Genomic DNA, 50,160 nt, shown 5'->3' with positions numbered 1-50,160 from the left:
CGGGGCTGCTACACCAGTGACTCCGCCCGGACCAGCGCCCCGTGCGCCGCGCGCAGCGCGTCGGCCGCCTCCCGGTCCGCGGGCCGCAGCGGTTCGCGCACCGGGCCGCCGAGGAGCGCCTTCGCGGTCACCGTGCCCGGCAGGCCCGAGGCCATCATCAGCTCGGTCAGCGGCAGGACCCCGGCGTTGAGCCGGGCCGCGCCCGCCGTGTCGCCCGCGTCGAAGGCGTCCAGGACCGCGCGCATCTGACGCGGCGCCACGTTCGCCACCGTACTGACGTAGCCGGCGCCGCCCACCGCGTACAGCGGCAGGTTCAGCTCCTCGCTCCCGGAGTAGTACGCGAGCCCCGTCTCCGCGATCAGCCGGGCCGAACCGAGCAGGTCGTACGAACAGTCCTTCACCGCCACGATCCGCGGGTGCCGGGCGAGCCGCCGCATCGTCGCGGGCTCGACCCGGGTGCCGGTGCGGCCGGGGATGTCGTAGACCATCACCGGCAGCCCGGTCGCGTCCGCGACCTTCAGGAAGTGCGCCTCGACGGCCGACTGCGGGGGACGGCTGTAGTACGGGGTGACGACGAGCAGCCCGTCCGCCCCCGCCTCCTCGGCCTGCCGGGCCAGCTCCACGGTGTGGCGGGTGTCGGCGGTGCCCACCCCCGTCAGGACCGACGGGCCGGGACCGACCGCCTCGCGGACGGCGCGGACGAGCGCGGCCTTCTCGGCGTCGGTGGTGGTCGGGGACTCGCCCGTCGTGCCGTTGAGGACCAGGCCGTCGCAGCCCTCCGCGACGAGCCGGACGGCGAGTTCCCCCGCCGCGTCGGGGTCGAGCGCGCCGGCGGCGGTGAACGGGGTGACCATCGCGCAGAGGGCACGCCCGAAGGGGCGTTCGGGGCTGGTTCCGGAAGGAGTGATCATTCCGGAAGTCTGGCCGCGCCCGACGGTGAAGGTCCACTTAGATCTGCTTGGTGCGAGAGATAAGAACCGCTGAAGAGTGGGGTCGTCTGGCATGATCGGCGGGCGCGACAGGGGGACATGGAGAAACGCACCGCATGAACTCGCACAACACCGCCGCCGAACAGCGCGTCGCACTCGTCACCGGATCGTCCTCGGGCATCGGCGCCGCCGTCGCCCGCCGCCTCGCCGAGGCCGGCTACCGGGTCGCGGTCAACTCCGCGCGCTCCGTCGAGGCCGGCGAACGCCTCGCCGCCGAACTGCCCGGCGCCGTCTACCTCCGGGCGGACGTCTCCGACGAGACCCAGGCCAAGGACCTCGTCGAGCGGACCGTGGAGGCCCTCGGCCGCCTCGACCTCCTCGTCAACTGCGCGGGCACCACCCGGTTCATCCCGCACGACGACCTCGAAGCCGCCTCGCCCGAGGTCTGGCGCCACCTCTACGACGTCAACGTCATCGGCGTCTGGCAGACCGTCACCGCCGCCGTCCCGCACCTGCGCAAGACCCGCGGCAGCGTCGTCACCGTCTCCTCCCAGGCCGGCGTCCGGCCCGGCGGCAGCTCCATCCCGTACGCCGTCTCCAAGGCCGCCGTCAACCACATGACGAAGCTCCTCGCCAAGACCCTCGGCCCCGAGGTCCGCGTCAACGCCGTCGCGCCCGGCCTCATCGACACCCCCTGGTTCGACGGCGTCGAGGGCGCCGACGCCGCCAAGGAGCATGTGGCCGGGGTCGTCCCGCTGCGCCGGGTCGGCCGCCCCGAGGACATCGCCGGCGCCGTCTTCGACCTGGCCCACGCCTCGTACATCACCGGGGAGGTCCTCCTCGTCGACGGCGGCGGGCACCTGCTGGGTTAGAGCGCCAGTTTGAAGCCGTCGTGGCTGCGCGCGAAGCCCAGCGAGGCGTAGAAGCGGTGGGCGTCCTCCCGCTTCTTGTCGCTGGTCAGCTGGACGAGCGCGCAGCCGCGCTCCTTCGCCCGCGCCACGGCCCGCTCCATCAGCTCCCGGCCTAGCCCTCCGCCGCGCCGGTCGGCCCTGATCCGGACCGCCTCGATCAGGGCCCGCTCGGCGCCGCCCCTGCCGAGCCCCGGGATGTACGTGGCCTGGAGGCAGCCCAGGACGAGGTCGCCGTCCACCAGGACCAGCATCTCGTTGCGCGGATCGCCCTCGATGTCCGCGAAGGCCCGCTCGTACGCGTCGGTGACGGCGACCGAGGCGGGGTCCACGACCCTGTCCTCGTCGGCGAGGAGGGCGAGGACGGCGGGCAGTTCGGCGCGGGTGGCGGGGCGGAGGATCATGGCGCGAAGTCTCCCACGGCGAAGCCCCTTGACCTCAACCACGGTTGAGGGAGGAGGGTCGAGTCATCCGCACCGAGCGGGTCGTCCGCACCTTGCGGGTCGTCCGCACCTTGCGGGTCGTCCGCACCGACCAGGAGGAGACACCCCCGTGAACGCCGTCGCCCGCCCCGATGCCCGTCCCGACCTCCACCGCCCCGGAGTCGGCGCCGTCCTCGTCAGCACCTGGAGGGTCGGCACCCCCGAGCGCCAGCGCGCCGCCGTCGAGGCCATCCGGACGGCCTGGGAGAGCCGCGAGTGGCCGGACCTCGGCCTCCTCTCGTACAGCGTCTTCATCGGGACCGACGGGGACACGCTGCTGCACTACTCGCAGTGGACCGAGCAGCAGGCCTATGACGACTTCGTGCGCACCTACCGCGACGACCGGAACGCCGAGATCGACGCCGCCGTGCCCGGCATCGAGCGGGTGGAACTCCGCCGCTACGGGCCGATCCACCGTTCCGCCGTCCGCGGCGCGACGGGCACGGGGGAGCTGCCCGGCGTCGTCGTGGTCGCCGAGGCCGACTTCGACGGGGCCGGCGCGGGGCACCGGGAGGAGTGGGTGGACGCCGTCCTCACCGCCCTGGACGAGGACGCGGCCACGCGGCCGGGGTCCGGCGGGATCGGCGCCCACTTCCATCTGACCGTCGAGGGCGACCGGGTCCTGAACTACGCCGAGTGGGAGAGCGAGCGGGCCCATGAGGAGTGGTCGGCGGACGACGCCCGGCTGAGCGAGGCCTGGAAGCGGGTCCACCACCACCCCGGGCTGGTGGGGAGCCGGGTGCGGCGGTACACGCCCGCGCTCAGTCTGAGCGCGGGCGTGTGACGGGCCGGGCCGTCAGGGGCGGAAGCGCAGGACCTGCGGGTCGTGGTCGCTGTCCTGGTCGGCGAACTCGGCGTTGATGTGCACGCTGTCGTACTCGAAGTGGTGCACGCCCGGGCTGGTCAGGATCTGGTCGAGGACCTGGCTGTTGCCCTGGTAGACGTACGAGTAGCGCTCGCTGAGCGGCAGCGACTTCACGGCCGGGTACAGCGCGCCGCCGTCGGTCAGCGCCTGCGTCGTCCCGGAGAACTCGAAGTCGTTGATGTCGCCCACCACGAGCACGTCGGCCTGCTTGTCGAGCGCGACGATGTCCTTCACGAAGGCGTTGACGGCCTGCGCCTGGAGCAGTCGCTTCGCGTCGGAGGAACGGTTCGGCGGCTGGTGGTGCGAGACGATGGACTCGTCGCCGCCCTTCGAGCCGAAGTGGTTGGCGATCACGAAGACCGTGCGGCCGCGGAAGACGAACTCGCCCGCGAGCGGCTTGCGGCTGGCCTCCCAGGCGGCGTTCGCCGGGTCGATGCGGCCGGGGGAGAGGGTCAGCGCGGCGCGGCCCTTGGTGCCCGTGACGGCGGTGGCGGTGGTCGCGTCGCCGCCCGCGCGGTCCGTGAAGGAGACCCGCTCGGGGTTGAAGAGGAAGACCTGACGGATGTTGCCGCCGGGCTCGCCGCCGTCCTTGCCGTCCACCGGGTCGATCGAGCGCCACTCGTACGCCGGGCCGCCGGCCGCCACGATCGCCTCGGTGAACTTCTTCACCGTCGCGTCGGCGGCGACCGTGCCGTCGTTCTTGGCGCCGTTGTTGTCCTGGATCTCCTCCAGGGCGACGATGTCGGGCGAGGCGAGGTTCTCGACGACCGCCTTCGCGAGCGCGTCGAACTTCTCCTGCGGGTCGCTCGGGTCGAGGTTCTCGACGTTGTACGTCGCCACGGCCAGCTCGTTCTTGTGCTGCTTGTCCGTGGTCTCGCGCTCCAGGCCCCCGTCGACGACCGTGCCGAGGGTGCGGGCGGTCAGCGTGTAGCCGCCGAACTGGTTGAAGTCGAGCGGGCCCTCGGTGGTGCCGGTCAGCCGGTCGCCCACGTTCGCCTTGGGGAAGGGCTGCTGGGCCAGCGGCGTCAGCGACTGGATCTGGAGCCGGCCGGTGTTCTGGGACTCGTACGAGCCGTAGACCGTGCCGCCGCGCAGGTTGGGGCTCTCCCAGGGCTTCACCGTCACCCAGAGCTCCGCGTACGGGTCGGTGGCGCCGACCACCCGCGAGGAGTCGATCCGGACGTTGGTGCCCTCCAGGGACTCGTAGTAGTCCAGGGCGTACGTCTCGGGGTCCAGGGTCAGGCCGTTGATCGAGCCGCCCGCGGCCGGGTCGCCCTCGGGGGCGTACGCGTCGGGGACCGACCAGCCGGAGATCGTCACCGGGGCCGGGACCGGGTTGCCCTTCGAGACGACCTTGACGACCGGCTTCGAGATCTGGGTCAGCGACTGGTTGCCCGAGTTCAGGCCTCCGGGGACGTACTCGGTGACCGTGCCGCTCAGGCTGACCGCGTCGCCGACGGCGACGGTCGGGACGGAGCTCGTGAAGACGAAGATGCCCTCGCTGGTGGCCGGATCCGCGTCGGCCTCCGGGTCCTGGATCCAGAATCCACGCGAGCCGTAGGTGCGGACGCCGGTGACGATGCCCGTGACGCCGGCGACCTGCTTGCCGACGAGGGGGGAGACGCGCGTCGTGCCCTGGATGTCGTGGACGCGGACGCCGGCGGCGGCGCCGTCCGCGGTGGCCTCCGCGGTGGTGACGTCCGCGGCGGCGCTCGACGGACCCGCGAGCAGACCGGCGGCGAGGGCGGAGGCGACGACGGCGGAGACCGCGGCGAATCTCGGTATGGACGAAGACATCAGAGGCTCCGAGGGTGCTTGGAGGATCGGCAGATGAATCTACGCGCGTCAATCTCTTGTGAGAGCCCCGCACTTGTCAAGAGTCGACGGGTGTACGAAGGCTGACGGATCCGTGAACCGGCGGACGGGGTCCCGGATGCGTCTACCCTGAGGACGCTCGATGAGCCCCTTCCGCCTTCACCCACGCACGCGTCGAGGAGACCCCCCAGATGTCAGCGGACCACCCCACCCTCCCCCCCGTTCGGCTGCCTGCGGACGCGGAGCTGGCGCGGGACGCCCTGGCCGCCCCCCTCCTCGCCCAGGCGGTACGGCTCGCCCGCTGGGCCGGGCCCGGGACCCGGGTCGACGCGGGCGGCGAGCTCGTCGACGAGCAGCTCCCCGAGGCCGCCGAGGTCCTGGGCCTCGCCGACGACGAGGACGGCGAGACCTGGGCCGGCGACGCCTGGCGGCTCGCCGTCGACACCGGTCTCGTCGCCGTCGAGGACGGCGAGGAGGGTGAGGACGCCGACCTCCCCGGCCGGGCCGGCCCCGGCGAGAACCTCGCGCTGGTCACGGGCGGTTCGCCCCAGGACGTCCTCGGACTCTGGCTGGACGGCTTCGACGCCGTCTTCGCCGACGCCGTCGCGCCCGTCCTCGACGACCTGGACGCGATCCTCGGCGAGGACGGCGAGATCGACGTCGAGGCGCTCGACTGGGACCCCGAGGCCGAGGCCGAGTTCCTGGAGGGGGTTCTCGGCAACCTCTACCTGCTGACCGTCAGCGAGGGCGGAGCCGGCGAGGGCCCCGTCCCGCTGCCCGCGCTCGCCGCGTCGATGGTCGTCCCGCACGACATGGGCGAGCCCACCGACGACGTCCTGGAGCAGGTCTCGGACGCGATGATGCGGCTCGACGAGCAGTTCCGGCTGCTCGAACCGATCGGACTCGTCGAGTACCAGCCCGTCGACGAGGCCCTCATGGCCGAGGAGGGCGAGGAGCCCGCGCCGCCCGTCGACGACGAGGACGTCACCCGCTACGGCATGGTCCGGCTCACCCCGCTCGGCCTCTACGGCGTCCGGGCCCGGATGCTGGAGGCCGGCGTGGACGCGCCCGCCGTCGGAGACCTGACGGAAAAGGGCGCCGACGCGCTCCTCGACGGGATCGCCGGCTACCCGGAGGCCGCGGCCCGCGAGGAGACCGCCGCGTGGCTGGCCGGCCGCGACGCGCTCGGCGCGGCCCGCGAACTGCTGCACGCCGCCCGGGGTTCCGACGCCGGATCCCCGCTCCGCCGCCTCCACTGCCAGCAGACGCTCTCCCTCGTGGGCGCCGAGGCGGAGCCCGCCGTCCGGGAGGTCCTGGACGACGCCGAACTCGGCGGCCTCGCCCGGGTCTGGCTCGCCGAGCACGGCGCGACGGACGTGCCCGCGCCGCCGGAGTCGATGGTCTTCTGGCTGGCGATCGACACGATCGCGGCCCAGCTCTCCTCGGACGGCGACCTCCAGGAGCTCCAGGAGCTGATCGAGGGCCTGACCGGCCGCCACAGCGGCTTCTTCGAGGCGGCCTGGAGGGTGGAGCACCCCGCCACCGCCGAGGTCCTGGAGGCGATGGGCCGCCTGCACCGTGACAAGACGGCGGCGAAGGACGCCCGCAAGGCCGCCTTCAAGGCTCGCTCCCGCTCGGGCTCCTGACGCGGGGCCGCGCCCGGGGCGCCCCACGGGGGCGTCCCGCGGGGATGGCCGGGAGCGGCCGTCCGGGGAACGGCGCCTCGGGGAACGGCGCCTCGGGAGGGCGGCCTCGGGAAGCCGCTCGGAGGTGCCGGGGCGGGGCGCCCGGAGGGGCTCGGGCTGACCCGGTGCGGCGGTTCCGGGGCGGCGCCCGGTGGTGTTCCCGTGGTGTTCAGGCGGTGTTCGCGGGGGCGCGGGAGGGTGGCCCGCGAGATCCGGCCATCACAGGGAGACCCCACCACCATGCCGCTCAACCGCAGAGAGTTCACCAAGCAGTCCGCCGTCGCCGGCGCGGGCCTCGCCCTCACCGGAGTCGTCGGGGCTCTCGCCACCGCGCCCGAGGCGCTCGCGTCCGACGAGCCGGAGGCGTACGGAGCCGGCCACGGTCACGGGCGGACGCTGGGGTACGGCCCGCTGGTCGCCGACCCCGACGGGATGCTCGCCCTGCCCGAGGGCTTCTCGTACCGCGTCGTCACCCACAGCGGCGTGACGCGCCTGGAGTCCGGCGAGTTCACGCCCTCCAACCACGACGGCACCGCCGCCTTCGCCGGGCCGCGCGGCACCACGTACCTCGTCAACAACCACGAGCTCAAGGGCCCCCGCAACAAGTGGGAGCACCCCGTCCCGCTCGCCGAGGGTCTCGTCTACGACCCGGCCGCGGCCGGCGGCTGCACGGTCGTCGAGGTGCACCGCGACGGCACCGTCGCCGAGTGGGTCGGCGTCGCCGGCACCTCCACCAACTGCGCGGGCGGCCGCACCGCCTGGGGCACCTGGCTGACCGGCGAGGAGACCGAGGACCTGGCCGGCAAGAACGGCATGACCAAGGACCACGGCTACGTCTTCGAGGTCGACCCGCACGACCGCCGGGCCAACCTCGCCCCGAAGCCGATCAAGGCCTTCGGCCGCTACGCCCACGAGGCCGTCGTCGTCGACCCCAAGCGCGGCCACGCCTACCTGACCGAGGACGCCTCCGGCCCCAACGGGCTGCTCTTCCGCTGGGTCCCGCCGCAGGGCTTCGAGCACGGCCGCGGGAAGCTCCGCGCCCTCGCCGACGACGCCGGTGCGCTCCAGGCCTTCAAGTGCGTCGACTCCTCCGGCCGCTTCGTGGACGACCTGTCCCGCGCCACCCGGATCGGCACCGTCTACGGCGTCGACTGGGTCGACGTCCCCGACCGCGACGCCCGCACCACCCCCGTCCGCAAGCAGTTCACGGACGGCCAGGTCACCCGCGCCCGCAAGCTGGAGGGCATGTGGTGGGCCGACGGCGGCGCCTACGTCGTCTCCTCCTACGCGCGCGAGGAGAGCCCCGGCGCCGCGCACGACGGTCAGGTCTGGTTCTACGACCCGAAGCGCCGCACCCTCACCCTCAAGGTGCTGCTCGGCGTGAACGCGGCCCCGGACGAGGACGGCGCCTTCGACGGCCCCGACAACATCACCGTCTCCCCGTACGGCGGGCTCGTCATCGCCGAGGACGGCGAGGGCGTCCAGCACCTCTTCGGCGCGACCGACTCGGGCCGCACCTACCCCATCGCCCGCAACGACCTCAACGACAGCGAGTTCACCGGCGTCGTCTTCTCGCCCGACGGTGAGACGCTGTTCGCCAACATCCAGACTCCGGGCATCATGGTGGCGATCACCGGTCCCTGGCGCCGTCAGCCCCGCCGCTGAGACCGGAACTGATCTCTGGTCAGCCCCATGGACTGACATCTAACATGTCAGTCCATGGACGCACTGCGGCCCGTGGGCCGGACCCTGCTGCGTGACCGGGCGTACGAGGCGCTGCGCGAGGCCATCGTCCGCGGCGACCTCGCGCCCGGCGCCCCGCTGAAGGACGCCGATCTCGCCGAGCGGCTCGGGCTCTCGCGCGCACCCGTGCGCGAGGCCCTGGCCCGGCTCGGCGACGAGGGGCTCGTCGAGTCCAAGCCGCAGAGCTACACCCGGGTCACCCGGCCGGTCAGCCGGGTCGTCCGGGACGCCGCCTCGGTGGTGCGGGTGATGCACGAGCTCGCCGCCAGGACCGGGGTGCCGCTGCTCGGCCCCGAGGGCATCCGGACCATGCGCGAGGCCAACGAGCGCTTCGCGGCGGCCGTCCGCACCTCCGACGTGGAGGCGGCCCTGGACGCCGACGACGAGCTCCACCAGGTCCTCGTCGTCGCCAGCGGCAACCACGCGGCCGCCGCCACGATCGCGCGGTACACCCCCCTGATCCGCCGCGTCGAGCGGCGTCTCTTCGGCGACTCCGGGAGCTGCGGATCGGCCGAGCTGCACGCCCGGCTCATCGAGGCGTGCGCGGCGGGGGACGCGGAGGAGGCGGTGCGGGTCACCACGGAGATCTGGGCCGCGCTCGAACAGCTGGCGGACGACGCCATCGAGGTGGCCGAGGTGACCGGCATCCCCGCGCCCACGGAGTCCTCGGCTCCGTAGGGCCTGAGCGCGTCCAGGACCGTCGACCGTCGTCGCATTCACCGGGAGCCGCTTTGCCGATCACCGACTTCGACCGCTACCCGCTCCTCTTCGGGCCCTCCCCGGTCCACCCCCTCGAACGGCTGACGCACCACCTCGGCGGAGCCGCCCTCTGGGCCAAGCGCGAGGACTGCAACTCCGGCGTGGCGTACGGCGGGAACAAGACCCGCAAGCTGGAGTACCTGGTCGCCGACGCGCTTGCCCAGGGCTGCGACACGCTCGTCTCCATCGGCGGGGTCCAGTCCAACCACACCCGCCAGGTCGCCGCCGTCGCCGCCCGCGCCGGCCTCAAGTGCGTCCTCGTCCAGGAGAGCTGGGTCGACTGGCCCGACTCCGTCTACGACAAGGTCGGGAACATCCTGATCAGCCGCCTCGCGGGCGCGGACGTGCGCCTGGTGAAGGCCGGCTTCGGCATCGGCTTCAAGGAGAGCTGGGAGCAGGCCCTGCGCGAGGTCGAGGAGGGCGGCGGGAAGCCGTACGCGATCCCGGCGGGCGCCTCCGACCACCGCCTCGGCGGCCTCGGCTTCGCGAACTGGGCCTACGAGGTGGCCGGGCAGGAGCGCGAGCTCGGCGTCTTCTTCGACACGGTCGTCGTCTGCTCGGTGACCGGCTCCACCCAGGCCGGCATGGTCGCGGGCTTCGCCGCGCTCGCCGAGGAGGGCGGCCCGGCCCGGCGGATCATCGGGATCGACGCCTCCGCGAAGCCCGTCCCGACGCACGAGCAGATCACCCGGATCGCCCGGAGCACCGCCGCCCTCATCGGCGTCGAGCGCGAGGTGACGGCGGCCGACGTCGAACTGGACGAGCGCTACCACGCCGGGGTGTACGGCGTCCCGGACGAGACCACCCTCGACGCGATGCGGCTCGCCGCCCGCACCGAGGGCATGGTCACCGACCCCGTCTACGAGGGGAAGTCGATGGCGGGTCTGGTCGACCTGGTGGACCGGGGAGAGATCGGCCGGGACTCGACCGTGCTCTACGCCCACCTCGGCGGCCAGCCCGCCCTCAACGCCTACAGCGCGCTGTTCTGAGAGGCGTTCCGGCCGCTCAGAGCGCCTGGGCGGCCGGCTTCACCATGCCCCGGACGGTCCGCGACTTCACGAACTCGCCCATCGCCGTCATCTCCCACTCGCCGGAGAACTGCTTGATCAGCTTGGCCATCATCACGCCGGTCTGCGGCTCGGCGGTGGTGAGGTCGAAGCGGACCAGCTCCTCGCCCGTCGTCCCGTCGAGGAGCCGGCAGTAGGCCTTGGCGACCTCGGTGAACTTCTGGCCCGAGAAGGAGTTGACCGTGAAGACCAGGCCGGTGGCGTCGGCCGGGAGGCGGCCGAGGTCGACGGTGATCACCTCGTCGTCGCCCGCGCCCTCGCCGGTGAGGTTGTCGCCGGAGTGCTTGACCGAGCCGTTCAGGATGGACAGCTTGCCGAAGTAGCAGCTGTCCAGGTGGTTGCGCTGCGGGCCGTACGCGATGACGGAGGCGTCCAGGTCGATGTCCTTGCCCCGGTAGGCGGGCTCCCAGCCGAGGCCCATCCTGACCTGGGAGAGCAGCGGGCGGCCGCCCTTGACCAGGGACACCGTCTGGTTTTTCTGGAGGCTGACCCGGCCCTTGTCGAGGTTGATCTTGCCGGTGGAGGCGGAGGCGGCCGGGGGAGCGGCCGGGGCCGGCGGGACCGGGGCCGCGATGCGCGGGTCCACCGGCGCGGCGGGCGGCGCGGGCGGCACCGGCGGGGCCACGGGGGCCGCGGCGACGGGTGCCGGGGCGGCGGGGGCAGGGGCGGCGGCGGGCTCGTCGTCCACCGAGACGCCGAAGTCGGTCGCGATGCCGGCCAGCCCGTTCGCGTACCCCTGGCCCACCGCGCGGGCCTTCCAGGCGCCGCCCCGCAGATAGATCTCGACGACCACCAGCGCCGTCTCCGTGGCCAGCCGCGGCGGCGTGAACGTGGCGATCACGGCGCCGTCGTCCGCGTTGCGGATGGTGGCCGTCGGCTCGATGCCCTGGAAGGTCTGGCCCGCGGCGTCCGGGCTCGCCGTGACGACGATCCTCTCGATGCCGGCCGGGAGGGCGCCGGTGTCCACCAGGATGGCGTCGGGCGCGGTCCCGCCGCCGGAGCGGTAGGTGACACCGGGCCCGGCCGGCTGGTTGTAGAAGATGAAGTCGTCGTCCGAGCGCACCTTGCCGTTGGCGCCGAGCAGCAGGCCCGAGACGTCGAGCCGCACGGGGGCGGCCACGTCCACCGCCACGCGCGCGGCGGTGAGAGGGATGTTCGAGCCGGGGGTCATAGCGGTCATGCCAGGGGTAACGATCCGGCCCCCTTTGCCGTTCCCTTACCGGCGGCGGGTTCGGCCACCCTGGTTACGCGGGCGGGGTTCCCGGCGGGTGAGGGCGACGGAGCCGTCGCGGCGCCGCTCGTAGGCGAATCCACGGGGTCGTGGCATGCCGGGCATCCCGCTGTTCCCGGTCAGATCCGTCATATGAATATTCTTTCGGTCCATGGGAGCTGTGGGGGCCGCGGGCGGCGCGGGGGCGACGGGCGGGAGCTCGTTCCGGACGGAGGACGTGGACGAGGCACGGGAGGAGCTCGACGCGCGCTACTACGCGAACCGCATGGCCGTCGTCGACGGGGAGCGGCGCCCCTTCGCGGCCCGCTTCGACACCGTGTCGCTCGGCCCGCTGGTCATCGGCGACCTCAGCTGCGGCGCCGATGTGCGGATGAGCTTCGGCGAGCTCGGCGCGTACCACCTCAACGCGCCGCTGAGCGGGACGATGGAGATGCGCCAGGGCGGCAGCTCCCGGATCGTCGCGACGCCCGCCGAGGCGCTGCTCCTCGACCCGGCCGGGGACACCTTCCTCGACCGCTGGAGCGGGGACTGCCGGACCCTGTCCGTGAAGATCGGCGCGGCCGAACTGCGCGACCGGCTCGAACAGCTGACGGGCCGGCCGCCGCGCGGGCCGCTCGTCTTCGCGCCCCGCCTGGACATCACCCGCGGCCCCGGCCTGAGCTGGGTGCGCTTCGCCCGCCAGGTCGCCGCCGAGGCGCTCGCCGGAGAGGGGCTCGCCACGCACGAACTGGTCGCCAGACCCCTGCAGGAGGCGTTGCTGAACGGCCTGCTGCTGGCCGCCGAGCACCCGTGGCGGGAGGTGCTCGCCCACCCGGCGGAGACGCGGCGGCCGGCCCCCGTCAAGCGCGCCATGGACGCGGTGCGGGAGCGCCCCGAGCACCCCTTCACGACCACCGAACTCGCCGCCCTGGCCCGGGTGAGCGTGCGGCGCCTCCAGGAGTCCTTCCGGGAGTACGTGGGGATGTCACCGATGGCGTACGTGCGGGAGGTCCGGCTCGACCGGGTCCGCGAGGAGCTGCGGGCGGCCGCACCCGACGAGGTGAGCGTGAGCGAGGTGGCCTGGCGCTGGGGCTTCACCCATCAGGGCCGGTTCGCGGCCCGCTACCGGGAGAGGTTCGGCGAGACGCCGTCCCGGACGCTCCGCGCGGGTCGCTGAGCGGGAAGGGGCGCGTCCACGCGCGCGCGTGCTCCCGGTGCACCGGCCCGCCGCGCAATCCGGACAGGTGTCGCGTTCCGCGGCTCGCGATGATCTTCGACCGGGCCTACGGTGAGCTGGTCAGGTGCGTCGGCGCACCGACGCCCGGGTCCCGGCCGGTCTCCCCCGTATCAGTCCGGCCGGGCCCCGTGCGACCCCTGGGCGGTGCGGCTGGGGCCGCGTGACCCTGCTCGGCGCGACCGGGCCCGCGTGCCTCCGCTCGGCGCGACCGGGCCCGCGTGCCCCTGGTCAGTGCGGCCAGCGGGGCGGGTCCGCGCAGAAGTGGCCGCCCACGTAGAGGTCGTCGGGGCTGCCCTCGGCCGGGAGGCCCTTCTCGGCGAGGACCTTCTCTGCGTAGGCCTCCGAGTCGTCCTCCGGCGCGTAGCCGAGCGCCCGGGCCGTGGAGAGGTCCCACCACGCGCGCGTGTTGGCGGACGAGCCGTACGCGACCGTGTGGGCCACGTCCCCGGCGCTGAGCGCCGCGTGCAGGAGACGGGCGCAGTCGGCGGGGCTGAGCCACATCGAGAGCATCCGTACCGAGGTGGGCTCCGGGAAGCAGGAGCCGATGCGCAGGGAGACGGTCTCGATCCCGTGCAGGTCCCAGTAGAGCTGGGCCAGGTCCTCGCCGAAGCACTTGGAGAGGCCGTAGAAGGTGTCGGGCCGGTGCGGGGTGTCGACCGGGACCGGCGGCTCGCCCTCGCGCGGGCGCCGGGTGAAGCCGACCGCGTGGTTGCTGGAGGCGAAGACCACGCGCCGGACGCCCTCCTCGCGGGCGGCCTCGTAGAGGTTGTACGTCCCGGCGATGTTGGCGGCCATGATCTTCTCGAAGTCGGCCTCCAGGGAGATGCCCGCCAGGTGCACGATCGCGTCGACGCCCCGGACCGCCTCGCGCAGCGCCGCGCGGTCCGCGAGGTCGGCGACGATCGCGTCCGGCGCCTCCGGCACGGGGGCGACGTCCAGGAGGCGGAGCTCGTAGCCGTACGGGGGCAGCAGCTCCCGCATCAGCGTGCCGACGCCCCCGGCGGCGCCGGTGAGCAGGACGGTGCGGGGTGCGGTCATGGAGCGGGTCTCCTCCGTCGAGTGGCATTCACGTGAGCGGCATTCACAACCGTGGACACGCTAGGGAGGCGTCCGACGAGGCGTCAAGATCCTTGGCCGAGCCGCACAATCGCCTTGACCAGCCGATCGGCGCTGCTCTAGCGTGCGTCAGGTCAGCGTTCATGCATATGGATGAAAGTCATGACTGTGCACGACGGACTTCCCTGGGAGCGCCCGTGACCACTGCCCCGCTCGCCGGCCGCCTCGACGGCCTGCTGTTCTTCCCCGTCACCGCCTTCGCACCCGACGGCTCCGTCGACCTCGCCGCCTTCCGCGCCCACGTCCGCGCCGGAGTCGACGCCGGCGCCGCGGCCGTGTTCGCCTGCTGCGGCACCGGCGAGTTCCACGCCCTCACCCCCGAGGAGTTCCGGGACTGCGTCGCCGCCGCCGTCGAGGAGGCCGCCGGCCGCGTCCCCGTCGTCGCCGGCGCCGGCTACGGCACCGCGCTCGCCGTCCAGTACGCGCGCCTCGCCGAGGAGGCCGGCGCCGACGGGCTCCTCGCCATGCCCCCCTACCTCGTCGTCCCCGACCAGGCCGGGCTGCTCCGCCACTACACCGAACTCGCCGCCGCCACCCCGCTCGACGTCATCGTCTACCAGCGGGACAACGCGGTCCTCACCCCCGACACCGCCGTCGCCCTCGCCCGCACCGACGGCGTCATCGGCCTCAAGGACGGCCTCGGCGACCTCGGCCTCATGCAGCGGATCGTCAGCGCCGTCCGCTCCGAGGGCCTCGACCTGCTCTACTTCAACGGCCTGCCGACCGCCGAACTCACCGGCGCCGCCTACCGGGGCATCGGCGTCACCCTCTACTCCTCCGCCGTCTTCTGCTTCGCCCCCGACCTCGCCCTCGCCTACCACCGCGCCCTCGCCGCCGGCGACGACGCCACCCTGAACCTGCTCGTCGACGGCTTCTACCGGCCCCTCGTCGAACTCCGCGCCCAGGGCCGGGGATACGCCGTCTCGCTCGTCAAGGCGGCCGTACGCAGGGGCGGACTGGACGTGGGCGAGGTACGCCCGCCGCTGAGCGAACCCGCGCCCGAGCACGTCGACGCGCTCATGCTGCTCGTCGAGCGCGGCCGGGCCCTTCTCAAGGAGGCCGGGGCGTGAGGAGCGGAGTTTCCCCGAGGAGGTCGGCGCACGCGGGCCGGAGCGCTTCCCGAGGAGGTCGGCGCGTGGGAGCCGAGACCTTCTTCGAGGAGGCCGGCGCATGAGGGCCGGAGCCTTCCTCTACCCCTGGGACGTCGACGGCGACCCCGCCGCCCCCGGGCTCCTCGCCGAGCTCGGCCTCGCGCAGGTCACCCTCGCCGCCGCCTACCACTCCACCCGGGCGCTGAGCCCCCGTCACCCCGCCCACCGGATCGTCACCGCCGAACACGCCGCCGTGCTCTACCCGCCGGACCCCGGCCGCTGGGCGGGCCGCGCACTCCGCCCGTACCCCGCGGGGGAGTGGGCGCCCGGCGACGCCTACGGACGGGCCGCCGAGGCCCTCGCCGCGAGCGGCCTGGACGTGCACAGCTGGGTCGTCCTCGCCCACAACTCCCGCCTCGGCGCCGAACATCCCGGGACCTCCGTCGTCAACGCCCACGGCGACCGCTACCCGTGGGCCCCCTGCATCGCCCGCCCCGAGGTCCGCGCCCTCCTCGTCGACCTCGCCGCCGAGGCCGCCGTCCGGCCCGGCGCGACCGGCACGGAACTGGAGTCCTGCGGCTGGTACGGCCTCGCCCATCTGCACGCCCACGACAAGACCGCCGGGATAGCCCTGGGGGAGCGCGAGCAGCTCCTGATGTCGCTCTGCTTCTGCCCCTCCTGCCGCGAGGGGTACGGGGACGAGGGCGCCGACCCCGACGAGCTGGCCGCCGCCGTCCGCGCCGCCCTGGCGCCCGTCTGGGCCGGCGCGGGACCGGCGGGCGGGCTCGGCGCCCTGGAGGCCCCCGCCCTCGCCTGGCGCGCGCGGACCGCCCGTACCCTCCAGGAGGCCGCCGTCGCCGCCGTCCGCGCCGCCGCCCCGCCCGGCTTCCGCGTCCTGCTGCACGCCGACCCCGACCCGTACCGCTGCGGCGCCGACGCCGGCACGGACCCGGCCCATGTCCTGGGCCTCGCGGACGGCGTCGTCGCCCGCCCGCCGAAGCTCGCCGATTTCGCGGAGCACGCCCGCCCGGGGACCGTCCTGGCCGCCAACCTCTCCGTCGTCGGCGGCATGGGCGGCGCCCCCGAGCACCTGGCCCGGGACGCCGAGCACGCGCGCGAGGCGGGCGCGACCGAACTGCGCCTCTACCACGCCGGACTGGCCTCGGACGAGGACCTGGCCGCCGTCCGGACGGCGCTGCGGAAGCTGGGCTAGGGCCTGTCGTCACGTTTTTGTCGCCCGAAGGGCGGCCCAGGGCCTATCCGGCCCTGATCCGCCGGACAGGCCCTGGTCAGGCCGGGTCCGCGGCGTCCGGCAGCGCCGCGAGGAGGCGCTGCGCCGAGGCGCGGGTGTCGGCGACGTGGGCGCGGGCCAGGGCCTCCGCGCCGTCCTCGTCACGGTCGCGGACCGCCTCGTAGAGCCGCTCGTGCGCCCCGCACATCGGCTCGCCGTCCGCCTGCGCCGAGGTGAGCCGGAAGAGGCGGCGCAGCCGGGAGTCGAGCGGGGCCATCAGGTCCACCAGGAGCGGGTTCCCGGAGAGTTCGACGATGTGGCGGTGGAAGTCGGCGTTGAGCGAGACGGCCTCGCGCAGCCGCCCGGACTCCGCCGCCCTCCGCGCCCGCGCCAGGAGCCGCTCCAGGTCCCGCCGGCCGGCGGGGGTCGCGTGCCGGGCGGCGAGCCGCGCGGCCAGGCCCTCCAGGTTCTCCCGTACGTCGAAGAGGTACTCGGCGTCCCGCGGGCCGAACTCCGCCACCACCGAGCCCCGGCGCGGCTGCACCGAGAGGAAGCCCTCCGACTCCAGGCGCTGCATCGCCTCGCGCACCGGCACCCGGGAGACCCTCAGCTCGTCGGCGATCTCCCGCTCCACGAGCCGCAGCCCCGCCGGGTAGTCGCCCTCGATGATCCGCTCGCGCAGCTCCACGTACACCCGCTCCCGCAGGGACGGATGGGTGTCCCCGATGGCGGTGCTGCGGGCGGCGGGGCGGGGGGTGGTCATCGGGAGGGCTCCAGTCGGGAGGTGCGGAGACGGTGCTTCCCCGATCTTCGCAGACCGGTCCGGGAAGGTCCCGAAGTGAGGGGCCGCACACCATTGCCTGGTATTCGGTATACCAGCTACCTTGGCGCCGCACCGCGATCACCAGGGGCATCGCGGCGCACGCCCCTGCGAACCGTACGCACTTCGCGAAGGAGACACCATGAGCGAGGCCTCCGCCCCGCCCAGGCCCACCGCCCTCCTCGGGGCCACCCTCCCCGACGGCCGCACCGCCGACGTCCACCTCCGGGAGGGCCGGGTGAGCGCCGTCGAGACGCACGTCCCGGACCGCCCCACCCCGCCCGGCGCGCTCCACCTCGGCGGCGCGCTGCTGCTGCCCGCCCTCGTCGACGGCCACGCCCACCTCGACAAGACCCTCCTCGGCGCCCCCTGGCGCCCGCACCGGGCCACCGCCACGCTGCGGGAGCAGATCACCGCCGAGCGCGACTCCCGCCGCACCGAGGAGGTGCCCGTCGCCGAGCGGGCCGCCGCCCTCGCCCGCCGCATGGTCTCCCTCGGCACCGGACACGTCCGCTCCCACGTCGACGTCGACCCCGACACCGGCCTCGACCACCTGCACGCCCTCCTCGACGTCCGCGAGAAGTTCCGCGACCGGCTAGGCATCCAGCTAGTCGCCTTCCCGCAGTCCGGGGTCGTCACCGCACCCGGCGTCGCCGAACTCCTCGACGCCGCACTCGCCGACGGCGCCGACCTCGTCGGCGGCCTCGACCCCGTGGGCTTCGACGGCGACGCCGCCGGCCAGCTCGACACCGTCTTCGGCCTCGCCGAGCGCCACGGCAAGGGCATCGACCTGCACCTCCACGACGGCGGCGAGACCGGCACCGCCCAGCTGCGGGACATCGCCGCCCGCACCGCCGCCCTCGGCCTCGGCGGCCGGGTCGCCGTCAGCCACGCCTACGCCCTCGGCGACGTCGACGACCCCGAACTCGACCGCACCGCCACCGCCCTCGCCGCCGCCGGGGTGGCGATCATGACCAACGGCCCGAGCGGCTCCGTCCCGCCCGTCCTCCGGCTGCGCGAGCACGGCGTCCGGGTCTTCGCGGGCTCCGACAACATCCGCGACACCTGGTGGCCCTACGGCACCGCCGACATGCTCGAACGCGCCACGATCATCGGCCTCAGGACCGGTCTCACGACCGACCCGGAACTGTCCGTCGCCGCCTCCCTCGTCACCGGCGAGGCCGCCGCCGCGCTCGGCCTCACCGACCACGGCCTCACCCCCGGCGCCCGCGCCGACCTCGTCGCCGTCGCCGCCGGGTCCGTCCCCGAGGCCGTCGCCGCCCACCCCCGCCGGCTCCTCGTGCTCCACGCGGGCCTGGTCGTCGGCCCCTTCGCCGACGACACCTACCCCGTGCTCGTCCCGCCGTCGCCCGCCCCGTCCGTCGGAGGAACCGCGTGAGCACCGACACCACCACCCCCGTGAGAGAACCGGCCGGGAAGCTCGCCGCCGGGCGGATCGGCACCTTCGACCTCGTCTTCTTCGTCGTGGCCGCCGCCGCGCCGCTCACCGTCCTCGCCGGCGTCGCCCCCTTCGCCATCGGTATCGGCGGCCCCGGCGCCCCGCTCGCCTACCTCGTCTCCGGCGCCCTGCTGGCCCTCTTCGCCGCCGGGTTCACCGCGATGAGCCTGCACGTCCGCAACGCCGGGGCCTTCTACGCGTACGTCGCCCGAGGCCTCGGCCGCACCCTCGGCGTCGGCACCGCCTACGTCGCCGTCGTCTCGTACAACCTCGTCACCCCCGGAGTCGCCGCCGCCTTCGGCTACTTCGCCGCCGGATCGGTCCGCGACGCCACCGGCGCCGACGTGCCCTGGTGGCTGCTCTCCGGGCTCTGCGTCCTCGCCGTCGGCGTGCTCGGCCGGCTGAAGGTCACGCTCAGCGCCAAGGTCCTCGGCGTCGCCCTGGTCCTGGAGGTCCTCTCGCTCGTCGTCATGGACGGCGGCATCCTCGGTGAGCGCGGCACCGCCGCCCTCGACACCGCGTCCTTCGCGCCCTCCACCCTCGCCGCGGGCGGCGTCGCGGGCATGTTCGTCCTGGTCATCGGCGCCTTCACCGGCTTCGAGGCCACCGCGATCTTCGCCGAGGAGGTGCGCGAGCCGCGCAGGACCGTGCCCCGCGCCACCTTCATCGCGATCGGCTTCCTCGCCGTCTTCTACTCCCTCGGCTGCTGGCTGATCATGGGAGCCTTCGGCACCGACGAGGCCGTGGAGCTGGCCCGCGCGGCCGACGGACCCGAACTCACCTTCAAGGCCGCCGAACTGTACGCGGGACCCTGGCTGGCGGACGCCATGCACGGCCTCGTCATCGTCAGCGCCTTCGCCGCCACGCTCGCCTTCCACAACGCCGGAGCCCGCTACCTGTACGCCCTCGGCCGCGAGGGCCTGCTGCTCCGCCGCCTCGGCGCGGTCTCCGGGAAGCACGGCTCGCCCGGCGGGGCCGTCGTCGCCCAGACCGGCTTCAACCTGGCCGTCGTCGGCGCCGGAGCGCTCCTCGCCGCCGACCCGTACGGCGAGGTCTTCCTGTGGACCAACAGCGTCGGCGTCCTCGGCATCATGGGCATGCAGGCCCTCGCCGCGCTCGCCGTCCGGGCCTACTTCCGGCGCGACCGGATGGGCTTCTCGGCCGCCCGGGTCGTCTGGGCACCGCTCGTCTCCTGCGCCGGCCTCGCCCTGCTCACCGTCCTGGCCGTGGTCCACTTCGACCTGCTCACCGGCCGCACCGGCGCCGTGAACACGGCCCTCCTGGTGCCGCTTCCGGCGGTCCTCGCGGCCGGTCTGCTCGTGGCCCTGCGCATCCGGCGCACCGACCCCGAGCGGTACGCCTCGCTCACGACGGTGGACGTGGACCGGGACTGAGCCGAGGGGCGGGTACGGGTGCCCGCGCGGGCCCGTACCCGCGGCCGTACGCCTCAGACCAGGCGGCTGTCCCGCGCCACCACCCGGCCCGCGCGGACCACCAGGTCACGGCGGGGCAGGTCCACCACCGCCTGCGGCAGGCACTCGCCGTCGCCGAGCATGAAGCCGGCGGGGGAGCCGGGACGGAGGCCGGACTTCGGGAGGCCCAGGAGGTCCCCGCCGGCCTGCTGCCGCTCACCAGGCCAGGTCCTCCAGCGCGTCCAGGTCCGGGACGGTCATCGCGACCGGTTCCGAGCCGTCCGCGCCCACCCTCAGCTCCGCCCAGATCGTCTTGCCGCGCCGGGCGTACCGGGTGCCCCAGCGTTCCGCGTACTGGGCGACCAGATACAGCCCGCGCCCGCCCTCGTCCGTCGTCGCCGCGTGCCGCAGGTGCGGCGAGGTGCTGCTGCCGTCCGAGACCTCGCAGATCAGCGTCCGGTCGTGGAGGAGCCGTACGCGTACCGGATCGGCCCCGTACCGCACCGCGTTCGTGATCAGCTCGCTGAGGATCAGCTCCGCCGTGAACGCCAGCCCGTCGAGCCCCCACTCCGACAGCTTCGCCGCCGCCGCGTTCCGCACCGGCGACACCGCGGACGGGTCCCGGGGCACCTCCCACTCGGCGATCCGGTCCCGGGCGAGCAGCCGGGTCTCCGCCACGAGCAGCGCGATGTCGTCCCGCTGCGTCGGCGAGAGGAGCGTCGCGAGCACGTCCGCGCAGACCTGCTCCGGGCTCCGGTCCGGCCGGGCGAGCGTCGTCCGCAGCAGCCCCAGCCCCGTGTCCAGGTCCCGCTCGTGGTCCTCCAGGAGCCCGTCCGTGAACAGCACCAGCTTGCTGCCCTCCGGCAGCCACAGCTCCGTCGACTCGAAGGGCACGTCGCCCAGGCCGAGCCCCAGCGGCAGCCCCGGCGACAGCTCGGGGAACTCGACCCGCCCGTCGGGAGCGACGAGCGCCGGACCGGGATGGCCCGCGCTCGCCACCGTGCAGAGCCCGGACGCCGGGTCGTAGATCGCGTACAGACAGGTCGCGCCGGTGATGCCCTCGTCCCGCCGCCGAACCTCGCCGCCCGTGCCCTCCCCGTCCCCGTTCTCGATCCGGCCCGTCAGCTCGTCGAGGTGGCCGAGCAGCTCGTCCGGCGGCACGTCCAGGGTCGAGAAGTTGTGCACGGCCGTCCGCAGCCGCCCCATGGTCGCCGCCGCGTGCAGCCCGTGCCCCACCACGTCCCCCACCACGAGCGCCACCCGCGCCCCCGGCAGCGGGATCACGTCGAACCAGTCGCCGCCCACCCCGGCCTTCGCCGGCAGGTACCGGTACGCCACCTCCACCGCGCTCTGGTCCGGCAGCACCCGGGGCAGCAGGCTCCGCTGCAGCGTCACCGCCATCGCGTGCTCCCGCGTGAACCGGCGCGCGTTGTCGATCGCGACCGCCGCCCGCGCCGCCAGCTCCTCCGCGAACGACAGGTCGTCCTCCCCGAACGGCTCCGGGGTGTCCGCCCGCCAGAAGTTGGCCATCCCGAGGACCACCCCGCGGGCGAGCAGCGGCACCGTGAGCAGCGAATGCATCCCGTACGCCAGGGCCTGCGCCGCCCCCTCCGGGTCCTGCGCCCGCCAGCCCTCCGCCGCCGCCAGCTCCGGCTCCACCACCGCGTGCCTCGCGTGCAGCGCCTTCGCCATCGGGGTGCTGGGGACGTCGAAGTGGACCGTGTCCCCGACCGCCTGGAGCGGCTGGTCCGGCCGCAGCCCGCTCAGCGCCGTCCGCCGCATCTCCGTGGACGCCGCCGCGGCCCCCGGGGGCTCCTCCCCGCGCAGCACCGGTTCGAGCAGCTCCACCGTCGCGAAGTCCGCGAACCGGGGCACCGCCACCTCCGCCAGCTCCTCCGCCGTCCGTACGACCTCCAGCGTCGTCCCGATCCGCACCCCCGCCTCGTACAGCAGCTGCAGACGGCCGCGGGCCACCGCCGCCCGACCGGTCACGGCCGCCAGCTCGGTGGTGTCCCGCATCGTCATCACGCTGCCCGACTTGGCGCCGTCCGTGAGCGTGGGCCGCACGCTCACCGCAAGGAGACGGTCGCCCGCCCGGTGCACCTCGTCCGTCGCCGACCGCCCCGACTCCAGGAGCTCGACCGTCCGCGGATCGAGGCCGAGCTCCGAGACCGGCAGCCGCTCCGCCTCCGCCGAGAGGCCGAGCAGCCGGCGCGCCTCGTCGTTGGCGAGCAGCAGCCGGTGGTCGGCGCCCACGATCAGGACCCCTTCCCGGACCGCGTGCAGCACCGCCTCGTGGTGCTCCTTCATCCGGGTCATCTCCGCCGGCCCCAGACCGTGCGTCTGCCGCCGCAGCCGCCGGCTCACCAGGGCCGCCCCGCCCACGGCCGCCACGAGGGCGCCGCCCGCCGCGCCGATGAGCAGCGGCAGCCGCTCCTGCACCGAGTGCGAGATGCTCTCCACCTCGATGCCGCTGCTGACCAGGCCGACGATCCGGCCCTTCTCGTCCACCACCGGGACCACGGCCCGCACGGCGTCGTTGGGCGCGCCCCGGAACAGCTCCGTGTACGACTCGCCGTCCACCGTCGCCCGCGAGAGGTCCCCGGTCGCCTTCTTGCCGATCAGCTCCGGCTGCGAGTCGGTGTAGCGCACCCCGGAGGGGCTCAGGACCGCGATGAAGTCCACGCCCGTGGCCCGCCGGGTCGCCTCCGCCCGGCTCTGCAGCTGAGCCGTCGGATCGGGCGAGGTCAGCGCCGTGTCGATGCCGGGCGCGTGGGCGAAGGCCTCCGCGACCGCGAGCGAGCGGATCCGGGCGTCCCGCTCGGTGTCCCGCCGCTCCTGGTGGAACGTCACGAACGCCGCCACCGCGATCACCAGGAGCGCGATCAGCGCCTCCAGGGCGAACACCTGCCCGGCGACGCTCCGCAGCCCCGTGCCGGGGCCCCTGCCCCGCCCCTTCTCCCGCGCGTGGACCCGCCCCCGCCCCCTGTCCCGGTACCGGGCCGTCATCCCGTGCTCCTGGCGATCAGGAGCGCCACGTCGTCCGGCGCGCCCGGCCGGCGCAGCGCCCGCAGGAGCCGGTCGCAGGTCTCCTCCAGCGGCCCGCGGTCCTCGTCGAGGAGGCGTACGAGCAGGTCGAGCCGCTCGTCGATCGCCTCGTGACGGGTCTCGATCAGACCGTCCGTGTAGAGCACCAGACGGTCCCCGGGCCGGAACGGCACCCGGGCCGTGCGGAAGGTGCCGCCGCCGACGCCCAGGGGCACCCCCGTGGAGAGCCGCACCAGCTCGGCCGGGCCGTCCGCCGGGACCCGGACGGGCGGCAGGTGGCCCGCGTTCGCGATCCGGCACCGCTGCCGCACCGGGTCGTGCACGGCGAAGAGACAGGTCGCGATGTAGTGCTCCAGGCCCGCCGTGATCCGGTCCAGATGCCGCAGGACCTGCGCCGGGGACAGATCGAGGTCCGCGAACGCGCAGGTCGCGGTCCGCAGCCGGCCCATCGTCGCCGCCGCGTCGATCCCGCTGCCCATCACGTCCCCGACGACGAGCGCCGTCTTGTCGTCGGGCAGCGCGATCACGTCGTACCAGTCGCCGCCGACCTCGCTCGACGCGTGCGCCGGCTGGTAGCGGGCGGCGACCTCCAGGCCCGTCCGCGCCGGAGGCGCCCCCGGCAGCAGGCTCCGCTGGAGCGTCACCGCCGAGTTCCGCACGCTCTGGTACCAGCGGGCGTTGTCGATGCTGACGGCCGCGCGGGCCGCCAGCTCCGTCGCGAGCAGGACGTCGTCCCCGTCGAAGGGCAGCGCGTTGCGGTCCCGCTTGAGGTCCAGCGCGCCCAGCACCTCGCCGCGCGCGATCAGCGGCACCGCCAGATACGAGTGGACCCCCGCCCGCGCCAGCAGCTCCGCGGCCTCGGGGCTCCGCGCGATCCGCGACAGGTCGCCGGGGCCCACGTGCTCCACCAGGACCGGCAGACCGGTGTGCACGCACCGGGTGACCAGCCGGTCCGCCCCGTACATCGCGACCTCCCCCGGCGGGTCCGCCGCCGGCAGGGCCTCCGTGCGGCTCCCGGCCTTCACCGCGAGCGCGCGGAACAGCTCGGGCCCCTCCTCGGGCGCGCCGGGCCTGCGCAGCGCCAGGACGGAGTCGAGGACGTCGACCGCGGCGATGTCCGCGAGCTCCGGCACCACCACCGAGGCCAGCTCGTCGGCCGTCCGTTCCACCTCCAGGGTGGTGCCCACCCGCGCCGAGGCGTCCGCGATGAGCGCGAGCCGCCGCCGGGACCGGTCGGCGTCCGCGTCCGCGCGGTGCCGCTCGGTCACGTCGATCACCGAGGCCGCGACCCCCTGGACGCGACCGTCCGCCCCCTCCAGGCGGTAGAAGGAGAGGGACCAGGTGTGCTCCTGTTCCGGGTCCGCCGGGGTCCGGCCCACCACCGAGTGGTCCAGGAGGGGCGTCCCCGTCGCCAGTACCGTGCGCAGCGCCGCCTCCATGGCCTCGGCGTCGACCTGCGGGAGCATGTCGCCGATCCGCCGACCGAGGTGTGCCGCGGCCGGAACGCCGTTGATCCGTTCCAGGGCCGGGTTCACCAGGACGTAGCGCAGCTCGGTGTCGAGGACGGCGAGGCCGATCGGCGACTGGGACACCAGCCGGTCGGAGAGCGCCAGCTCGGTCTCGATCCGCTCGACGGCGGCGCCGTCGGCGGCGATCCCCAGCGCGTACATGTCGCCCAGGTCGTCGGTGAGCCGCATGTTGCGGAACTCCACCCGACGGACGGAGCCGTCCTTGTGCCGTACGGGGAAGGTGCCCGCCCAGGCCGTGCCGCCGCGCAGCACCTCGCCGAAGAGGCGCATCGCCTCCTCCCGGTGCTCCTCGCCGACGATCAGCCGGGCCACGTAGCGGCCGAGGGCCTCGTCGGCGCGGAACCCGAAGAGGTTCTCCGCCTGCGGGCTCCACAGCACGATCCGGCCCTGGGCGTCCACGACGACCGCCGCGACCCCGAGCACGTCGAGGAGCCCCTTGCCGTCCAGGGGCACACCGACCCGCCCTGTCGTCCCCGTCCCCGTACCCGGGAAGGAACCGGCCGTCACACTGCCCTCCTCCCGCCGCGCCGTGCTTGTCTCCATGCTCCACGTCCCCTGGCCGCGCCGCACCGCGAGGCTGCTCGCACCACCGGTCGCGGGCAGCCGCTCCACGGGTGCGGTGCCCACCCCCGCGGAGGCCATTCACCCCACCGCTCCGACACCCCCCGCGGCACGGCCCCCCGCCGCGAGCCCGAGGGCCCAGGCCGCCCCCGCCACCGCGACCAACGGGAGCAGGACCTGGACGTCCGTCAGCGCGACCAGGCCCGCTCCCAGCGCGATGGCCAGCGCGTTCGGGGCCATGACCAGGGTGTTCGAGGTCGCCGCCAGGCGGCCCACCGCCTCCGCCGGGGCCTCCCGCTGGACGGCCGTCATCACCGCGACCAGGACCCACGGCAGGCCGATCCCGATCACCGCGCTCGCCGCCAGAGCCGTCGTCTCGTACGGCAGCGCCCCCCGTACGCCCACCGCCACCGCGAACAGCGCGAGCCCCGCGGCGGCGAGGGTCCGCTCGGGAATCCGGCGCAGCAGGGGGCCCGTGACCAGGCCCGCGAGGACCGAGCCCGCGCCCTGGACCGCGTACAGCACTCCGGCGTACGCGGGCGCGTGCCCGAGCCCCTCGTCCACGACGGCGTAGATCGCGGCTCCGTTCACCCCGGCGAGCAGCATGGTGAACGCGCCGGTCGCCACCAGCGGCCGCAGCACCCGCGAGGCCCGAAGGAGTCGCACCCCCTCGGCCGTCTCGCGCCACCAGCTCCGGGACTCCGGCCGGGCGGGCCGCGGCTCCCGGACGGGCATCAGCGCGAACACGCCCGCCGCGACCGCGAAGCTCGCCGCGTCCAGGAGGGCGACGGGCCCGCCCCCGTACCGGGCGAAGAGGCCCGCCGCGACCAGCGGGGCGATCAGCTTCATGGACTCGTTCGCCGTCATCCGCAGCCCGTTGAACGTGCCGAGCCGCCCCTCGTCGACGACGACCGCCACCAGCGCCTGCTCCGCCGCCTCGTGGACGGCGCCCTGCGCCCCGTACAGCACGAGGACCGCGAAGAGCAGCCACACCCGGTCCGCCGACCCCACCCACAGCAGGAGCGGCAGCAGGGCCGCCATCGCCAGGTTCAGGACGACCAGGAGCGGCCTGCGCCGCACCCGGTCGGCGAGCGTGCCGAGCAGCGGCCCGGCGAGCACGGGCGCCCAGAGGGCGAAGGCGGCCAGTGCCGCCAGACTGTCCGAGCCCGTGAGGGACTTGACCCAGATCCCGGAGACCAGCCACATCGCCGTCGTACCGAATCCGGACACGACGACACCTGTCAGATACCAGCGCATGGGCGAAGGCTGTCGTCTGAGGCGGGCCGACCGGATCGGTCAGTTGCCCTAGACCGTTTCCCCGGAGACGGCGCGCAGTGCCCTACGCGCCGCCGCGCCGAGCTCGCCCCAGGCGCTGTCGTCGATGCCGTCCGGCTCATCCATGCGCGCCCGCCCGCTTCTCGTACCGCAGCGCGGCCCCCGTCACCACCGCGCCGAGTCCCTCCCACAGGCCCACGCCGACGAAGCCGGCCGGGGCGCGGCCGGTGAGGACCGCGAGGGTGAAGACGGCGCAGGTCAGGAGCCGGAAGGGGACCGTCCACCGGAAGAACGGCTTCCAGTCGGCGAGGGCGGCCAGCACGTAGTACACGCCCATGTTCAGCGCGGCCATCGAGGAGGCCGTCAGGAAGACCAGGGTGTGGTCCCCGGCCGCACGCCCGCCCTCGGGCACCGGCTCGAAGCCCATGACGGTGAGGAGGACGTCCGGGGCGACCAGGCCCACCACCCCCAGGACGGCGGCGAGGACGCCGAAGACCGCCATGGTCCAGCCGGACGGGGAACGGGGCAGGCGCACGGCGGTCCTCCGAGTGCAAGGTCGGTGATTCGAAAGCATGCTCGGCTGCGAGCGTGACCCTGCATACCGTGTGACGGGGCCCGACTGCCAATCGGTCCCCGTCTCACGTCACTTCAGCGCCGCCTCCATCATCTTCTGCGCCACCGGCGCCGCCAGGCCGTTGCCGCTGACCTCGGAGCGGGCGGCGCCCGAGTCCTCGATCATCACCGCGACGGCGACCTGCTTCCCGGTCGAGGGGTCCTTCGCGTAGGAGGTGAACCAGGCGTACGGCGTCTTGCTGTTGTTCTCGCCGTGCTGCGCGGTGCCGGTCTTGCCGCCGACCTCGGCGCCGTCCACGGCCGCGTTGGTGCCGGTGCCCTTCTCCACCACGGTCACCATCGCGCTGCGCAGCTGCTCGGCCGTCGAGGAGGAGACGATCCGCTCGGTGTCCCCGTCCTCGAACGAGGTCAGCGCGTCGCCGTCGGAGTCGACGACCTCCGAGACCATGTGCGGGGCGGCGAGCAGACCGTCGTTCGCGATCGCGGCCGACACCATGGCCATCTGCAGCGGGGTGGCGGTCACGTCGAACTGGCCGATGCCGGTGAGCGCCGTCTGCGCCCTGTCCATGCCGGACGGGTACACGCTCGCGTAGGCGCGGACCGGGACGTCCAGCTCGGCGTCGTCGAAGCCGAACTTCTCCGCCATCGCCCTCACCTTGTCCTGCCCCAGGTCGGCGGCCATCTTGCCGAAGACGTTGTTGCAGGAGTAGCGGAGCGCGGTGCGGATCGTGGCGTTCTCGCAGGGTGCGGAGGCGTTCTCGTTCCTCAGCACGGTCCGGGTGCCCGGCAGGGTGTACGGGTCGGGGCTCTTCGTCGCCGTGTCCACGGAGCCGTACAGGCCGTCCTCCAGGGCGGCGGCCGCGACGACCAGCTTGAAGGTGGAGCCGGGCGGGAGCGGCTGCCGGATCGCGCGGTTCACCAGCGGCTTGTCCTCGTCGGCCATCAGCCGCTTCCAGACGTCGCCGTCATTCGTTCCGGAGATCTTCGACGGGTCGTAGGACGGGGTGGAGACCATGGCGAGGATCCGGCCGGTCGCCGGGTCGAGGGCGACGGCGGCGCCCTTCTTGTTCCCGAGCGCCCGGTAGCCGGCCTTCTGCACGTCCGGGTCGATCGTGGTGACGACCGTGCCCGGCTCCTGCTGCTTGCGGGTGACGGCGTCCAGGGGGTTCTTCAGCCGGTCGTCGGTGCCGTCGAGGACGTCGGAGTAGATGCCCTCCAGCTGGGTGGCGCCGTAGGCCTGCGAGCTGTAGCCGGTGACCGCCGCGTACAGCTCGCCGTCCGTGTAGGTGCGCTTGTACGAGAGGTCCGATCCCTCCGTCCTCTTCGAGCCGGTGACCGGGGAGCCGGCCACGACGATGTTCCCGAGCGGCTGCGCGTACTGCGCGATGGTCTTCCGCCGGTTCTTCGAGTCGTCCGCGAGCGCCTTGCCTTCGTACGCCTGCACCCAGGTGGCCCGCCCGAGCAGGGCGAGCACCAGGAGCAGGACGAAGACCGACGTGTGCCTGATCGTCTTGTTCATCGCACTGATGGGGACGAACGGACCGGCGGCGGACGTTCCGGATGTGTCCCGTTTCTCAGCGAACCTTCATGTCCGAGCGCCGTGTGATCATGTGGATGCCCTGGGGAGGGCCGGAGACGTACGGGGAGAGGGGCCGGCGCGGACGGCGAGGCGGTCGACCCGTACGCGCGCACGGGCCCGATCACCGAGGGCCGCGGCGGCTGCGGGGTCGCCACGAGGTCCTGAGGCCCGGGCCCCCGCCGCCGGCGGGGCTTCAGCCCGTCCGTACGAACCCCGACTCGTACGCCAGGATCACCGCCTGGGTGCGGTCCCGGGCGCCGAGCTTCGACAGGACCGCCGCCACGTGCGTCTTCACCGTCGCCGGACCGACGCCCATCCGGTCGGCGATCTCCGCGTTCGTGAGGCCCGTCGCGACCAGGCGCAGCACCTCCGCCTCCCGTTCGGTGAGCCGCGCCACCCACGGCGGCGCCACCGGCGGGCGGCGGCGGGCGTGCTCGGCGGCCAGTCCGCGGACCGCCGCCGGGTAGAGCAGCGAGTCGCTGCGCGCGACCATCCGGACCGCGCTCACCAGCTCCTCCGCCGCCGCCCGCTTCAGCAGGAAGCCCGCCGCGCCCACGCGCAGCGCGTCGTACACGTAGGAGTCGTTCTCGAAGGTCGTCACCACCACGATCCGCGGCGGCTCCGCCATCCCGGCGAGGATCTGCTCGGTGGCCCGGATCCCGTCGATCTCCGGCATCCGCACGTCCATGAGGACGACGTCCGGCCGCTCCGCCCGCACCACCGACACCGCCTCGGCGCCCGTGGACGCCTCGCCGACGACCCGGAGGCCGGGCTCCGCGTCCAGGATGACCCGCAGCGCCGTCCGGACCATCCGCTCGTCGTCGGCGAGGACGATCCTGATCTCCGGGGTGCTCACCGGGGGACCCTGACCGCGAGGCGCCACACGCCGCCCGCCGGGCCCGCCTCGGCGGTGCCGCCGAGCAGCCGGGCCCGCTCGGCGATCCCGCGCAGGCCGCGCCCGCCGTCGGGCCGGGTGACCGGGGGACGGGCGGGCAGGGGGTTCTCCATCGTGATCTCCAACTCCTCGGTACGGGCGTCGAGCCGTACGGTGACGGGCGCGCCGCCCGCGTGCCGGGCCGCGTTCGTCAGCCCTTCCTGGACGATCCGGTACGCCTCCCGCGACAGCGCCTCCGGTACGGAGCCCAGGGCCCCGTCCACCGTCAGCGCCACCCGCGGCCCCGCGCCCCGCACCAGGGCCTCCAGGGCGTCGAGCCCCGGACCCACGCCCTCCTCGGCGCCCTCGCCCCGGCGCAGCAGGCCGAGGGCCCGGTCCAGTTCGCCGACCGTGCGCCGGGTGGTCTCCTCGATCGCGGCCAGCGCCTCCCGTACGAACTCCGGGTCGGCCCGGTCGCCGTCCAGGACCCGGCGGGCCGCGCCCGCCTGGAGGGTGACCGCGCTCAGGGCGTGGCCGACCGAGTCGTGCAGCTCGCGGGCGAGCCGGCCCAGAGCCTCCGCCTCGGCGGCGCGCCGCTCCGCCGCCGCGAGCCGGTCCGCCGGGCTCGGTCCGAGCAGCCGGGGCGCCTGCCGGGCGAGCAGGGCCCCGGTCGCGGCGGCGACGGCGGCGAGCGCGAGCAGCATGAGCAGTCCGGCCGGGACCGCGCCCCAGATCAGCCAGGTCGCGTCCAGGCCCCAGAGCCGGCCGAGTTCGGAGTCCCGGAGACCCGGCGAGAACGGCAGCGCGAGGACCGCGACCGCGAACGGCGGCAGGGCCAGCGTCGCCCCGCTGATCAGCGCCCCGGCGCCCAGGTGCAGGGTGAACCACGCGGCCGTCCGGGCCCTGGCCCGCCGGCCGCGCGCCGGGCCGTCCGCGTACCGGTCCGCCGGCACCCCGCACAGCGCCCGCGCCGCCGCCACCGACATCGGCCGGGCGAGCGGGAAGAGCGCGACGGTCGCGGCGAGCGGCAGCCCCACCGCGTACGCCCCGAACTGCACCCCGAGGCTGCCGTTGAACATGCCGCCGTCGTCGAGGAACGGGCCCATCACCAGGGTGCCGACCATCCAGAACGGCATGAACAGCGCGCCGCCCAGGATCAGATGGAGCCAGCGCAGCCTGGCCCGCTGCCCGAACAGGGCCCGTACCGGTCTCATGCCCCGGCGCCCGGCCGCAGCAAGGCCGTGCTTTTCTTCAGAAAAGCCGCCACGCACGCGGCGAGCAGGAACCCGGTGATCATGTCGCCAGCGTAGGACAGCTGTACGAGTCCGGGGACGCTCTTGGTCGGATCCGAGTCGGGCGACAGCGCGACGAGCGACATGTAGGCGCCCCAGCAGCCCACGGCGCCCGAGGCCGTCCAGGCCAGGGCGAGCGTGGTGCGGACCCGGAGCCGGGCCGGCCGGCGCAGCACCAGGAAGAGGGTGAGGGTGGCGGCGACGACGACGAAGCCGAACCGCTCGGCCTCCAGGACGTGGAAGTCGGAGTCGCGTTCGGCGATCCGGCGGGCGGACAGGCCCGTGGTCGATCCGGCCGCCCACAGCAGGTGGAGCGTGGCCGGCAGGAGCGCGAGCACCGAGCCGGCCACGGCGAGGACCCGTGCCCCGGGCCCGGACGTGCGGGCGGACAGCTCACCGAGCCGGCCCCGCCACAGCCGGCCCCAGCGGTCCCGGGCGTACAGGGCGAAGAGGGCGCCGAGGGCGAGGCCCTGGAGGATGAAACCGCCGTACACGACGCCGAAGACCCAGTCGTCCAGGAAGGGTTCGTGGGGCGTGGCGGCCTTCTCGTCGCCGGTGAGGAGGGCGACCGCGAGCTGCGCCGGGTAGCCGGTCATGATCGGGGCGAGCAGTCCGGTCGCCGCCCACATGGGCAGGGCGAGCAGCCAGGCGGGGACCCGGCGGCCCCAGGCCTGGGTGAGCAGCAGGGCGAGGACGACGACGAGGACGTCGGCGACCACCGAGACCGAGTTGGCGATCACCATCATCCGCCGGTGCTCCAGGAGCGCGCTCCCGGCCGGGATGCCGATCTCACTGCCCGCCACCCAGGCGACCTTGAGCGAGATGTACGGGAGGCAGGCGAGGATCGCGAGGACGCGCAGCGCCCGGCGGGCGGCGCTCGGACGGTGGCCGGCGGAGGCCGCCGGGGCGGGGAGGGAAGCGGTCTGTGTCATGGCCCCACGCTCCCGCGCGGGCCCCGGCGCCCACCTCCTGCCGAGCGGTGAACCGCCTCCGCCGCACGGGGGAGGCGCCCTCCTCCCGGGGCCCCGCCGGTCGGCCGGTCAGAGGCGGCGGGTCGCCAGGGTCAGCCGGTCCCGCGCGTCGAACAGCGCGTCCTTGATCATCTGCTCGTGGGCCGGGGTGAGCCGCGCCACCGGCACCGAGCAGCTGATCGCGTCCCGCGCCGGGGTCCGGTAGGGGATCGCGACGCCGAAGCAGCGCAGCCCCAGGGTGTTCTCCTCGCGGTCCACCGAGTAGCCCTGCTCGCGGATGACATGCAGCTCCTCGATGAGCTTCTCGCGGTCGGTGATGGTGTGCTCGGTCAGCGCCGGGAGCGTCTCCGGGAGCAGCTTGCGCACCTGCTCGTCGCTGTGGGTGGCGAGCAGCGCCTTGCCCAGCGAGGTCGAGTGCGCGGGCAGCCGGCGGCCGACTCGGGTGAACGGCCGCAGGTAGTGCTGGGACTGGCGGGTCGCCAGATAGACGACGTTGGTGCCGTCGAGCCGCGCCAGGTGGATGGTCTCGGTGGTGTCGTCGGAAAGCCGGTCGAGGGTGGGCCGGGAGGCGGCCACCACCTCGTCGCCGTCGATGTACGAGGTGCCGACGAGCAGCGCCCGCACCCCGATCCCGTACCGCGTGCCCGTCGCGTCCGTCTCCACCCAGCCCAGCTCGACCAGGGTGCGCAGCAGCATGTACAGGCTGGACTTGGGGTAGCCGACGGCCTCCTGGACGGCGGCGAGCGAGTGCATCCCGGGGCGGCCCGCGAAGTACTCGAGCAGCTCCACGGTCCGCACCGCGGACTTCACCTGTGCCCCACCCGCGTCGGCAGTCGCCATGCCCCTCGCCCCTTTTCCGTTGTCCGCCCGTCCCCGGCCGCCCCGGCCGAACGGGGCCCCTTGTGGAGACGGCCGGGCCGTCAATAGAGTCCCGCCCAGATGCGTTCATCTACGGGAACTGTGTTCAGAATAGCGAACAGGGGCGTGGCGGTGGCGGCAGAACCAGTGTGGAGTGTGGACCCCCGGACGGGGAAGCCGCGCGAGCAGGTTGCGGTGGAGGCCACAGCCGAGGAGGTCGACCGCGCCGTCAGGGCCGCGCACGCCACCCGCGGGGCCCTCGCCGACCGCACCGCGCGGGCCGCCTTCCTCCGTACCGCCGCCGACCTCCTCGACGGCTCCGGCGAGCACGTCGTCGAGGCGGCCGACGCCGAGACCGCCCTCGGGCCCGTCCGCCTCACCGGCGAACTCGCCCGCACCACCGCCCAGTTGCGTGCCTTCGCGGACGTCGTCGAGGACGGCTGGTTCCTCGACGTCCGGATCGACCCGCCCGACCCCGGGGCCACCCCGCCCCGCCCCGACATGCGCCGCTGGAAGATCCCGCTCGGCGTCGTCGCCGTCTACGCCGCCAGCAACTTCCCGCTCGCCTTCTCCGTCCCCGGCGGCGACACCGCGAGCGCCCTCGCGGCCGGCTGCCCGGTGGTGGTCAAGGCCCACCCCGACCACCCCGCCACCTCCGAGCTCTGCGCCTCCCTGCTGCGCCGGGCCGCCGCCAAGGCCGGGCTCCCCGAGGACGTCGTCGTCCTCGTCCACGGCTTCGACGCGGGCGTGGAGCTCGTCCGGCACCCGCTCGTCGCGGCGGCCGGCTTCACCGGCTCGATCCGCGGCGGCCGGGCCCTCTTCGACGCGGCCGTCACCCGGCCCGTCCCCATCCCCTTCCACGGCGAACTCGGCTCCCTCAACCCGGTCGTGGTCACCGAGGCCGCCGCCGCCGAGCGCGCCGAGGAGATCGGCGCCGGACTCGCCGGCTCCATGACCCTGGGCGCCGGACAGTTCTGCACCAAGCCCGGCTTCGTCCTCGCCCCCCGGGGGGAGGACGGCGACCGCTTCCTCGACGCCCTCACCGCCGCCGTCAGCGAGACCGAACCGGCCGTCATGCTCGACCACCGCATGCGGGACGCCTTCGTCGCCGGCGTCGCCGAGCGCGCCGCCCTCGCCGGCGTCGACACCCCGGTCACCCCCGGCGCGGGCGGCGCCCACACCGTCAGCGCCGGAGTCCTCGCCGTCGACGCCGCCGCGCTCGCCGACGGCGGCCACCACCTCCTCCTGGAGGAGTGCTTCGGACCGGTCACCGTCGTCGCCCGCTACTCCACCCGGGAGGAGGTGACCGCCGTCCTCGGCCTGCTGCCCGGCAACCTCACCGCCACCCTGCACATCGCCGCGGATGCCGCCGAGGACCCCGAGGCCGCCCCGCTGCTCGCCGAACTCACCCCGCTGGCCGGCCGCGTCCTCGTCAACGGCTGGCCCACCGGCGTCGCCGTCGCACCCGCCCAGCACCACGGCGGCCCCTACCCCGCCACCACCTCCACCTCCACCTCGGTCGGCGCGACCGCGATCGAGCGCTGGCTGCGCCCGGTCACCTACCAGTCGACCCCCGACCACCTCCTGCCGCCGGAGCTCCGCGACGGCAACCCGCTGGGAGTGCCGAGGCGCTGACGCCCCTCAGGAGGAGACGCGCACCACGATCTTCCCGAGGTGCGCGTTCGACTCCATCAGCCGGTGGGCGTCGGCGATCCGCTCCAGACCGTCGAAGACCTCGGCGATCACCGGCGCCAGGGAGCCGTCCCGCAGCCCCGAGCCGATGAACCCGGCGGCCCGCCGACGCCCCTCCTCCGTCCTGGCGAGCTCCCCGTTCGCGTACCCGTGCGTGGTCAGCGGCCAGTTCCGGGACAACTCGGTGGGCCGCGGGTCCAGCCAGCCGTACAGCACGGCGGTGCCACCGGTCCGCAGCGCGTCGCCGAGCCGGGCGAAGCCGGGGCCGCCGATCGCGTCGAAGGCCAGGTCCGCCCCCGCCCCGCCGGTGATCCGCCGCACCTCCCCGACCAGGTCCTCGGTGTCCGTGGCGATCACGTGCGCGGCCCCCAGCTCCAGGAGCCGCTTCCGCTTCCCCTCGCCGCGCGTGGTGGCGATCGGTACGGCTCCGATCCGCAGCGCCGTCTGGATCGCGGCCGTCCCCACCCCGCTCGACGCGCCGGTGACCACCACGTGGTCGCCGGGACGCAGGCCGCCGGTCAGGACCATCCCGCCGTACGCCGTGAAGTACGAGAGCCAGACCGCGGCCGCCGTCACCGCGTCCACCCCCTCGGGCCGGGCCACCACGTACTCCTCCGGGAGCACCACCCGCTCCGCGTACACGCCGTACGTCCCGAAGTCGAAGTTGGCCGCCGCCATCACCGGGTCGCCCGGCGCGTACGCCGTGACCCCCGCCCCGACCGCCTCGACCACACCCGCCGCCTCGTAGCCGAGCCGCGAACCCGGCAGCGTCGCCGGGTAGTAGTAGGTGCCGGAGCGGAACAGCGCCTCGGCGCGGTTGAGTCCGATCGCCTCGACCCGGAAGAGGACCTCCCCGGGACCGGGGGCCGGCAGCGGCACCTCCTCCACGCTCAGCACCTCGGGACCGCCGAGCTCGTGGAACAGAACTGCCTTCGTCGTCATGCTCGTTGTCGTCATGACCTCGACGTTAGGAGCGACCAGGGAGACGTTCCATATCTCCCTGGATCCCCACCATGTCCGATCGTCTCGCCCGCTACGCTCCAGACCATGGACGTACTGAGCGATGCCATCGCCGCCATGCGCACCGGGCGCCCCCACTCCTCCCGCACCGTCCGCTTCGCCCCCTGGGGCCTCCGCTTCCCCCCGAGTAAGGGCGCCGGATTCCACGTCGTCCTCCAGGGCGCCGCCTGGCTGCTGCCCCCGGACGACGGCGCCCCCGTCCGGCTCGGCCCCGGCGACGTCGTCCTCCTCGCCCACGGCACCGGCCACGGCCTCGCCGACCGGCCCGACACCCCGCTCGTCGACGCCCTGCCCGCCCCCGACGGCTCCTGGCCCACCCCGCCCGACCGGGGGCCCGTCGACGCCGAGGAGACCCTGTTGCTCTGCGGCGCCTACCAGCTCAGCCGGGCCCGCGCCCACCCCCTGCTCACCGAACTGCCGCCGTTCGTCCACCTCCCCGCCCGGGTCGGCTCCCACCCGCGGCTGCGCGCCGCCGTCGACCTGCTGGGCGCCGAACTCGCCGAGCCCCAGCCGGGATCCGACGCCATCGTCCCCGCCCTCCTCGACACCCTGCTCCTGTACCTGCTCCGCACCTGGTGGCTCGCCGAGCGCGCCGACCGCTCCACCGGCTGGTCGGCCGCACTGAGCGACCCGGCCGTCGCGGGCGCCCTGCGCGCCCTCCACGGCGACCCCGCCAGGGCGTGGACGGTCGAGGAGCTGGGCGCGCTCGGCGGCCTCTCCCGCGCCGCCTTCGCCCGCCGCTTCACCACCCTCGTCGGACGCCCGCCCCTCGCGTACCTCACCTGGTGGCGCATGACCACGGCGGGCCGCCTCCTCCGCTCCGACGACCTCCCCCTCCGCGCGGTCGCCGAACGCTCCGGCTACTCCTCGGAGTTCGCCTTCGCCAAGGCCTTCAAGCGCGAGTACGGGGTGGCCCCCGGCCGGTACCGCAAAGGCGCCTAGGGGGTGTCCTGCGGACCCGACCCCGATCCGCCGGACAGGTCCTGGCGCGTTCCGCCCTTGCCGCGCGGCAGGCGCAGGGCGGCCAGGGTCGTCAGGGTCAGCAGACCCGCGCTGATCAGGAGGCTCGTGCGCAGGGCCGTCGTCATGTCCCGGGCCGCGAGCGAGCCGAAGACCGCGATCGCGAGGGCGCCCGCCGTCTGCCGGATCGCGTTCAGCAGACCCGCCGCCGTGCCCGCCCGCTCCACCGGGACGGCCTCCATCATCGCCGCGATCAGCGGCGGCAGGGAGAAACCGACCCCGAGCGCGAGCGGCACGAGCAGGAGGGCCTGCGCCACCCGCGAGGAGTCCGCGTCCACGGTGAGCAGCCCCAGGAGGCCGGCCACCCCGACCGCCTGGCCCAGGACGATCGGCAGCCGCGCCCCGTACCGCGCCGCCACCCTCGCCGACAGGATGTTCACCCCGGCCAGCAGCCCCGTCATCGGCAGGAACATCAGCCCCGCGCCGAGCGCCGAGAGCCCGAGCACCTGCTGGAAGAAGAGGCCGAACACGAAGACCATGCCGTAGAAGGCCACGCTGTTCGCCGAACCAGCCGCCACCGCCACCGCCACCGTCGTGTTCCGGAACAGCCCGAGCGGCACCATCGGATGCCGCCGCCGGGCCTCGACCAGCAGGAACGCGGCGAAGGCGACCACCGCCACCCCCAGCGCCCAACGGGCCTCCGCGCCGCCCTCGATGGCCGCGAAGGTCAGCGCCCCGAGCGCCGTCATCGCTGTGAGCTGCCCCGGCAGGTCCAGCGGGGCGGGCCGGCGCGACGAGCGGGCCACCCGGGTCAGCAGGGCGATCGCGAGGACCCCGAGGGGCAGGTTGACGAAGAAGATCCCGCGCCAGCTCCAGGCCGTGGTCAGCGCCCCGCCCGCGACCGGGCCGAGGGCCACCGCGACCGTGCCGCCCGCCGCCCACAGCGACACCGCCCGGGCCCGCCGCCCGGGATCGCCGTACGCCTCCCGTACGAGTGCCAGCGAGGCCGGCAGCATCACGGCCGCCGCCGCGCCCTGCACCGTCCGGGCCGCCAGGAGCCCGGGCAGGCCGGGGGCCAGACCGCAGGCCGCCGAGGCCAGCGTGAAGACCACGACCCCCGCCCCGTACGCCCGGCTCGCCCCGACCCGGTCGGCCAGCGCCCCGCTGGAGAGCAGCAGCGCGGCGAAGGCCAGCGCGTACGAGTCCACGACCCATTGCAGACCCGTCATCCCGGCCCGGAGGTCCGCGCCGATCGCGGGCAGGGCGACGTTGACGACGGAGGTGTCGAGGGTGATGAGGGCGAAGCCGAGCATGGCCGCGGCGAGCGCGGGCCCGGGAGAGGGGGCGCTGCGACGGACAACCGGCTTGGTGGTGAGCACTGTTGAGGACATGCGCCCAGCTTCGTGACCTGCGCGCCCGTACAGTAGTGGCGAGAATGCCATACGACCGGAGGTTCTGGCCATGACCGTCGAGTCCCGCGTCCGGGGCGTCCAGCGCGTCGCCGTGATCGCCGCCCCGCCCGTCTCGATGTTCAACCTGGCCATCCCGGAGATGCTCTTCGGCAAGGTCGAGGTCGACGGCGGCCCCGGGTACGAGACGGTCATCTGCGCCCCCGACCCCGGGCCCGTCACCACCACCGGCGGCCTCGACCTGGTCGTCCCCCGCGGGCTCGACGCCGTCGCCGGGGCCGACACCGTGATCCTCGCGGGCAGCGGCGCCTACACCGACCCCGACCCGCGCGTCCTCGACGTCCTGCGCGCGACCGCCGACGCCGGCAAGCGGATCGCCTCCATCTGCACCGGCGCCTTCGCGCTCGCCGAGGCCGGACTGCTCGACGGCCGGGCGGCGACGACGTACTGGGCGTACCGGCCGCTGCTCGCCGCCCGGCACCCGGCCGTCGACCTCCAGGACGACGTCCTCTTCGTCCAGGACGGCCCCGTGCTCACCTCCTCCGGATACGCGGCGGGCATCGACCTCTGCCTGCACGTCATCCGCACCGACCACGGCGCCGCCGTCGCCAACGCCGTCGCCCGGCTCGCGCTCGTCGCCCCCGTCCGGCCCGGCGGCCAGACCCAGTTCACCCAGACCCCGCTGCCGCCCGAGCGCGGCGTCTCCTTCGCCGACACGCGCGCGTGGGCGATGGAACACCTCGACGAACCCCTCGGCCTCACCGACCTCGCCCGGCACGCCAAGGTCTCCGTCCGCACCCTCTCGCGCCGCTTCCACGCCGAGACCGGCGTCAGCCCGCTCCAGTGGCTGCTCCACCAGCGCGTCGAGCGGGCGAAGGAGCTCCTGGAGACCACCTCCCTCGCCATGGACCAGGTGGCCCGCGCGAGCGGCCTCGGCTCCGCCGACTCGCTGCGCCAGCACGTCCTGCGCCGCACGGGCCTCACCCCGAGCGCCTACCGCTCCTCCTTCAGCCGCATGGTGCCGCGCCTCACACCCGGGACCGGAACGGAATGAAGGAGGCCGGACGGGGCGTTGCCCCCCGTGGAACACCCACCACGGACCACCCCACCGGCAACCCCTCGGAGAGAAGTCACATGCGCGTCGAGATCTGGAGCGACATCGCCTGCCCCTGGTGCTACATCGGCAAGGCCCGCTTCGAGAAGGGGCTCGCGGCCTTCGCCCACCGCGACGACGTCGAGGTCGTGCACCGCTCCTTCGAGCTCGACCCGAACCGCGCCAAGGGCGACACCGGCCCCGTCCTGGAGATGCTGGCGAAGAAGTACGGCCGCACCCTCGACGAGGCCCGCGCCATGGAGGCGCACGTCGCGTCGAACGCGCACTCCGAGGGCCTCGCGTACCTCACCGACGGCCGCGACCACGGCAACACCTTCGACATCCACCGGCTGCTGCACCTCGCCAAGGAGCGCGGCCGCCAGAGCGAACTCCTGGACCTGGCCTACCGCGCCAACTTCGCCGAGGAGCGCTCCGTCTTCGACACCGAGACCCTGGTGGCGCTGGGCGTGGAGGCCGGTCTCGACGAGGCCGAGGTCCGGGCCGTCCTCGCCGACGAGTCGGCCTACGCCGAGGCCGTACGGGAGGACGAGCGGGAGGCCGCCGAACTCGGCGCCACCGGCGTGCCGTTCTTCGTCCTCGACCGCCGGTACGGCGTCTCCGGCGGCCAGCCCGCCGAGGTCTTCACCCAGGCCCTGGAGCAGGCCTGGCAGGGCCGCGTCCTCCAGCCGGTCGGCGCCGACGCGGAGGTCTGCGGCCCGGACGGCGCCTGCGAGGTCCCGCAGGCCTGACCGCTCCGATCCGCACCGCGCCCGGCGCGCGGCGAGTCTGACCTGCACCGCATCTGACCTGCGGAGATAAGAGCGGCTTGGGGTCCCCCCACGATCGAATCGCCATTGACGGGTGATCGTGGGGGATCCAGGGTGGGGTCATGGATTCCCTTGACCAGCCGCTCGGCGGCGCCGAGTTCGCGCCCAAGAACACCTATCTGAACACCTCCGCCTGCGGACTGCTGCCCCGCCGGACCGTCGAGGCCGTCACCCTCCTCGCCGAGGAGACCGCCGACGGCCGCGCGGACGGCGCCGGCAGCTTCGACATCGTCGACGAGGCCCGTGCCGCCTTCGGCCGGATCGCCGGCGTCTCCCACGAGCGCGTCGCCGTCGGCAGCTCGGTCGCGGTCCACTGCGGGATGATCGCCCAGTCGCTGCCGACCGGGTCCGAGGTCCTCTTCCCCGAGGGCGACTTCTCCTCCGTCATCACCCCCTTCACGATCCGCGGCGACCTCAAGACCCGCTTCGTGCCCCTGGACCGGCTCGCCGAGTCCGTCCGGCCCGGGACGGCGCTCGTCGCCTTCTCCGCCGTGCAGTCGGCGGACGGCCGCACGGCCGACTTCGCGGCGATCCGGGAGGCGGCGGCCGCCCACGGCGCCCGCACCCTCCTCGACGCCACCCAGTCGGCGGGCTGGCTGCCGCTGAACGCGGGGGAGTGGGACTACACGGTCGCCGGCGGCTACAAGTACCTGCTCTGCCCGCGCGGCGCGTCCTTCCTGACCGTCACGGAAGAGGCGCAGGACTCCCTGCTCGCGATCCACGCGGGCTGGGTCACGGGCGAGGAGCTGTGGGTCAACAGCTACGGACCCGTCCGTGAACTGGCCCGCTCCGCCCGCCGTTTCGACGAGCCGGCCGCCTTCCTCTCGTACCACGGGGCGGCCCGTTCGCTCGCCCTCCTGGAGGAGATCGGCATCGAGCGGATCGAGGCCCACGACAAGGGGCTCGCGGCCCGCTTCCGCGCCGGGCTCCTCGACCTCGGCCACGCGCCGGTCATGGACGACTCGACGGTCGTCGCCGTCCCCGGCCTCGGGGACCGGGCGGACGCCCTGCACGACGCGGGCGTCCTGCTCTCGGCCCGCGCGGGCAACCTGCGTGCGTCGTTCCACCTGTACAACACGGCGGCGGACGTGGACCGCGTCCTGGACGTCCTGGCGGGCTGATCCGAAGGGCAGCCCCGCACCCCGGACCGCCCCGGACCCGGCGGGGCAGGTCTCAGCAGACCGGCCCGGCGGCCTCCTCGCCCGCCTCCTCGGTCAGGTTCCCGCCCACCAGGCCGAGCAGGCGGGCGAGCTCCGCCCGGTCGGCCGGGGCGAGTCCGGCGAGCGTGCTCTCCTCCAGGTCCGCCCACGCGCCCTCGACCCCGGCGCGCAGGGCCAGGCCCTCCTCCGTCGCCTCGACCAGGACCGCGCGCCGGTCGGCCGGGTCCGGGCTGCGGCGGACGTATCCGCACTGCTCCATGCGCTGGAGCATCTTCGTCACGGTGGAGGGGTCGAGGCCGAGCGACTGGATGAGCTCCGACTGACGGACCGCGCCGCAGTCCCACAGGCGCATCATCATCAGTTCCTGGCCCGGGTAGAGGCCGAGGTCCCGCAGCCGCCGGCCCATGGCGATCCGGTGGAGCCGCGCGACCCACGCCAGGGCGTGGCTGACGGTCCCGCCGCACCCGGCGGGCACCGGGGGCTCGACGGACGGGACGGTACAGACGGGGTCGGTTCCTGACATGCGGGCTCCTCGGGACGGCTCTCCTCCCCAAGATTACCTTTGGGCGCCAGATTCTCTTGGCTGGCCAAGTAAATGGGTTACAGTGGCACCGGCCCAATTAGTTGGCCGACCACATATCCTTGTGAGGGACAGCCGTGACCACTGCATTCGACCCGATCGACCTCGCCGGCACCCGCCTCGCCAACCGCATCGCGATGGCCCCCATGACCCGCAGCCGCGCCAACGGCGAGGACGGCACCCCCACCGCGATCGTCGCCGAGTACTACGCCCAGCGCGCCTCCGCCGGACTGATCATCACCGAAGGCGTCCAGCCCGTCCCCGAGGGCCAGGGCTACCCCAACACCCCCGGACTCCACAGCCGCGAGCAGATCGCCGCCTGGCGCGAGGTCACCACCGCCGTCCACGAGCGCGGCGGCCGGATCTTCGCCCAGCTCATGCACTCCGGCCGGATCGGCCACCCCGACCTCCTCGACGGCGACCTCCACCCCGTCGGCCCCTCGCCCGTCGCCGCCGCCGGCCAGGTCTACACCCACGAGGGGCCCAAGGACTTCGTCACCCCGCGCGAGCTCACCGGCGACCAGGTGCGCGAGGCGATCGCCGGCTTCGCCTCCGCCGCCCGCAACGCCGTCGAGGCCGGCTTCGACGGCGTCGAGATCCACGGCGCCAACGGCTATCTGATCCAGCAGTTCCTCGCCTCCGGCTCCAACCACCGCACCGACGAGTGGGGCGGCCCGGTCGAGAACCGCATCCGCTTCGCCGTCGAGGTCGTCAAGGCCGTCGCCGCCGAGATCGGCCCCGAGCGCACCGGCCTGCGCATCTCCCCGGCCAACACCCTCAACGACATCAGCGAGACCGACACCGAGGAGCTCTACACCCGGCTGCTCACCGCGATCGAACCCGTCGGCATCGCCTACCTCCACGTCCTGGAGACCGCCCCCGAGCGCCGCCCGCTCGTCCTCGACCTGCGCAAGCGGTTCGCCGGCACCTTCATCCTCAACCCGGCCACCGGTGCCGACCCGACCGGCGCCGAGTCCCTGGCCCTGATCGAGGACGGCACCGCCGACCTCGTCGCGTACGGCAGGCTCTTCATCGCCAACCCCGACCTGCCCGCCCGCCTGCGGACCGACGGCCCCTACGCCACCCCGGACCCCGCCACCATGTACGCCGGCGGCCCCCAGGGCTACATCGACTACCCCGCGCTCTGAACCCGGGTGGGCGAAAGGGGCGGGGGCACGGACCCCCGCCCCTTTCCCGTACGGACTACCAGGCCTCCGTGACCGCCCGGCGCGCGCCCTCCAGGTCCACCGCGCGGCCCGACTCGCCGAGCGCCGCGCCCAGGGCGGCGAGCGAGGACTGCACGGCCCCCGGGGTCGCGTCCACCCCGTAGTGGTTGACCCGGACCATCTCCTTGGCCAGCGCCCCGCCGCCCGCGATCAGCGGCAGCGACGGATCGGCCGCGAGGGCCTTCGCCACCAGCTCCGAGGCGTCGACGCCCGCGGGCGTACGCAACGTCGTCGCCACCGGCGCCGCGTCCTTCGCCTCGTACACGTACGGCTCCAGGCCTCCGCCCAGGGCCAGCGCGCCCGCACGGGTCGCGGCCGCCGCCGAGGCGTGCCGGGCCGTCAGCACGTCCAGGCCCTCCGCCTCGATCCGCTCCAGACAGGCCTCCAGGGCCAGCATCTCCAGCTGCGCCGGAGCGTGCAGAAGAGCCTTCCGGCCGCCGTCGATCCAGCGCTCCTTCCAGTCCAGGAGGGAGAGGTACGAGCGGCGCGGCGCGGCCGGGTTGGCGGCGAACCGCTCCCACGCCCGCGCGCTCACCGACACCGCCGACACACCCGCGGGCCCGCCCATCGCCTTCTGCGCGCCGATGATGCACATGTCCACGCCCCAGGCGTCCGGCAGCACCGGCTCGGCGCCGATCGACGCCACGGCGTCCAGGTAGAACAGCGCGCCGTGCGCCCGCACGACCTCACCGATCTCCGCCACCGGGTTGGTGTTCCCGGTCGCCGCCTCGGCGTGCACCAGCGACACGAAGTCGATCTCCGGGTGCTCGGCGAGCGCCCGCTCCACCTGCTCCGCCGTCACCGCCGTGTGGAAGGGCACCTCCAGGTCGACCACGCTCGCCCCGCAGTCCCGCAGCCAGTTCCCGAAGGTCTGGCCGTACGGACCGGTGACGACGTTCAGCGCGGTCGAACCGGCCCGCGCGCCGCTGCGGATGCATCCCTCCAGGGGCAGCAGCGCCTCGCCCTGGGTGATCACCACGTCCTGCTCCGTGGAGAGCAGGGCGGCCACCCGGCGCTCGATCGACGCGAAGTGCGCGGCGGTCATCGGAGCCAGGTCCAGCAGCGGATGTGTCACGGTCACGGAGGTTCCTTCTTCGGTGTCGCATGCGTGTCGCATACATCGGGATCGGGCTCGTGCCAGCGTAAGCGGTCCCTGGAACCCGGCCGGGGACGGTGCGTCGTCACGGTGCCGTGCGGAACGTGTCACAGGGTTCTCACCACCGCGTTCGGAGGCTTTCCCCGGAGCCCCGCCGGTGGGATGGTGCGGGCCGGAGCGGCCCCGACGGAGGCCGCCGGGAGGAACGGGGTGGACACCATGATCCGGAGAACCGGCAGAACCGGCGGAACCAGAACCGGCGCGAGGGGAACGACGCGGCCACGCCGGGCGCTGGCGGCCGCCGCGGCGCTCGCCCTCGCCGCCCCGCTGACCCTCGCCGCCTCGGGAGACGCGGGAGCGACCGGAGTGGTGTGGACGGCTCCGTTCCGCACGATCGTCTTCGCCCGCTACGACGCGGCGGCGCCCGTCGAGGACCTGTACGCGATCGCCCCGTTCGGGGGCTCACCCACCCGGCTCACCCACACCCCCGCCGTCAGCGACGTGATGCCCAGCTGGTCCCCGGACGGCAAGCGGGTGGCGTTCCTCCGCTACGGCTCCGACGGCGCGATCGACGGCATCTGGACGATGAACAGCGCGGGCGGCGACCTGAAGCCCGTGCCCGGCACCGAGGGCGCCTCCGACCCGGCGTGGTCCCCGGACGGCACACGGATCGCCTACTCCAAGCCGGTCGGCACCGAGCGCGAGATCTACGTGGCCGACACCGACGGCACCCCCGCCACGCGGCTCACCCACACCGCGGAGGACGAGTTCCACCCGACGTGGTCCCCGGACGGCGGACACCTGGCGTACAGCCGCGCGGACGCGTCCGGGCACAGCAGGCTGATGAAGATCCGGCTGTCCACCCTGGAGCAGACGCCGATCACCCTGGCCGGCTCCCAGGACTGGACGCCCGACTGGTCGCGCGGCGACCGGATCGTCTTCAGCCGCGTGGACTCCACCGGCTTCGCCCATCTCCATGTGGTCCGACCCGACGGCGGGGGGACGCACCGCATCACCTCGGCCCGCGCCAACGACAAGTACCCGTCCTGGTCGCCGGACGGCAGGCGCCTGGTCTTCACCCGGGGCGGCACCGACGACGCCGACCCCGAGCACCTCTTCGTGGTACGGGCCGACGGCACCGGGCTCTTCCAGCTCACCAAGACCGACTCGCACGACCTGGAGGCCGACTGGCACCCCTGACGGCCCCGCCGGGAGAGTGACGGACATCGCCGCCCGGGGCCCGGGCGGCGGCTCGTAGAGTGCGGGTATGAGCGATCACGAGGTGCTGCACGTGAAGGGGCGGGTGCTCGTCGGCCCGGAGGACGTCCGCGACGAACTGTGGTGCGTCGACGGGCGGATCACCTTCGACCGGCCCGCCGCCGAGGCCGTCACCGTCGAGGGCTGGGTGCTCCCCGGACTCGTCGACGCCCACTGCCACGTCGGCCTCGACCGGCACGGCCCCGTCGACGAGGCCACCAGCGAGAAGCAGGCCCTCACCGACCGGGACGCCGGCACCCTGCTCATCCGGGACGCGGGCTCGCCCTCCGACACCCGCTGGATCGACCAGCGCGAGGACCTCCCGAAGATCATCCGGGCGGGCCGGCACATCGCCCGCACCCGCCGTTACATCCGTAACTACGCCCACGAGATCGAGCCCGCCGACCTCGTCGCGTACGTCGGCCGCGAGGCCCGCCGCGGTGACGGCTGGGTCAAGCTCGTCGGCGACTGGATCGACCGCGAGGTGGGCGACCTCACCGCCTGCTGGCCGCGCGCCGAGGTCGAGGCGGCCATCGCCGAGGCGCACCGGCTCGGCGCCAGGGTCACCGCGCACTGCTTCGCCGAGGACTCGCTCCGCGACCTCGTCGAGGCCGGCATCGACTGCATCGAGCACGCCACGGGTCTCACCGAGGACACCATCCCGCTCTTCGCCGAGCGGGGTGTGGCGATCGTCCCGACCCTGGTGAACATCGCGACCTTCCCGCACCTCGCCGACGGCGGCCAGGAGAAGTTCCCCCGCTGGTCGGCCCATATGCGCCGGCTTCACGAGCGCCGGTACGACACCGTCCGCGCCGCTTTCGACGCGGGCGTGCCCGTCTTCGTCGGCACCGACGCGGGCGGCTCCCTCGCCCACGGCCTGGTCGCCGAGGAGGTCGAGGAGCTGACCCGGGCCGGCATCCCGCCGATCGACGCGCTCTCGGCCACCGCCTGGGGGGCCAGGGCCTGGCTGGGCCGCCCCGCCCTGGAGGAGGGCGCCCCGGCCGACCTCGTCGTCTACGGCGAGGACCCGCGCGCGGACGTCCGCGTCCTCGCCGCGCCGCGCCGGGTCGTCGTCAACGGCCGGGTCGTGGGCTGAGACCCCGGGCCCCGGCCCGCGCCGGTCCGGTCAGCGGCTCAGGAACGCCAACCGGGCCCGCTTCTCCGGGATGAAGACCTCCGGCAGGTCCACCTCGGGGAGCACGACCTCCGGTCCCAGCTCGAAACCGGCCCGCAGCATGCGGGCGATCGCCTTCTCGTTGGCGGCGTCGGGGTCGACCACGATCCGGGTGCGGTCCGTCAGCGAGAAGGCGACGAGCACGGTGAGCAGCCGGCCCGTGAAACCGGGCTCGGGGGCGAGCCCCGGCGCGACGAGCAGGTGCACACCGATGTCGCCGGGCCGCACCTCGTAGCACTCGCCCACCCGGTCCGCCGCCGGGTCGTACGTCTGGAAGAGGGCGACCGGCTCCCCGTCCCGGCTGACCAGGTAACCGTGGTGCGTGGTCAGCGAGTCGAGGTGCGCGTAGACCTCCCGGACCTGCCCGACGGTGGTCCCGCCCATGCCCCAGAAGCGTGCCCGCTCCTCGTTGACCCAGCCGTGCAGGAGCGGGGCGTCGCCGTCGGGGTCGACGGGGCGGACCGTGACGGTCCCGAAGCCCTCGACGGTCTGGACGTGTACGGCGGTGGTCATGCCTGCTCCTTCGTGAGCTTCTGCCAGTCGGTGGTGACGGGGGCGAGCTCGCCCCGCAGCCACAGGGGGAGTTGGTCGCGGTGGTGCGGGTCGCCGGGGACGCCGGACGCGCCGAACGGCACGATCCAGCGGCTCCGCTCCCGGTCCGCCAGGTCCCAGACGTACCGCGCGGCGGAGGCGCGGGCGCTGCGGTCGGTCCACCCGGGCACGCTGGACGTGGAGAGCACGCAGTCGTGGTCCCCGCCGAGCCCCGGCCACCGGTCGTCGTCCGGGTCGGGCAGCGCCTGCCAGGGCGCGAGCCGGTGCGTCACGCCCCACGCGGCGGGCGGCTCCCCGGCGCCGACCTCGTCGAGCGCCTCGCGCACGATCCGGTCGACGTCCCCGGCGGGCACGGGCCCGGCCACGAGCAGCGTCTCCAGGGCGAAGGCGACGCGCGGCCCGAGCGCCAGCCAGGGCCGGAAGAGCTCGGGGTACGGGGCGGGTTCGCGCAGCGCCGCGAAGGCCTCGTGCCCGGCGAGCCGGCGCACGACGGCCCCGCGCACGGCCGCGTAGAGCCCGGCGTCGACGCTCTCGGCGTCCATCCGCCGGTCCCAGCCGAGCAGCCGCCGCCGGACGTCGGAACCGGCGGGGGAGAGGCGGGCGGGCCGGTCGCCCTCGGGGCCCGGGGGCGAGGTGCGGCCGGCACGCGCGAGGCCGTCCGTGCCGGTGACGACGGACGCTTCGACGGGACCCGCACCGGCGGCTCCGGCGGCACCGTCCGTTCCGGGGCGGGCCGTCGCGGCGACGGCTTCTTCGGCGGTGCCGTCCGTCGCGGTGACGGCTCCTCCCGCGGTGTCGGCCGTCGTGACGAGCGTCGGGGCCTCGCCCGCGCGTCGGACCGCCTCCAGGAGGCGGGTCGCCGAGGGGTTGTCGGTGTCCCGGTGGATCGCGGCCGTCGTCTCCGGGGTCCAGGCCGCCGAGGCGTGCAGCAGTTCGTCGATCCGGGCCGCCCGGTGCGGTGGCGCGAACTCGACGCCCAGCGGCGCGGCCAGGCCCCGGGCGTTGGCCATCACGGCGTGGCCGTGGACCTCGGCGCGGGGCAGGGGAGCAGGCGCGTCGGCCCAGGCGTGCGCCGGGTCCCAGGCGGGTACGACGCGCAGGGAGTTGGCCCGGTCCCGTACGGGCACGTGGCCGACGACCCGGTGCAGGAGACCGCCCCGGGTGTCGGCGGCCTGGACGACGTTCACCGGCTCGACCCAGCCGTCGAGGGCCGTATCCACGTCGGCGACGGTCCGGGCGCGCAGCAGCGCGGGCAGCACCCCGAAGCCGAGCTCCCCGGTGACCCGCGGCGGGTGCCGCAGGGCGATGCCCTCCCACTCGGCGGAGCCGTCCCGGGGCTCACCGATGATCACCGGCCCCCGGTCCGTCTCGATCACCTCGATCCCCACCGGCTCCGCGTCCGCGACCTCGATCGTCTCGGTGTGCGCGGCCGCCGGGGCCCAGCCGTCGGGGCCGAGGGCCTCCACGGTGCCGTCGGGGAGCCGTCGCAGCCGTTCCCGGTACAGGTCCTGGTAGTCCGCCATCGCGTTGGTGATCGCCCAGGCCACCGGCCCGGTGTGGCCGAAGTGGGCGAGGCCGGGGATGCCGGGGACGGCGAGGCCCACCACGTCGTACGCGGGGCAGGCGAGGCGGATCTGCTGGTAGACGCCCGGAGCCTCGATGAACCGGTGCGGGTCGCCGGCCACCAGGGCCGCCCCGCTCGCGGTCCGTCCGCCCGCCACGACCCAGCCGTTGGAGCCCGCGGTCCCGGGCCCGTCGGTCGCGAAGAGCTCCGTCCACTCCTCTCCGAGCCGCCGGGCGACCTCGTCCCGCCACAGTTTGGTGGGGAAGCCGGCGAAGAGGATGTGGGTCGAGAGCCAGACGGCGAGCGGGGTCCACGGCTCCCACCGGCCGGCCGTGAGGCCGGTCTCGGCGAACTCGGGTGCGCGGTCCGCCCCTTCGGCGAGACCGTCGTCGACCCCGGCCACGTACGCGCGTACCCACGCGGCCGTCGCCGGGTCGGTCGCCGCGAGCCGCTCGAAGCAGCGGCGGGCGGTGTCGGCGAGCCGGGCCCGCCGGACGAAGGCGTCCCAGCCGAGCTCGGCGGCGCCGAGGAAGGCGGCGGTGGTGCCCTGGGCCCGGTGCCGCTCGACCTCCAGCTGCCAGGCGCGGTCGCGGGCGGTGACCCGCCCCTGGGCGAAGGCGAGTTCCTCCGGGTCGGCGGCCCGCAGATGGGGGACGCCCCAGGCGTCCCGGTAGACCTCGATGCTCACGGAGTCCTTCGATCGCTTAGGTTAGGCTGGCCTAAATTAATCTACAGGAGATCCTCGGGTTGACGATCCGTGACCCTGGTCAGCCGTGGATCGTTCTCACTTCTCGCGCACACGGCACTCCGTACGAAACACGCGGGGTGGCTGAGAACGGTTGTGTCGAAAAAAATCGAAAATGAACACGGAAACCCCCCTTTGGAGTGAACTCACGTCAGGCGACTGCCGGTTCACTCTCCGTGCGTAAAGATTCCGGTGTCTCAAGTCGCCGAGGCCGCACCGACCCACCGTCCCCGTGGTGAGCGGCCCGGCGACGCCATGTCTCCTGTGGGGGTTCCACCATCTTGAACAGCAACACCTTCCGTCTGCCCGTACGCCGTTCCGCCGCTGCCGCGACCGTCGCCGCCCTGGCCGTCGGACCGGTGCTCCTCGCGGCCCCGGCGGCGCACGCCACGGGCGGCGAAGGGCGCTCCACCGCCGTCGTGCTGCGGGCCGGCCTCGACGTCTCCCTCCTCGGCAAGACCGTGGACGTGCCGGTGCGGACCTCCCTCAACGAGGTCGAGGCGCCGGCGAGCGAGAACGAGACCGCGCTCTCCGTGAAGGTGCGGGGGGCCGAGGGCGGGAAGCCGGTCGACCTCCTCAAGGCCGACGTCGCCACCGCGGACGCGACCGTGGACGAGAAGAAGGCCGAGGGGTACGTCAACCTCGTGAAGGCGCGCGTGCACGTCCCCGGCCTCCCGCTGCTCTCCCTCGTCGAGGTCGAGAAGGTCACCTCCAAGGCGCTGTGCGAGGTGGGGAAGAAGCCGGTCGCCGAGTCCAACGTCCTCGGTCACGTGACCGTGTTCGGCAAGAAGACCACCCTGTCCGCGGGCGGCCGGACCCAGGTCGCCGTGCCGGGCGTCGGCCAGGTCACCCTGGACCTCTCCCGCACCTCCACCACCACCCGCACCGCCGCGGCCACGGCCCTCGAACTCAAGGTGGCGGTCGACCCGCTGAAGCTCGGCGTCGCCGAGGTCAACGGCACGGTGACCCTCGCCGAGGCCACCTGCGAGACGCCCAAGGGCACGGCCCCGACCCAGAAGCCCACCGGGAAGCCGACCGACCGGCCCACCCGGAAGCCGAGCGAGCGGCCCGCGCAGCAGCCCTCGGCCAAGCCGAGCGACGCCGGCGGCATCAAGACGAACAACGGCGGCACCACGCCCACCGAGAACCTCGCCGAGACCGGCGGCAGCTCCACCACCCTGTACATCGCGGCCGGGGCGCTCGCCCTCCTCGTCGCCGGCGGCGGCGCCCTCGCCCTGACCCGCTCGCGCGCCCGCTCCCGCGACTGACGGCCCGAGGGGGAAGCGCCGGGGGGCGCCGGAAGGGAAGCGAGGGGCCGGGGAGGCGCGGTCGCGGGAGCGAGCGGCGACGCGAAGAAGCTGGTCGAGCAGCTCGCCGGGACGCAGGTGGACCAGCTGAAGGCATGGAAGAAGGGCG

General features: G+C 74.5%; 41 protein-coding genes and 1 pseudogene. 20 read left to right on the top strand and 22 right to left on the bottom strand.

Annotated elements, in window-relative coordinates:
* Positions 1 to 8: 8 nt before the first annotated feature.
* A complete protein-coding gene (gene dapA / locus ABZ318_RS17710; RefSeq protein ID WP_356903376.1) occupies positions 9 to 911 on the bottom strand; it encodes a 4-hydroxy-tetrahydrodipicolinate synthase in 903 nt (300 codons plus the stop codon).
* A gap of 134 nt (positions 912 to 1,045) precedes the next feature.
* Between dapA and ABZ318_RS17705 the strand changes: the two genes are divergently transcribed.
* A complete protein-coding gene (locus tag ABZ318_RS17705; protein WP_356903375.1) occupies positions 1,046 to 1,801 on the top strand; it encodes an SDR family NAD(P)-dependent oxidoreductase in 756 nt (251 codons plus the stop codon).
* On the opposite strand, the gene ABZ318_RS17700 is transcribed toward ABZ318_RS17705, so the two are convergent.
* Positions 1,798 to 2,241 (bottom strand): GNAT family N-acetyltransferase, encoded by a 444-nt coding sequence (locus ABZ318_RS17700; protein ID WP_356903374.1) that lies wholly within the window; start codon positions 2,239 to 2,241, stop codon positions 1,798 to 1,800. The two genes, ABZ318_RS17705 and ABZ318_RS17700, sit on opposite strands and share 4 nt — an antisense overlap.
* 148 nt (positions 2,242 to 2,389) lie before the next feature.
* Between ABZ318_RS17700 and ABZ318_RS17695 the strand changes: the two genes are divergently transcribed.
* On the top strand, positions 2,390 to 3,103 hold the full coding sequence (locus ABZ318_RS17695) for an antibiotic biosynthesis monooxygenase (protein WP_356903373.1): 714 nt from the start codon (positions 2,390 to 2,392) through the stop codon (positions 3,101 to 3,103).
* A gap of 12 nt (positions 3,104 to 3,115) precedes the next feature.
* Here ABZ318_RS17695 and ABZ318_RS17690 read toward each other — a convergent pair whose 3' ends face one another.
* Positions 3,116 to 4,981, bottom strand: a complete 1,866-nt coding sequence (locus ABZ318_RS17690) for an endonuclease/exonuclease/phosphatase family protein (RefSeq protein WP_356903372.1) — start codon at positions 4,979 to 4,981, stop codon at positions 3,116 to 3,118.
* A gap of 209 nt (positions 4,982 to 5,190) precedes the next feature.
* Between ABZ318_RS17690 and ABZ318_RS17685 the strand changes: the two genes are divergently transcribed.
* The 4 genes from ABZ318_RS17685 (at position 5,191) to ABZ318_RS17670 (ending at position 10,175) form a co-directional block, all read left to right on the top strand.
* Entirely contained in the window at positions 5,191 to 6,645 is a 1,455-nt protein-coding gene (locus ABZ318_RS17685; protein WP_356903371.1) for a hypothetical protein, read from the top strand.
* A gap of 279 nt (positions 6,646 to 6,924) precedes the next feature.
* On the top strand, positions 6,925 to 8,349 hold the full coding sequence (locus ABZ318_RS17680; protein ID WP_356903370.1) for an alkaline phosphatase PhoX: 1,425 nt from the start codon (positions 6,925 to 6,927) through the stop codon (positions 8,347 to 8,349).
* 54 nt (positions 8,350 to 8,403) lie between these two features.
* Positions 8,404 to 9,105, top strand: a complete 702-nt coding sequence (locus tag ABZ318_RS17675; RefSeq protein WP_356903369.1) for a GntR family transcriptional regulator — start codon at positions 8,404 to 8,406, stop codon at positions 9,103 to 9,105.
* A 53-nt stretch (positions 9,106 to 9,158) separates the two neighbouring features.
* Complete coding sequence (locus ABZ318_RS17670) at positions 9,159 to 10,175, top strand: 1-aminocyclopropane-1-carboxylate deaminase (protein ID WP_356903368.1); 1,017 nt, start codon at positions 9,159 to 9,161, stop codon at positions 10,173 to 10,175.
* 16 nt (positions 10,176 to 10,191) lie between these two features.
* Here ABZ318_RS17670 and ABZ318_RS17665 read toward each other — a convergent pair whose 3' ends face one another.
* Positions 10,192 to 11,433, bottom strand: a complete 1,242-nt coding sequence (locus tag ABZ318_RS17665; protein WP_356903367.1) for a TerD family protein — start codon at positions 11,431 to 11,433, stop codon at positions 10,192 to 10,194.
* 202 nt (positions 11,434 to 11,635) lie between these two features.
* On the opposite strand from ABZ318_RS17665, the gene ABZ318_RS17660 reads away from it, so the two are divergent.
* Positions 11,636 to 12,640: an AraC family transcriptional regulator gene (locus tag ABZ318_RS17660; protein ID WP_356903366.1), complete on the top strand. Its 1,005-nt coding sequence runs from the start codon at positions 11,636 to 11,638 to the stop codon at positions 12,638 to 12,640.
* 288 nt (positions 12,641 to 12,928) lie between these two features.
* Here ABZ318_RS17660 and ABZ318_RS17655 read toward each other — a convergent pair whose 3' ends face one another.
* The gene (locus ABZ318_RS17655) at positions 12,929 to 13,738 is read right to left on the bottom strand and encodes an NAD(P)-dependent oxidoreductase (protein ID WP_356903365.1); all 810 of its coding nucleotides are present in this window, start codon (positions 13,736 to 13,738) and stop codon (positions 12,929 to 12,931) included.
* A 215-nt stretch (positions 13,739 to 13,953) separates the two neighbouring features.
* Between ABZ318_RS17655 and ABZ318_RS17650 the strand changes: the two genes are divergently transcribed.
* Positions 13,954 to 14,886, top strand: a complete 933-nt coding sequence (locus ABZ318_RS17650) for a 5-dehydro-4-deoxyglucarate dehydratase (protein WP_356903364.1) — start codon at positions 13,954 to 13,956, stop codon at positions 14,884 to 14,886.
* 100 nt (positions 14,887 to 14,986) lie between these two features.
* Positions 14,987 to 16,120, top strand: coding sequence for a hypothetical protein (locus tag ABZ318_RS17645; RefSeq protein ID WP_356903363.1), 1,134 nt, complete (start codon positions 14,987 to 14,989; stop codon positions 16,118 to 16,120).
* Positions 16,121 to 16,196: 76 nt separating this feature from the next.
* Here the strand turns inward: ABZ318_RS17645 and ABZ318_RS17640 are convergent, their stop codons facing one another.
* Entirely contained in the window at positions 16,197 to 16,901 is a 705-nt protein-coding gene (locus ABZ318_RS17640) for a GntR family transcriptional regulator (RefSeq protein WP_356903362.1), read from the bottom strand.
* A gap of 199 nt (positions 16,902 to 17,100) precedes the next feature.
* Between ABZ318_RS17640 and ABZ318_RS17635 the strand changes: the two genes are divergently transcribed.
* Positions 17,101 to 18,357: an amidohydrolase gene (locus tag ABZ318_RS17635; RefSeq protein ID WP_356903361.1), complete on the top strand. Its 1,257-nt coding sequence runs from the start codon at positions 17,101 to 17,103 to the stop codon at positions 18,355 to 18,357.
* Positions 18,354 to 19,811: an APC family permease gene (locus ABZ318_RS17630; protein ID WP_356903360.1), complete on the top strand. Its 1,458-nt coding sequence runs from the start codon at positions 18,354 to 18,356 to the stop codon at positions 19,809 to 19,811. The genes ABZ318_RS17635 and ABZ318_RS17630 overlap by 4 nt, the downstream gene beginning before the upstream one ends.
* Positions 19,812 to 19,864: 53 nt before the next feature.
* Here ABZ318_RS17630 and ABZ318_RS17625 read toward each other — a convergent pair.
* From ABZ318_RS17625 to ABZ318_RS17580, 10 genes and pseudogenes are all read right to left on the bottom strand, one after another.
* A pseudogene (locus tag ABZ318_RS17625) lies at positions 19,865 to 20,023 on the bottom strand (cytosine deaminase); the annotation flags it as partial.
* A 22-nt stretch (positions 20,024 to 20,045) separates the two neighbouring features.
* Positions 20,046 to 22,838 carry a SpoIIE family protein phosphatase gene (locus ABZ318_RS17620; RefSeq protein ID WP_356903359.1) on the bottom strand — a complete coding sequence of 931 codons (2,793 nt, stop codon included), beginning with the start codon at positions 22,836 to 22,838 and terminating at the stop codon, positions 20,046 to 20,048.
* On the bottom strand, positions 22,835 to 24,913 hold the full coding sequence (locus tag ABZ318_RS17615; protein WP_356903379.1) for a SpoIIE family protein phosphatase: 2,079 nt from the start codon (positions 24,911 to 24,913) through the stop codon (positions 22,835 to 22,837). Before ABZ318_RS17615 ends, ABZ318_RS17620 begins: the two co-directional genes overlap by 4 nt.
* A 135-nt stretch (positions 24,914 to 25,048) precedes the next feature.
* Complete coding sequence (locus ABZ318_RS17610; protein ID WP_356903358.1) at positions 25,049 to 26,224, bottom strand: MFS transporter; 1,176 nt, start codon at positions 26,222 to 26,224, stop codon at positions 25,049 to 25,051.
* Between the two features lie 136 nt (positions 26,225 to 26,360).
* The gene (locus ABZ318_RS17605) at positions 26,361 to 26,744 is read right to left on the bottom strand and encodes a hypothetical protein (protein WP_356903378.1); all 384 of its coding nucleotides are present in this window, start codon (positions 26,742 to 26,744) and stop codon (positions 26,361 to 26,363) included.
* 141 nt (positions 26,745 to 26,885) lie between these two features.
* Entirely contained in the window at positions 26,886 to 28,334 is a 1,449-nt protein-coding gene (locus ABZ318_RS17600; RefSeq protein ID WP_356903357.1) for a penicillin-binding protein 2, read from the bottom strand.
* A gap of 253 nt (positions 28,335 to 28,587) precedes the next feature.
* The gene (locus ABZ318_RS17595) at positions 28,588 to 29,250 is read right to left on the bottom strand and encodes a response regulator transcription factor (RefSeq protein WP_356903356.1); all 663 of its coding nucleotides are present in this window, start codon (positions 29,248 to 29,250) and stop codon (positions 28,588 to 28,590) included.
* Positions 29,247 to 30,482: a histidine kinase gene (locus tag ABZ318_RS17590; protein ID WP_356903355.1), complete on the bottom strand. Its 1,236-nt coding sequence runs from the start codon at positions 30,480 to 30,482 to the stop codon at positions 29,247 to 29,249. The genes ABZ318_RS17595 and ABZ318_RS17590 overlap by 4 nt, the downstream gene beginning before the upstream one ends.
* A complete protein-coding gene (locus tag ABZ318_RS17585) occupies positions 30,479 to 31,492 on the bottom strand; it encodes a hypothetical protein (protein ID WP_356903354.1) in 1,014 nt (337 codons plus the stop codon). The genes ABZ318_RS17590 and ABZ318_RS17585 overlap by 4 nt, the downstream gene beginning before the upstream one ends.
* A gap of 108 nt (positions 31,493 to 31,600) precedes the next feature.
* On the bottom strand, positions 31,601 to 32,371 hold the full coding sequence (locus ABZ318_RS17580; protein WP_030691616.1) for an IclR family transcriptional regulator: 771 nt from the start codon (positions 32,369 to 32,371) through the stop codon (positions 31,601 to 31,603).
* Positions 32,372 to 32,521: 150 nt separating this feature from the next.
* Between ABZ318_RS17580 and ABZ318_RS17575 the strand changes: the two genes are divergently transcribed.
* Positions 32,522 to 34,024 carry an aldehyde dehydrogenase (NADP(+)) gene (locus ABZ318_RS17575; protein ID WP_356903353.1) on the top strand — a complete coding sequence of 501 codons (1,503 nt, stop codon included), beginning with the start codon at positions 32,522 to 32,524 and terminating at the stop codon, positions 34,022 to 34,024.
* A 6-nt stretch (positions 34,025 to 34,030) separates the two neighbouring features.
* Here the strand turns inward: ABZ318_RS17575 and ABZ318_RS17570 are convergent, their stop codons facing one another.
* Entirely contained in the window at positions 34,031 to 35,038 is a 1,008-nt protein-coding gene (locus ABZ318_RS17570; protein ID WP_356903352.1) for a zinc-dependent alcohol dehydrogenase family protein, read from the bottom strand.
* 90 nt (positions 35,039 to 35,128) lie between these two features.
* Between ABZ318_RS17570 and ABZ318_RS17565 the strand changes: the two genes are divergently transcribed.
* Positions 35,129 to 36,043 carry an AraC family transcriptional regulator gene (locus tag ABZ318_RS17565; protein ID WP_356903351.1) on the top strand — a complete coding sequence of 305 codons (915 nt, stop codon included), beginning with the start codon at positions 35,129 to 35,131 and terminating at the stop codon, positions 36,041 to 36,043.
* On the opposite strand, the gene ABZ318_RS17560 is transcribed toward ABZ318_RS17565, so the two are convergent.
* A complete protein-coding gene (locus ABZ318_RS17560; RefSeq protein WP_356903349.1) occupies positions 36,040 to 37,452 on the bottom strand; it encodes an MFS transporter in 1,413 nt (470 codons plus the stop codon). The genes ABZ318_RS17565 and ABZ318_RS17560 overlap by 4 nt on opposite strands.
* A 70-nt stretch (positions 37,453 to 37,522) precedes the next feature.
* On the opposite strand from ABZ318_RS17560, the gene ABZ318_RS17555 reads away from it, so the two are divergent.
* From ABZ318_RS17555 to ABZ318_RS17545, 3 genes are all read left to right on the top strand, one after another.
* On the top strand, positions 37,523 to 38,524 hold the full coding sequence (locus tag ABZ318_RS17555; RefSeq protein WP_356903348.1) for a helix-turn-helix domain-containing protein: 1,002 nt from the start codon (positions 37,523 to 37,525) through the stop codon (positions 38,522 to 38,524).
* An 80-nt stretch (positions 38,525 to 38,604) separates the two neighbouring features.
* Positions 38,605 to 39,312 carry a DsbA family oxidoreductase gene (locus ABZ318_RS17550; RefSeq protein ID WP_356903347.1) on the top strand — a complete coding sequence of 236 codons (708 nt, stop codon included), beginning with the start codon at positions 38,605 to 38,607 and terminating at the stop codon, positions 39,310 to 39,312.
* 140 nt (positions 39,313 to 39,452) lie between these two features.
* Positions 39,453 to 40,511, top strand: a complete 1,059-nt coding sequence (locus ABZ318_RS17545) for an aminotransferase class V-fold PLP-dependent enzyme (protein ID WP_356903346.1) — start codon at positions 39,453 to 39,455, stop codon at positions 40,509 to 40,511.
* Between the two features lie 52 nt (positions 40,512 to 40,563).
* On the opposite strand, the gene ABZ318_RS17540 is transcribed toward ABZ318_RS17545, so the two are convergent.
* Positions 40,564 to 41,073: a MarR family winged helix-turn-helix transcriptional regulator gene (locus tag ABZ318_RS17540; protein WP_356903345.1), complete on the bottom strand. Its 510-nt coding sequence runs from the start codon at positions 41,071 to 41,073 to the stop codon at positions 40,564 to 40,566.
* 134 nt (positions 41,074 to 41,207) lie between these two features.
* On the opposite strand from ABZ318_RS17540, the gene ABZ318_RS17535 reads away from it, so the two are divergent.
* A complete protein-coding gene (locus ABZ318_RS17535) occupies positions 41,208 to 42,278 on the top strand; it encodes an alkene reductase (protein ID WP_356903344.1) in 1,071 nt (356 codons plus the stop codon).
* Positions 42,279 to 42,333: 55 nt separating this feature from the next.
* On the opposite strand, the gene ABZ318_RS17530 is transcribed toward ABZ318_RS17535, so the two are convergent.
* Complete coding sequence (locus ABZ318_RS17530) at positions 42,334 to 43,431, bottom strand: aminotransferase class V-fold PLP-dependent enzyme (RefSeq protein WP_356903377.1); 1,098 nt, start codon at positions 43,429 to 43,431, stop codon at positions 42,334 to 42,336.
* Positions 43,432 to 43,671: 240 nt separating this feature from the next.
* Between ABZ318_RS17530 and ABZ318_RS17525 the strand changes: the two genes are divergently transcribed.
* Together ABZ318_RS17525 and ABZ318_RS17520 are read left to right on the top strand one after the other, a co-directional pair.
* Complete coding sequence (locus tag ABZ318_RS17525; protein ID WP_356903342.1) at positions 43,672 to 44,652, top strand: hypothetical protein; 981 nt, start codon at positions 43,672 to 43,674, stop codon at positions 44,650 to 44,652.
* 67 nt (positions 44,653 to 44,719) lie between these two features.
* Positions 44,720 to 45,805: an amidohydrolase family protein gene (locus tag ABZ318_RS17520; RefSeq protein ID WP_356903341.1), complete on the top strand. Its 1,086-nt coding sequence runs from the start codon at positions 44,720 to 44,722 to the stop codon at positions 45,803 to 45,805.
* Between the two features lie 30 nt (positions 45,806 to 45,835).
* Here ABZ318_RS17520 and ABZ318_RS17515 read toward each other — a convergent pair whose 3' ends face one another.
* On the bottom strand, positions 45,836 to 46,396 hold the full coding sequence (locus tag ABZ318_RS17515; RefSeq protein ID WP_356903340.1) for a GNAT family N-acetyltransferase: 561 nt from the start codon (positions 46,394 to 46,396) through the stop codon (positions 45,836 to 45,838).
* Complete coding sequence (locus ABZ318_RS17510) at positions 46,393 to 48,687, bottom strand: penicillin acylase family protein (protein WP_356903339.1); 2,295 nt, start codon at positions 48,685 to 48,687, stop codon at positions 46,393 to 46,395. Before ABZ318_RS17510 ends, ABZ318_RS17515 begins: the two co-directional genes overlap by 4 nt.
* 338 nt (positions 48,688 to 49,025) lie before the next feature.
* Between ABZ318_RS17510 and ABZ318_RS17505 the strand changes: the two genes are divergently transcribed.
* Positions 49,026 to 50,012, top strand: a complete 987-nt coding sequence (locus ABZ318_RS17505; protein WP_356903338.1) for an SCO1860 family LAETG-anchored protein — start codon at positions 49,026 to 49,028, stop codon at positions 50,010 to 50,012.
* Positions 50,013 to 50,160: the final 148 nt, after the last annotated feature.

The organism is Streptomyces sp. NPDC006197 (assembly GCF_040613865.1).
Lineage (GTDB): Bacteria > Actinomycetota > Actinomycetes > Streptomycetales > Streptomycetaceae > Streptomyces.
Note: the sequence above shows the minus strand (reverse complement) of the source record. Positions and strands in the feature narration are given on the sequence as shown.

Bases quoted from the DNA above. Each gene is read 5' to 3' on its own strand.
- ABZ318_RS17680 (WP_356903370.1), top strand. From the start codon at position 6,925: ATGCCGCTCAACCGCAGAGAGTTCACCAAGCAGTCCGCCGTCGCCGGC.
- dapA (WP_356903376.1), bottom strand. From the start codon at position 911: ATGATCACTCCTTCCGGAACCAGCCCCGAACGCCCCTTCGGGCGTGCC.
- ABZ318_RS17660 (WP_356903366.1), top strand. From the start codon at position 11,636: ATGGGAGCTGTGGGGGCCGCGGGCGGCGCGGGGGCGACGGGCGGGAGC.
- ABZ318_RS17525 (WP_356903342.1), top strand. From the start codon at position 43,672: ATGATCCGGAGAACCGGCAGAACCGGCGGAACCAGAACCGGCGCGAGG.
- ABZ318_RS17555 (WP_356903348.1), top strand. From the start codon at position 37,523: ATGACCGTCGAGTCCCGCGTCCGGGGCGTCCAGCGCGTCGCCGTGATC.
- ABZ318_RS17700 (WP_356903374.1), bottom strand. From the start codon at position 2,241: ATGATCCTCCGCCCCGCCACCCGCGCCGAACTGCCCGCCGTCCTCGCC.
- ABZ318_RS17685 (WP_356903371.1), top strand. From the start codon at position 5,191: ATGTCAGCGGACCACCCCACCCTCCCCCCCGTTCGGCTGCCTGCGGAC.
- ABZ318_RS17545 (WP_356903346.1), top strand. From the start codon at position 39,453: ATGGATTCCCTTGACCAGCCGCTCGGCGGCGCCGAGTTCGCGCCCAAG.
- ABZ318_RS17635 (WP_356903361.1), top strand. From the start codon at position 17,101: ATGAGCGAGGCCTCCGCCCCGCCCAGGCCCACCGCCCTCCTCGGGGCC.
- ABZ318_RS17675 (WP_356903369.1), top strand. From the start codon at position 8,404: ATGGACGCACTGCGGCCCGTGGGCCGGACCCTGCTGCGTGACCGGGCG.
- ABZ318_RS17610 (WP_356903358.1), bottom strand. From the start codon at position 26,224: ATGCGCTGGTATCTGACAGGTGTCGTCGTGTCCGGATTCGGTACGACG.
- ABZ318_RS17600 (WP_356903357.1), bottom strand. From the start codon at position 28,334: ATGAACAAGACGATCAGGCACACGTCGGTCTTCGTCCTGCTCCTGGTG.
- ABZ318_RS17620 (WP_356903359.1), bottom strand. From the start codon at position 22,838: ATGACGGCCCGGTACCGGGACAGGGGGCGGGGGCGGGTCCACGCGCGG.
- ABZ318_RS17690 (WP_356903372.1), bottom strand. From the start codon at position 4,981: ATGTCTTCGTCCATACCGAGATTCGCCGCGGTCTCCGCCGTCGTCGCC.
- ABZ318_RS17665 (WP_356903367.1), bottom strand. From the start codon at position 11,433: ATGACCGCTATGACCCCCGGCTCGAACATCCCTCTCACCGCCGCGCGC.
- ABZ318_RS17550 (WP_356903347.1), top strand. From the start codon at position 38,605: ATGCGCGTCGAGATCTGGAGCGACATCGCCTGCCCCTGGTGCTACATC.
- ABZ318_RS17540 (WP_356903345.1), bottom strand. From the start codon at position 41,073: ATGTCAGGAACCGACCCCGTCTGTACCGTCCCGTCCGTCGAGCCCCCG.
- ABZ318_RS17585 (WP_356903354.1), bottom strand. From the start codon at position 31,492: ATGACACAGACCGCTTCCCTCCCCGCCCCGGCGGCCTCCGCCGGCCAC.
- ABZ318_RS17580 (WP_030691616.1), bottom strand. From the start codon at position 32,371: ATGGCGACTGCCGACGCGGGTGGGGCACAGGTGAAGTCCGCGGTGCGG.
- ABZ318_RS17590 (WP_356903355.1), bottom strand. From the start codon at position 30,482: ATGAGACCGGTACGGGCCCTGTTCGGGCAGCGGGCCAGGCTGCGCTGG.
- ABZ318_RS17705 (WP_356903375.1), top strand. From the start codon at position 1,046: ATGAACTCGCACAACACCGCCGCCGAACAGCGCGTCGCACTCGTCACC.
- ABZ318_RS17605 (WP_356903378.1), bottom strand. From the start codon at position 26,744: ATGGCGGTCTTCGGCGTCCTCGCCGCCGTCCTGGGGGTGGTGGGCCTG.
- ABZ318_RS17645 (WP_356903363.1), top strand. From the start codon at position 14,987: ATGAGGGCCGGAGCCTTCCTCTACCCCTGGGACGTCGACGGCGACCCC.
- ABZ318_RS17565 (WP_356903351.1), top strand. From the start codon at position 35,129: ATGGACGTACTGAGCGATGCCATCGCCGCCATGCGCACCGGGCGCCCC.
- ABZ318_RS17640 (WP_356903362.1), bottom strand. From the start codon at position 16,901: ATGACCACCCCCCGCCCCGCCGCCCGCAGCACCGCCATCGGGGACACC.
- ABZ318_RS17515 (WP_356903340.1), bottom strand. From the start codon at position 46,396: ATGACCACCGCCGTACACGTCCAGACCGTCGAGGGCTTCGGGACCGTC.
- ABZ318_RS17560 (WP_356903349.1), bottom strand. From the start codon at position 37,452: ATGTCCTCAACAGTGCTCACCACCAAGCCGGTTGTCCGTCGCAGCGCC.
- ABZ318_RS17655 (WP_356903365.1), bottom strand. From the start codon at position 13,738: ATGACCGCACCCCGCACCGTCCTGCTCACCGGCGCCGCCGGGGGCGTC.
- ABZ318_RS17520 (WP_356903341.1), top strand. From the start codon at position 44,720: ATGAGCGATCACGAGGTGCTGCACGTGAAGGGGCGGGTGCTCGTCGGC.
- ABZ318_RS17570 (WP_356903352.1), bottom strand. From the start codon at position 35,038: ATGACGACAACGAGCATGACGACGAAGGCAGTTCTGTTCCACGAGCTC.